Source organism: Coleofasciculus sp. B1-GNL1-01, from assembly GCF_040220235.1.
Lineage (GTDB): Bacteria > Cyanobacteriota > Cyanobacteriia > Cyanobacteriales > Coleofasciculaceae > Coleofasciculus.
The window spans coordinates 1-54,735 of record NZ_JAVJTO010000069.1; the positions used below are offsets into that span (position 1 = coordinate 1).

A 54,735-nucleotide genomic window follows, 5' to 3' on the forward strand; every position below is an offset into this window, starting at 1 on the left:
GCATAAGCAAAACCCTGAGATTAGCGGGATAGAGTACCAAAGAGGTGAACTGTTCGGTTTTGAGGTCAAAGAGTATTTACTCGCCAAATGGAACAGAAAATGTGCTTACTGTGGCATTGAAAATGTACCTTTTGAGATTGAGCATATCCTCGCCAAAAGCAAGGGAGGTTCAAATAGAGTCAGTAATCTTTGCCTGAGTTGCCATTCCTGTAACCAAGATAAAGGGAACAAACCTATTGAGGAGTTTTTGAAGAAAAAGCCTGAAGTTCTTAAACGGGTTCTAGCTCAAGCAAAAGCACCCCTTAAGGATGCCACTGCCGTTAATGCTACTCGCTGGGAACTTTACAGAAGACTTCAATCAACTGGTTTACCTGTAGAGTTAGGTTCTGCGGGTTTGACAAAGTTTAACCGTCAAACCAGAGGAATTGAGAAAACTCACGCTTTCGATGCAGCTTGTGTTGGTGCTTCAACGCCTGAAAAACTTCTTCTCAAAGGAATTAAACCTTTAATTGTTAAAGCCAAGGGTCATGGAAAAAGACAGCGCTGCGGTACTGATTGTTACGGATTTCCTATTCGTCATGCCCCGCGAGAGAAGTTTTTCTTATGTTTACAGACTGGGGACTTGGTGAAAGCTGATGTCAAAATTGGAAAGTATGCAGGAGTTTACACGGGTCGAATCGCTATTCGATTCAAGCCAAGTTTCAAACTAACAACAGGAGGTAAGAGTTTCGACGTGCATCCGAAGTATTTGAAGACTATTCATAAGGCTGACGGCTATGCATACACATCCTGATTCTCACTAAGATACATATCTTAGAAAATTAAAAATGGTTGCCTCACCCGTGGAGACGTTTCTTAATGTTAAGGAACGTCTCTTAATTTATAGGTTCCTGTTGCCAGTCAACCCGGATTTAGTCTTACAGTTTCCCTTGAAAAGTTTGTGATCTATCTCACTCAATTAAACTAATTTTAATCACAAAGTTATAGAGTTTTGGTTACACTAAAATCTGAACGTAGTCACGTTACTAAGGAGACTTGAATTACCTTAATATTTGACGCTTATCACTAATCATATAAAATGTCAATCACTTTAAAACGAGAGCAACTATCTCATAGTAGAAGGGTTGAATTTAGGCGGAGTAACATGAAACTTCAAGTCCAACTTATACCGGGTGCGATCGCGGATTTATTTGCTCAAGTCAGTTGTTCGGGCAAAATTACGCTGGCTGATAGATATGGACTCATGGCAGCCATGTTAGAAGACTCGATCACACAGGAAGAGAGAGAGTCCATTGATAGACTACTACGTGCGTTTCGTAAGGGACGAATGCAAATCGTTAATGAGATTTCAGCACAGCCTTATTGTTCTTGTTCAGAGTCACCTTTAACCATCCCTAACTTCACGCTGAACCATTAGATGCCATCCACTGGCGAGTGCCAAAAAATTGACAAGAGTGGGCAGCAACGTTTGCGGAAGCGGCTAGGGCGTCAGTAAAGGTATGCTTAAGGATAGAGTGACAGAATGCCCCATGAAAAACATCACCAGCTCCCAATGTATCAACCGCATCAATAGAAGGTACTGATAATTGACCCGATGTTCCACTAGAGAAATACTCAATTGGCTTTTCCCCATGGGTAATTGCAATGTGGGGAATTCCAGCAGCGCGAAGATAAGCGATCGCGTCTTGGTGAGTATCACAATCTGGGGGATAAAAATTCGCCGAGCATAAGGCATAATCGACAAAGGGCAAAAGATTTTCTAATCCAGGTTTCCAACTCCCTCCATCCAGGACAACTGGTATCTGACGGGATTTTGCCGATTGCGCGATCGCATGACTCACGTCCATTTGATGACCATCTATCATCACAATCGTAATATCTTGGTCAATATGCGGCGGTACTTGCTCAATCCCTGCTTGAATCTTCGCCGCATTAATCGAAACCACCGCGCGATCGCCCGTCTCTTGAGTAACAATAATTGAAGAGATGGGTGGGGGATTGGTGGCTGTCGGATCTAAATCAGCCAGCGTTACCCCCTGATCTTGCAAATCGGAACGGATCAGGGGTGTAATCGGGTGAGTTCCCACCACCCCTAAGATTGTCGCGCGATCGCCTAAATAACTAAACGTAACCGCCGCGTTTGTCGCTGGACCCCCAGCCGCCACGGTATAGTCAGAAGCGGCAATTTTTTCATTTTGACCGGGTAGCTTAGGGCTAAGGTAAACCAGATCTAATGTTACCATGCCAACAAAAAGCCCATTGTTTGCCATTGACTATCTTTTGAGAACTATCGGGTAACCCGATAATCATAAGGCTTGACTCGATATCGCATCAATCTGATCTTCCTCATCTTCCTAATTTCCCATTCAAGGAATTCGTTGTACAGGTAAACCCGCAGGTCCCACACCCTCAAATATCAAAACCTCACAAGAGGGTAGCCCTGGAGTCGTATAATCACAAGTATAGGTAGCTAAGAGTTCGGCTCGGTCATTGAATACTCTGACATTGTAGTTATAGTCTCTAGCAACCGTTCCGAAATGATTAATAAAGCTGTATCGTTCTAAATAGTTGAGCAGTGTCCACGGTTGACGGCTAACCACCAAATCAACCCGTTGTTTATCTTGGTAAGCGAGCCAGTTCACGAGCAGTTTACCACCAAATTCATCAAACTGCTCTTCTGCCCACCAAAGGCTAGGAATTGTAATGTTTTCCTGGGATATTGTATTGGCTGTAACTATGTTGGGGGGTAGGATAGTATCGGGTTCTAAGAATTCTGTTTCTAGAGGAACTAAGGATGGTATTGGTACAGAATTGCGTTGAGCCGTTGCTGTTGGTGTAATGAACAGCAGTGAAGAAATCCCTATGAAGCAAATTTTAAATAGCCCTAATTGACTGAACATAGCTTTGACACTATTCACAGAACCCTATATTTGTAGTTACGCTGTCTTCGCTAGAAACTTAAGTCGAATGCCACTGACTTAAGGCTGGTGGGCTCTTGCGAAGTCGAAACCCACCCTACGGTATATCAAAGGTTTCAGCGATTCCCTAATGCTTTTGACACTCACCTGCGTTTTAACCGGGTGATTCTTGAGCTGATTCTGCCTCTGGTTATCCGCTTCAACAATTGAATTGGGTAAGCAGCGTTTGTTTCCTCAATTATGTTACGTTATGTAAAACTAGATCAAATCCTGACGAGACTTAACTGGATAATGCAATACTCTTAACCCGAACGCCCATGCTAAGTCAACTGATTGAGCAACGTTTAGGTCTTTCGATTTGGAAGGTACAACGGCTGGCTCATTTATTATTTCTGGGGGTGACGATTCTCACCTATAACATTTTGGCGATGACGATCGCGAATTCGCTGTTTCTGAGTCATGCGGGTTCGGAAAATCTGCCCCTGTTTTATGTGCTGATTGGGTTGGTCTCGATGCCCGCTTATGCGGTGTTTTCCCAAGTGGTTGACCGGTTTAGTCGTCCCCAGCTTTTCCGCTATATGCTGGTCTTTGCGATCGCTATGGCGCTGGGTATGCGATTGTTGATTACTCTGGATGCGTTATGGGTCTATTATCTCATCTTTATCGCGATTTTCTTCCAATGGGATTTGTATAACAATATCTTATTGCCCAACCTATTGATGGATTATTTTACGGCGTTGGAGTACAAGCGCTATGCGCCATTTATGGGGATGGCTCAGGCGGTGGGTATCCTGTTGGGCGGCGGTTTGACCAGTTTGCTGTCCCAGTTTTTCACCACGGAAGATATGCTGCTGAGTTTACCATTTGTCTGTGCGGTGGCGATCGCGCAACTGATTTATCTAGAACGATCTCAACGGCGCATCGAGACAAATCGGAGTCAAACCCCGGTGAACTTAGTTGAAGCGTTAAGGACGTTTCCCGATTTAGTCAAGCGCTACCCAATTATCCTATTTTTGGCAAGTAGTAGCTTTCTGTTAGTGATTATCTATATCACGTCAGAATTTGAATATTTAAGCATTTATGCCCAAACCTTCACCAATGACCGAGAATTAACCAGCTTTCTGGGATTGCTGAGAGTGGCGAATAGTATCCTACAGATGGTGATTCTCTACTGTTTCACTCGCCCTCTGTTGCAACGATTAGGGGTGGGGCGGATGAATTTGGTTTATCCGGTGACAACGTTAGCCAGTTTACTGGGACTCGCGTTTAACTTTAATTTAAAAGCGGCAATCGCAGCGAATGTGAATAGTGATGGATTGTATAAAGGGATTAACTTACCCGTCCATCAATTAAACTATAATGCGGTTCCCCCAGAATTTATGGGGCGAGTGCGATCGCTCAGTGATGGCTTATTTTATGCGATCGGGTTGACGTTAGCGGGTGGGCTGTTGTGGATTGTTCAATCCTTTCTCAGCCTAGAGCAGATTATCTGGATTGCTATCAGTTTAACGGTGCTATTGCTGGTGGTGCGCTTGTTTATGGGCAATAGCTATGTCCAATGCTTAGAAGTCATGTTACGCTCCGATGCGGTGAATCTGGATGAAATTGGTGAGGGATTGATGCAATTACCGCCTCAATCCAGTCCGATGATTCGTGATTTGCTCAACAGTGATGAACAGTACACGCAAATTAAAGGACTAGAATTAGCCGCAGGTTTGGGACAACCGAGCCAATTTTTCTCAGATGTGCAGCCCCTGTTACCGGAAACTGATCCGGGTATCCGGCGCGGGATTGTCAAGCTGTTTAGCCATAAATCGGATTTAGACACCATCCATCAGTTTGAACGGCTGTTAGACGCCCCAAATCCCCAGGTGCGAGCCACGGCGTTAGAGGTGTTAATTGCCAATCAGCAGCCCTTGGAAGAGGAGCAACTCCGCTCTCGCTTGGGGGATATCAGTCAGGAAGTCAGTCTATTAGCCTCAGTCGCAGCGACTCAAATGGGGGTGATTAATAATCCCCAAATTAAAACCACCTGCGAACAGTTATGGCAATCGGATTTAGAGAGTACCACAGGACAGGCAATTGTGCGGGTGGTGTCTTGTAGTGGTAATCCGGAATTAATTCCGCCCCTAACGCGAATTCTTGCCCATGCTACCCCAGAGGTGAAACGGGGGGGCTTAGAAACCTTGGCAACCTTGGCGCATCCGGGGGATTGGGAATTGGCGGAATTGGCTGTCTCGGAATTAGAACATCCCGATCCCTGGGTACGGGCGGCGGCGTTTAATTTGTTGGGGATTACGCGCTGTAAAGGGATGTTGCGCCATGTGGCAATTGGTTTAGGTGATCATCATCCCCAAGTGCGTCGCTGTGCGGCGGTGGCGCTGGCGATGTATGGGGAACCGGGATTGACGTTAGCCCAAGATAGTTTATCCTCGTCTAATCCAGATATTGTCAATGCGGCGATCGCGGCAATTGGTCAAGTGCGGACGAAACAGGCGAGTGATATCCTGTTTGAGTATCTGAGTCCGGATTTTCAGCAGGTGACCCACAGCCGCCAATGGCAACAACAGATTCCCCAAACTAATCCCAGTTGGCAACCTCTGGCAATTGCGATCGCGGATTATCATCAACGGCTGATTCAGCGGGTTCTCTATATTCTCTCCTGTCTGGGTCATTCCCGTACTGTCAATGTGGTGCAACGGCTGCTCTATTCCACGGATTCTAGGGATTTAGCCAATGCAGTTGAAACCTTGGCGTCGTTGAGTCATCGCCGCTTTGTGCTTCCTCTGATGCCTGTTTTGGAACAATTGATTAGTGGGGATCAGCCGGGAACCAGGATTCGCGCCAATGCCCAGTGGATGCGAACCAAGGGATATCAGCTACTCCTCGAAGCCCTAGAATCGCGCGATCGCTGGATTAAGATTGGTGCGTTGATTGCTTTAGCTGGAGTACCTTCTGCTTTAATGAAAGATCCAGACCCTTTAGTTAAAGCCGTAGTCCAGCAAATTTTCCAGCCCCTTGATCAGCAGCCGTCACTCAAGAATTTCTTTATGAGTCGTCTACTCTTACTCAAAAATGTTGCTCTGTTCAAAAATTTATCCCTCGATGAACTGCTTCTGATCGACCAAGCCCTAGAACAAGAGTATGTTCTGGCGGGTGAAACCATTTATACTGAAGGGAGTTGGGGCAACCACTTCTATATTATTGGGGAAGGAAGTGTCCGCTTGGTCAAGGATATGGACGAGGTGCAATGTGATCTGAAATACTTATCAGCAGGGCAGCATTTTGGGGAGGTGACGTTATTTGATAATGCGCCGCACTGGGATGGTGCGATCGCGGTGAAGGATTGTACGTTGCTCAAGTTAGAGAAAAACCGTTTTATTAGTTTGATCACCCAACGTCCTCATATTGTATTAGAAATTTGTCGATTTTTGAGCCAGCGCCTGCGAGAAACCGATAAGTATCGGCTGGCTAGAAAATTACCCTCATCATTCGAGGTTCCTGTAGAAAGCCGATAATGATCAACGGCGATCGGGCTATGCAGGGTGATGAACCCGAACAGGTAATGATGAGCGATCGCCGATTGTCGTCAGACAACTGATTTGTCATGAAAAAACAACCGTTAAATTTTTGGCAGCTCTGGAATATGAGCGTTGGATTCTTCGGCATTCAATTTGGCTGGGGACTCCAAATGGCAAATATGAGCGCCATTTTCGAGTATCTGGGTGCCAATGCCCATCAAATCCCGATTCTCTGGTTAGCCGCCCCCCTGACGGGGTTAATCGTGCAGCCGATTATTGGCAATATGAGCGATAATACCTGGGGACCTCTGGGTAGGCGACGACCGTATTTTTTAGTTGGGGCAATTTTGAGTACCTTGGCGCTGATTGCCATGCCTCATTCATCGGCATTGTGGATGGCAGCCGGATTACTCTGGATTCTAGATACCTCCGTCAACATTAGCATGGAGCCGTTTCGGGCGTTTGTCGGGGATTTAGTACCGAGAAACCAACGGACGATGGGATTTGCCATGCAGAGTCTGTTTATTGGCTTAGGCGCGGTGAGTGCGTCAGCATTACCCTGGATTTTAAATAACGTCTTTCATATTCCCTCTCTCAGTAGCAATGAAGGAGCAATTCCCTTAACGGTAAAACTCTCGTTTTACATTGGTGCTGCCTTTTTCTTTGGTACTGTACTGTGGACGGTTCTTTCCACAGAAGAATATCCACCGAAAAACCTAGAAGCCTTTGAGAAGCAACAAAAGAAAAAAGGCGGTGTAATTAACAGTATTCGTGAAGCCTGGATCGCGCTGCAAGAGATACCCCCGGTGATGAAACAATTAGCGTGGGTGCAATGCTTTACCTGGTTAGGCATGTTCTGTTTCTTCCTATACTTTCCCCCCGCCGTCGCCTGGAATATTTTTGGGGCGACAAACCAGCAATCATTACTTTATAACGACGGGATTGAATGGGCAGGAATTTGCATTGCTTTCTATAATGCGGTGTGTTTTGGTGTCTCTCTGTTATTACCGAGAATGGCACAAATAACCAATCGCCAAATCACCCATAGTTTTTGTCTCCTCTGCGGGGGTGCAGGGTTTATGTCACTCATGGTGATTGACAATCAATATTGGCTATTCCTATCGATGGTAGGCGTTGGTATTGCTTGGGCAAGTATTTTGACTCTGCCCTATTCGATGTTAATTGGCGGTTTACCCCCCAAGCGCACGGGCATTTTCATGGGCATTTTTAACTTCTTTATTGTCCTACCTCAGATTGCCGTATCCCTGGGATTTGGTTGGGTGATGGATAACTTTCTGGATAATAATCGCCTTTTCGCAGTAGTGATTGGCGGTGTATTTATGGTGATTGCGGCATTTTTGACGCAACGGGTAGAAACAATTCCCGCACAAGATTTACCGAAACCAGAGGTGCAGTTGTCAGAAGAAACCGCCGTTTAACCGTAGGGGCTTGGTTTCCAAGCCCTAGAACAGATATACCGTAGGGTGCGTTAGCGTAGCGTAACGCACCATTGCCACTAAATCCCCCTTAAAAAGGGGGACTTTGATCTACTTACTGTACTTTATTCTGAAGTTCCCCTTTGACAAATCGCTACACCGTATGCCTATCCAGACTTAGGGCGATTTGACTTTGAAATTCACTGGGTACCAATCAGGCTCACGCCCAACAAATCTAAAGCCTTCCTTTGTACCGGAGTAGGTTCTGTTACCTTGTCAAAGTCAAAATTTACACCCTACATTCCGCAGATCCTGACGGACAGCATTAGGAAGGAATAAAAATTTTACTCCGACAAAATCAACCAGTCCAACAATTATTGCGTTTCTGTTGCTTTTTTATCCATTTTTAGACAAACATGGAGTATTAATGATGGAAGTTTATCAACTTACGTTTAGAAAATAATTTCATGGATAAAACTTGGATATTTTTTCAGCAGAATGACCACGAAAACAATTTTAATTTCCGCGAATAACTTCGGATTATGACCAAATATTATTATTTGTATACTCTGATTCATCCATCTTCAACAATTAAATAGTATTTCCGGCAATATTTTCCTAAATGTTTCAATATGTTTTGACGTTCTGACGTTAAATTGCTCACGTATTGCTCTCCGGCTACAGTCACTAAATGCACAGCTTGAAACATCTGAAATATCCATTTCATTGTTGGTCTTTCTGTTAATTTTTTGACCTGATTTTTCACGCCCTCATTAGCAGCGGCTAATTCTTGCCTCAATTTTCTTTGGGCGAGGTTATACACTAACAAACACAGTCCCATTATCATGGCTATCGCTTCCACCCTCTGGGGATTTTTAACAAATACACTCGATGTAAAAAACAACGGGTCTTTAAGAAATCTAAATCCTCTTTCATTACTTTGTTGTCCTTTATATTCTTCTAATATCTCCTGATTACTTACCTCAGTTTCGTCTAATATATTCGTCGCTAAAATAAATCTGCCTGCTTTAATTTTTTCGGCTTCGATGACGGATTCTGTCCTTTCAACTTGACCGCTAACTTGATAAAAATTTTTCTCGCTATTTTCCTCAGGCTGCTTGACTCGTTTTTCTCGACATTCAACTTCTTTTATTTGGTGATATTTCCATGAATTGGAAAGTGTTTTTATCGCTTTCTCTGCGTCGTCTTTACAGGGGTTCTTCGGGTTTAAACAGTTGATAAACGGGTTTCCAAAATTTTGAGTTAGTCATTCGTCATTCGTCATTCGTCATTCGTCAAGTCGGGGCGGGTTTAGTTAAATCTGGGTGTAACCCAAAAGATAATAGTGAAACCAGCCCCTACACAATCTCCTCTATCTCCCCCTCACCCCATCATCTTTGATACAATTTTATGTCGCCCCTGTTAAACTCCTCCATACCTATGCCTGTTACGGTTGTCACCCTGAAGCAAATCGAAACTCAACTGGATTTAATTATCACTCGTCCACCTTCGGGATTGTTCCTGAAAGGGAATCTCCAGGTTCCCGGTGATAAGTCTATCTCCCACCGCGCTTTGATGTTGGGGGCGATCGCGCAAGGGGAAACCCGCATTCAGGGACTCCTGCTGGGCGATGATCCGCGCAGTACCGCCCGTTGTTTCCAAGGGATGGGGGCGACTATCTCGGAACTCAACGCCGACGAGGTTATCGTTCAGGGCGTGGGTGTGGGAGAATTGCAAGAACCCCTAGATGTTTTAAATGCGGGCAACTCTGGGACGACTCTACGGCTGATGCTGGGACTTTTAGCCTCTCACCCTGAACGCTTTTTTACGGTAACGGGGGATCATTCCTTGCGATCGCGCCCTATGTCTCGTGTGGTTCATCCCCTACAACAAATGGGGGCGCAAATCTGGGGGCGTCAGCAGGGTTCATTAGCGCCCCTAGCAATTCAAGGACAACAGCTTAAGCCGATTCATTACCATTCCCCGATCGCCTCCGCCCAAGTTAAATCCTGTATCCTATTAGCGGGGTTAATGGCTGAAGGAGAGACAACGGTAACAGAACCCGCCCTGTCTCGTGACCACAGTGAACGAATGCTTCAGGCATTTGGGGCTAAAATCACCGTTGACCCAGACAGCCACAGTGCTACAGTCACCGGTCCAGCCCAACTCCAGGGACAAACGGTAATTGTTCCCGGTGATATTAGTTCCGCCGCCTTTTGGTTAGTGGCTGGGGCGATTGTCCCGGATTCTGACTTAGTAATTGAAAATATCGGTGTTAATCCCACCCGCACAGGAATTTTAGACGCATTGGCGATGATGAATGCGGATATTCAGTTGGAGAATCAACGGGTAGTGGCGGGAGAACCCGTGGCTGATATCCGGGTTCGCTATAGTCGTCTCAACGCCTGTGAAATTTCTGGGGCGTTAATTCCCCGTCTAATTGATGAAATTCCCATTTTGGCAGTTGCGGCGGTTTTCGCCCAAGGTACCACCGTGATTCGCGACGCCGCCGAACTTCGGGTCAAAGAAAGCGATCGCCTCGCGGTAATGGCGTCTCAATTAAACCGGATGGGCGCAAAAATTACAGAACTCCCCGATGGATTAGAAATCACTGGAAACACGCCGCTAACAGGTACAGAGGTTGACAGTCATAGCGATCATCGGATTACCATGAGTCTTGCGATCGCCGCCCTCAACGCCCAAGGAATCACCACCATCCACGGCGCTGAAGCCGCCACCATTTCCTATCCGGACTTTACCATCACATTACAACGCCTCTGCAATAGGGGCAGTGCGGAGCAACGTGTTTAAATCTTGGTACAGATTAAGCCAGTGAACCGAGGTTTTTATTAAATTTAATTAACTTCGCATTTACTAATTTTTTAGCTCTGATAGACTCTGACAAAGTTAAATTTCTGATTGAGCAATCCATTTAACCAGGAAAACGCTATGACATCTAAGTTTCAGCCTCGGATTTCTCGACGCTCCGCTAACTATCTCCGGAACTTAAGATCGGCTTTCCAGAAAGGTAAACCCCTTTCGATGAGAGAACTCAAAGCAGTGGAGGCTGAAATGCTTTCATTAGCGCCCCAAGCATTTTCCTTAAATTTAATCATTGGCACGCCTAATGATGATGTTGCTATCGTTGGCACCAATGACCCTGATCAAATTTTCGCCCTCGACGGCAATGATGGCATCTTTAGTCTTGATGGCGACGATACAGTCTTTGGCGGCGGTGGCGTTGACATCATTATTGGTGGTGGTGGCAATGACGTACTCAATGGAGAGGATGGCGCTGATGTTATTTTCGGTGACTCTCAACTCTTTGGCATCGGCGGGAATGACCTAATCAATGGTGGCGATGGCGCTGATGTTATTTTCGGTGAAGCTGGCAATGACACTATCAATGGTGGCGCTGGCGCTGACAACATCAATGGTAATGATGGAGATGATCTACTCCAAGGTAACAATGGCGCTGATGTTGTCTTTGGTGGCAATGGTGATGACATCCTCACGGGTGGTGCTGGCGCTGACCGACTTTTTGGTGATGATGGGAATGATATCGTTCAGGGTAACGCTGGCGCTGATGTTCTCAATGGCGGCTTCGGTAATGATACACTCCTGGGCGGAGCTGACGATGATTCATTTTTTTCGGGTTCTGGCAATGATCAAGTCTTTGGCGGAAGCGGTAATGATCGTGCTGACGGTGAAGCTGGGGATGATATCCTCAATGGCGACAGTGGCAACGATACTCTCTTTGGTAGCCTAGGGAATGACACTCTCAATGGCGGAAATGACGAAGATATACTCGTTGCTGGGGTTGGCAGTGACTCTATCGATGGCGGCGCTGGAAATGATGTGCTGATTGGCGTTGACCCCTTTGTCCCAGCATTTGGATTTGGTGGTACGTTCATTAACCCGTTGGCTCCCTTTGAGCGGGATACTCTCACTGGCGGTCAAGGACAGGATACATTTGTCCTGGGTGACGATGGCACTGTAGTCGGTATCGATCGGGGAGAGCCGGAACTCTACTACGTTGGTGGTGGTAATGCTGACTTTGCCTTGATTACTGACTTTACTTTCGGTCAAGACACAATCCAACTGGCTTCGGATACCTTGTTTAATGATCTGGAGTTTGGTTTCTCTAGTGGTTCCCTCCCGCCAGGGCTGACGATTTCGTTCCAAGGCGACCTAATTGCGATTATTCAAGCCTCCATTTCACTTTCTGCCCTGAACAACCCTGTACACTTCGTTAACGCCTAGAAAACGAAGCGGTTGGAAACGCTGAGCTTGACGGTTACGGAAGACCCCAGAGAGACAATACCTCTCAACTAAGTTCTCAGACACTTCCCAGACTCTCATCCTCGGTTTCCGTAGGCTTGAACGTCCCATCCTAGCTCCTGACTAGGGTGGGACTTGGTTATGGCAGGACAGATTCTCTTCAATTCATTGACACTATACTGGTTTTGTGGCTGAGAGTCAGATGGCAGATGAAATTCCCTATTCTCACGTTGACCAAATCGGTGGTCTAGCAGGTAAGCTGAAGGCAGTCCCAGAATGGGCTGAGCTGGAGTTAGTCAACGTCTCCAACATTCATCAGTCAGGTGGGAGAACAAGATCACCAATTTTTTGGCGGAGGCGCTATATTGTTAACTCTTGCATCTTACGCCACTATCCGTTTCAACAACCCCGACTTAGCTATCGCTTGAAGTCGGGGATTGCCGGACAAACGGCAATTAAACGTTGAATACCGCACCATCGTCTAAACCTGGCACAGACTTCCGAATGCTTCCCTAGTTCGGATTATCTCTAAGGCTTTTTGTTGAGTCGCTATTTAGTTAGGACATCTTGGCTTAGATGCGGGAAGGGACTAAAAACTCTCACTCGTGAGGATTATCTCCATGTTACGAGTACCAGTTCTATCAAAATCAGGCAAGCCCTTAATGCCAACCAAGCCTAGCCGTGCTAGACGTTGGGTGAAAGAAGGTAAAGCCAAAATCGCGCCTAACGACTTAGAGTGCTTTGCCATTCAGTTGACCTTTGAAACAGGAGAAAACACGCAACCTATAGCTGTGGGGATAGATCCAGGCAAGCATTACTCAGGTATCGGGGTTCAATCAAGCCTTGCTACTTTCTGGATGGCTCACCTAGTCTTACCGTTCAAAACAGTTAAAGAGCGGATGGAATTACGGCGAGTCATGCGTCGAGCAAGACGGGGAAGGCGGATTAATCGAAAACTACCTTACAACAAGCGTTGTCACCGTCAAAAGCGATTTGATAATCGCAAGCAAGGCAAACTACCTGCTTCAATTCGAGCTAACAAACAACTAGAATTACGGGTAGTCAAAGAATTATTTAAACTGTTCCCTGTTAGCGCCATTCACTATGAGTTAGTTATAGCTGATGTGGATAGAACCAGTGGTCGCAAGTCGGCTCAGTCTGGCGTTGGTTTTTCTCCAGTCATGGTAGGACAACGACAAATGCTTAAATGGCTATCTGAATTAGCTCCTGTTACAACACACCAAGGATGGCAAAGAAATGGCAACGGAACCAGTCAACTCAGGCAGTGGTTGAGACTAGGCAAAGACAAGAAAAACAAGGATCAACAGACACCAGCAACACACGCTGTTGATGGTGTAACTTTAGCGGCGTTTGAGTTTGTTCAATGGCGAGAATGGCACTCTAAGGGCACCAAACACGGTAACTGGCAAGGATTTGTTGAGATTACACCAGCGCCGTTTACAGTAATCCGTAGACCGCCCGTTAGTCGCAGACAATTACACCTGTGTGTTCCATCCAAAGGCAGCAAGCGACGCAAGTATGGCGGTACAGTTACTCGTCATAACTTTAGAAAAGGAGACAAGGTTATAGCCGAAAAAGCCGGAAAGACTTACACAGGTTGGTGTTCTGGAGACACCAAGACACAGGTTTCTGTTTCCGATGCCAATTGGAAACGATTAGGGCAGTTTACTGCCAAAAAAGTCCAGTTGTTGCAGCGAAGCACGGGGTTAATCGTCGTGCCTTCAACTGGATTGTCAAATCTCCCCTTCGGCTTCGCTCAGGGTGCGATTTGACCTCTATCCCTCTCCCTCTCCGACCTGCTTCGCTGAGGTCAGAGTCTCATGAGATTCACGATGAACTATACTTTGGCACAATTGGTCAAATAACTCCCCTAGAATAGTTTTTTTACCAAAAACGTTGGACTTATGCGCCCAAATAACCAGACATTGCGTCTACAACTGAACCACTACCGCTCCTATATTGCCATTTCCTGTGAGGATATGGAAGTTGGATTTTGTACGCCAGAATTTGCGGCGAAGATGGTGGAAATCTTTAATGAGTACGAACGACTCCACGAAGAAAATGAAATGTTAAACAAAGCCTTAAAATTAGCCTGTATCGACTTGCTTAAACAAGCTGGGATTAGCATGAATCATTTGGACAGGCGTATCCAAGACTATCTGGACAAAGCTAAACGTCCGGAACATGGAACTCGCGCGATCGCGTTCTTACTCAGAGAACGGCAGCAAGCTCTCGATATCAGTAATCGAGAATTTGTTCGGTTTTGTGCCTCTTACAAATTAGCACCGCAACAACTTAAAGATATTTTCCAAGGTAAAGATATTCCGGATAGCCAGCTTAAGTCATTATCCCGAATCTTAGGAAAATCCGTGGAAGAGTTAATTGAAGTACGGGATGGCTTTAGTGATAGCGAACTGAATCGATTGGCACGCATCTTGGGAACGTCCAATGAAGATTTGGCTCAGGTATTTAGCAGTTAAAAATTGTTCATGGGTTCCTCAAAATTATATCCTTGAGCGAAGCCAAGGATCGGTCAGGGCGGGTTTGGCACTAACATTACCAATAGCGACCAGAAAATCCCTAAACCCGCCCCTACAAATCAGGTTCCCCGAAGGTGATGAAGGGTCAAAACAGAGGTGTCATGGTATGTCTGTTTAAACTGACTTAACGCATGATACCGGGAAGTACAACACCCACTTGATTGTTAAAAATTTCCATGTCCCGTTGATCATTTTCATCAAAACTGGCTTTAAAATACTCAGGAACTTGGGGCCACTGGGATGGATCATATTCCGTCGTATCATCAGTGTGACGTTTATTCACGAGTTGGGTAACAGCTAAGAGTTCACCATCACAACTTAAAACAGGCATACATAACAGACTGCATGTCCGATAATGGGTTTTGGCGTCTGTTCTGCGGGCGATATCAGAATCGGGATGTTCGTAGAGGTCAAAGGGAATGTTTAAAGGTTGACCGGTTTGGGCAACTTTTCCAGCAAATCCCTCTCCTAAAGGTACTCGTGTTTCCATTAAAGAACCATCGGCTTGGGGAATTTTTGTCCATAATTCCTGAGTTGAGTAATCAATTAACCAAAGGGTGGTGCGATCCGCATGGGTCAGTTGTTTGGCGGCTTGCATCACCGTTTGGATGACTTCTTCCGCATTTCCGCCGCTACTGCTACTGACTAAACTAATCGCTTGATAGAGGGGATCGATCGCCTTGCGTTGTTCCTGAAGATTGCGGATTTCCCGGTGAAACGCTTGAAAGCCTTGCAGAATGGGTAATGTGGATGCCATGCGTTCATGCAGTTTCTGGGCATCGGCTTGAGTAAAGCCATTGATTTCGATGGTTTCGGATAACGTTCCCCCCGATTCATAGGTAAAGAGGAATTTGTTAAATGACCGAATAATGGCAATCACTTTCCCTTTGGAGTCTACAACCGGGAATAACAACATGTTTTCCACAGCGTTGATCGCGTCAGGTTCTAACCCCATATGGACTAACAGATCATTCAGTTTACTAGGGTTTTTGCTGGCTTTGACTGAACGCGATTCGACCATTTTACTGGCGATTCCTAGAGTGGCGGACACCCGAATTTCTTGAGCATTTAGGGTTCTGGAATTCCAGACTAATGACCAAAAGATGCTTTGTTCGGCATCCAGGAGGAAAATTGTGGTCTGTTCTGCGCCCAAGAGTTTGTTAATCGAGTTGGTGACAAAGCTCAACGTATAATACAGGGCATTGTAGAGCGCTTCATCACTCTGATCGGCAACGGAATTACTGAGAATTGCCAGGGTGTTATAAACGGATTCTTTTGGCTCAATTTGAGCAAGCTGTTTTAACGTTTCATGAGTCTTAACGAATTGCAGGATAACACCCACTCGTTCGTTAAAGACTTGCATGGATTGGCGGTCATTTTTATCAAAACTCGCTTTAAAGTAGCTGGGAACATGGGGCCACTCGTCTCGGTTATACTCTGGATGATCCCCAGGTTTGCGCTTGTTGATTAGTTGGGTAACACCCAATAACTCCCCATCTGGACTAACGACGGGCATACAGAGGAGGCTACAGGTGCGGTAGCGGGTTTGTTCATCGGTTTTCTTGGCATTTTCCGCACTGGGATGATCGTAGAGATCGAAGGGGATAATCATCGGTTGGCGGGTTAGCGCCACTTGACCCGCAAAGCCAACCCCAACATCACAGCGAACCTCTCCTTTCCCTGGAAGTTCCGTCCACAAGTCGCCGCGATCGCGATCCACTAACCACAAGGTACTGCGATCGGCGTTCAGCAGCTTCTTGGCGGTATTCATCACCCGTTGCAAAATCGCCTTAGTATCTAAATTAATCTGATCGAGTGATCGCGTAGCTTCGGCTAAGGCGGCTGTCGCCCGCAGCTTCTTCATTACCTTGTAACAGGATTGGCAACTTTCCAGAATCCGCCGCACCGGAACCACGCATTTTGCCAACCGCTCTAAGTCTAGAGTGGTGAATCCTTTGGGTCGTTTGTCGGATTGCTCATCAGTGGGTAACTTATTCAATAACTGAATGACCGCAATCACCTCTTTGTTTTCACTTAAGATCGGAAATGCCAAGATGTTTTCGGTGCGGTAATTATATTTTTTGTCAAATTCCTTAACCAGCGCGGCGCGGGGATCTTCATAAACGTTGTCAGGAATATGGATTACCTTTTTATCCTGAGCCACATGACCCGCAATCCCTTCCCCGACGCGCACTTGAATATCTAGGAATTCACCTTCTTCATTCTCCGCCACCAATGACCAGAGTTCTGTCTTCTCGTCATTGAGTAAGAAAATGGTGGCGCGATCCGCACCCAGTAATTCGCCGACTTTAGAGGTAACATCGCGCAGCACCTCATAAAGGGCTTGCGCCGAACCTTCATCCTCGGATTCTGTATCGGCTTTGGATAAGATTTCCACCTGGGAAACCAGGAGTTTGCGTTCTAATTCGGCTAAGGCTTTGAGAAATTCCGAGTCGCCTGGTTCTAAATCAGCTTGGATGGTTTTTAAAGCCTTATTGACCCACTCTTGGTTAAATACCGATTCATAGATGCGATTGTGAATCCTAACTTTTCCTTGATGCTTGAGGATTAACCCCATCATCCGCAGTTCCTTCTGTTCGGAACTGTCATTGGCGATCGCTTCTCCCTGTTGCAAGATTCGCTGATACACCTGCAACAGCTTCAGACTGCGGTGTTTGCGTCTGAGTAAGCGATCGCGGATCGTCTGCAAATGCATCAGTTCCGGTTGTTCTTCCCAATTCTCAATCCAGTGCGATCGCACCAGGTTTTCCACCCATTCGGCTTCCGTTCCTTTCGAGGGTGCATCCGGTGCTTGGGCAATTAAGCGACAGAGTTGCTGGGTGAGGAATGGTTGTCCCCCTGTCCATTTCAACACCTCAACCAGCAATCGTTTATAGTTTTGTGATTTAGCTTTTAATCCTCTGGCAATTTGTAATCCGCTACTCGCGCTTTCTGGATAATGGGACTGTTCAGATAAATTTGAAATCATAGTGCAACCTGGTGTAAACGCCTTGGCAGCTTGCCTTCTCTTGCTAGTCGGGTGGTGATTAGGGTTCAGGAGCTGTGATCAATCTCTATGGACTATCTCAGATGCTACCTTACCGATGGCTCAAATTAGACTCTACCGATCTCAAGATCCTTGTATAAATAATATTGACAATAATACTAAATTATGGTTGCTTCTGAATAGACTTTACTCTATTGGTGGGAATTTAAGGAGCCGGGGGAGTTAGTTCAAAACTTGGTCAGGGCGGGTTTTGTACAAACGTTATCATCAACAGCGAACAGAAAATCCCTAAACCCGCCCCTACACAGTCAAAATTCACCCCGCCACCCAATCAATCACAGGACCTTTGGGTACAATGCGAGTGGGATTAATGTGGGGATGACTCTTGTAATAATGGTGCTTGATCTGGTCAAGGTTGCAGGTATCGCTAACGCCCGGTTGCTGATAGAGATCTTTGAGATACGTTCCCAGATGGGGATAATCACTAATTCTACGTAAGTTGCACTTAAAATGCACGTAGTAAACGGGGTCAAAGCGAAACAGGGTAGTGAACATACACCAATCAGCTTCCGTGATGCGATCGCCACACAGATAAGCTTGCTGGGATAGAACCCCTTCCCAGTAGTCTAGTGCTTCAAAAAGTTCGGTTACCGCCTCCTCATAAGCCGTCTGAGTCGTGGCGAACCCAGCGCGGTAGACACCATTGTTGATTGGTTGGTAAATTCTGTCAATCGCGCGATCGATCTCATCTTGCAGATGATCGGGATAGAAGCTAACGTGAGATTTCGCGATCGCCTCAAACTCCCTATCGAACATGCGGATAATTTCACGGGATTCATTATTGGCGATCGTATTCTTTTGTTTATCCCAAAGCACAGGGACTGTTACTCGTCCCGTACAGTTCGGGTCAGCTTTTAGATAAACCTCTCGCAGATAACGAGCGCCATGAACCGTATCCGGGATACAACCGGGAGCATCGGAAAATTCCCATCCATCTTCATCCATAAACGGGTCAACAATGGACAAGCTAATCGCCTCCTCTAACCCCTTCAACTTCCGCATAATCAGCGTGCGGTGCGCCCAAGGACAAGCCAGAGAGACATAGAGATGGTAGCGTCCCGACTCAGCTTTAAACCCTGTAGAGCCGTCCGCACTCACCCAGTTACGAAATTTGGTCGGATTTCGCTTAAATCGTCCCTGAGGATCTTGCTGGTAAGGTTCCTTCGTCCATTGTCCATTCACCAGCATTCCGGTTGCCATATTTTCTTCCTAGTCCCAATGCATTTGTTTGTTCATTATCCCAATTTTCGGTTTTTCAATTCTCTATTTCATCATTTTCTTTATATTCTTAAAAAAAATTAATCTTTATTAGTCCCTGGTAACCCGCGTCGGTAGGATAAGTAGTCGGACACAAGAAAACAGCACGCCTACTATAGCAACCCCCATAGCGGTTAGGACACATCATTTATGTAGAGACGCGCCATGGCGCGTCTCTACAATGGTGCCTTACATTACAAAGGACGTAGCTTGCTTCTCGCGGGCGCGAGCGAGTATGACGAATGACGTAGCTTGCTTCTCGCGATAGCGAGTTCCCCACCGTTAACTTTAATTGTACCCACCTACTTAGTGCTTTTGTCCTCCTTCGTCCTTGGTGATTCTCAGAGAACCCGAAATGACCAAAGACAAAGGACAAATTCAGTGTTATTCTTCTGTACTCAGGATTTGCGGCACTTTAAAAAAGTCCCCATCTTGGTCAGGAGATTCTGCCAATAAAGCATCCCGCTCCGGATACCGTTGAAGTTGGTCAGGTCGGGTCACATTACTAACATCAATAGCTCGGGTCGTTGGCGGAACATTTTCTGTGTCCAATTCACTAAGCTGTTGAAAGTATTCCAAAATGCTATTAAGCTGCGGCAAAAATTGCTCTTCTTCTTCAGGAGTCAACTCCAAACGCGCCAGATTAGCGACTTTGCGAACTTGTTCTAGGTCAATCATGGTTGTTGATTGTTATTTTGTGATTATTCCCTAGTCAATGACAAATGACAAATGACAAATGACAAATGACAAATGACAAATGACAAATGACAAATGACAAATGACAAATGACAAATGACAAATGACAAATGACGATCACTAAAAATAGATATCAATAGCTGAACGTCCGCTAGTTTTTAACCAGTTTTGGGCTTCCAAGTAGTTATTTGGAGCCAGACGAATCGCTCGTTTCCAATAGTCGGCGGCTTGATCAAACAACTTTTCTGCGGCTTCATCATTTCCCGCTTCCTTCTCCTTCTCCGCTTGAAAATGGTAAATGACAGCAATATTATTCAGCGCTTGGGGGAGACGGGGATTAGAGTCGAGGGCTTTCTGGTAATACTCCAATGCTGTCTCATGTTCACCATTGCTGGTGTAAATTAACCCCATATTGTACAGAATCAGGCTGCGGTCATAGGAATCTTCTTCTAACTCCAACGCTTGCTTGTAATTATCCAACGCTTCGGCATATTCGCCATCTCCCTGAGCCGACATCCCATCTCGGTAATAGACGAACGCTTCTTTCGCTCTCTTATTGGTTGGCAAAACCTTAAGAATGAGATCTGCCATTACCGTGAAGGTTTTGTCAACAAAGTTATCGTTACGCTGTGTTCGTGGCATAGTAGGTTCCCAATTATCCCGGCTGTCAATTATCGTAACTCAACTCACCCTCATCTTCCCCATCTATCAATGAATCGTCCCATCCGGCAAAATTGTCCCTTGGAGACTAGCACCGTCTAAGCTCAAATCCTCTAAATTTGCCCCAGTCAGATTAGCTTTATCCAAATGAGCGCCTTCCAATCTAGCACCTTTGAGATTAGCGGCTTGGAGATTTGCGCCTGTCAGATTCGTCCATCTTAAATCTGTTCCGTCTAAATCAGCCGCACCCAGATTTGCCCCAAACAGATAAGCACCACCCAAATGAGCCTGACTCAGGTTCACTCTTTCCAAGTCAGCTTGGTAGAGGTAAGCACCAATCAATTCGGCTTCATGAAGATTAGCATCGGTAAGGTTAGCCCGGTTAAGATGGGCATGAATCAGGCTGGCGTCACTGAGGTTACTGCGTCTCAAATTAGCTTCATTGAGCATTGCGCCTTTCAGGTTTGCCTCTCTAAAGTCAGTGCCAATTAAATTAGCATGACTCAGATTAACGTTCATCAGCTTAGCGCCTCTGAGATCAGCCCCGATTAAGTTAGCATGGCTTAAATCAGCATAGCTGAGTTCCGCTTGCATCAGATGAGCGCTGACTAAGGAGGCTTCGATGAGATTCGCGTCAATCATACAAGCCAGACTCAGATAAGCAAGGCTCAGGTTTGCTTTTGTCAGATTTGCCGTGATTAAATTAGCGGATTCTAACTGCGCCCCTTTCAGGTTAACGTGCTTCAGGTTAGCGCCTCTGAGGTTAGCGCCTTCTAGGTTAGCCTCACTCAAATCAGGCTCTATGGTGTGATGTCGATTTCTCCATTTAATCCAGCCCACTGCACCTTGTTGAAGTAATTTCAGATGCTCTAAATTTGCCATTCGCGTCTCCCGCTTTACCGTTCACTCTTGTCTATTGCTAATTTCTATATGAAAATTTCCTGTCTGATGCGGAACCTTTTGTGCTTTCCCTGACATGCTCCCTCTACATTTTCGTGTATGTCCTCGACTGAGGAACCGCTCTCTCTTAAATTTTTAAACATTCACCTCACCTATTGTTCAATGGAAAGGGGCAGATGGCAAGATGGCGGATACTGTTTCAGTTCGACAACGCGGGTGATTAGACAGCTATGGCGATTGAAATCGCTGCTACACAAACAAAGTCCGCCTACGCGGACTAAACTATAATAGGGGTAAAAAACTCTGATTTAGGATTATTATTGATCAAGGGAGGTTTACAGTTACAAGATAAATAGATTTTAAAGAGTTTAATTAATATGACTCAATCTCTAGCTATTTCTCAAGCCATTACTAATATGGCTCAACTTCAGGAGCGGTTTACACTGAACCCAGCCGACAGTGATCTCTTTTTTCCGGAGTGGCATGATAATTTACCAGAGTTAACCGAAACAGAACGAGCATTTCTAGATAAGATTAAACGCCGCTTTGTGCGCCATCGAATGCAGGGGGAGTTGGCGGAAGCAACAGTCAATATGCTGATTGTTGCTCACCTGTTGGAGTTGGCAGGGTTGGATGATGAACCGTTTTTAATCACTAATGAGTATTCCGTAGACGTTGTGCTAGAGGAACGAGATGAAAAGCTACGGGGTCGGATTGATACATTAGTGTTTCAACGGCAGTTTTGGAGTGCGGTAATAGAATCAAAGAAGTCGATTTCCTTTGAAGCCGGAATTCCTCAAGCGTTGGCTTATATGATGACAACTCCTCAAAGTGATAAACCGCTTTATGGGATGATCACCGATGGAGGGTTGTATATGTTTATTAAGCTGGTGAACCGAGACCCAGCTATCTATGATTTTTCTGATGTCTTCTCCCTGTTGTTATTGCGACAGAATAAGCTTTATGATGTGCTACAGGTATTAAAGCGATTGGCAAGTGTTCTGCAAGAGAGTTAAACAAATTTCTTGGGGGAAATCCGGTTGAATTTTTTCTGCCTTTGCTCCCTCTGCTCCCCCAGCTCCCTCTGCTTCCCCAGCTCCCTCTGCTCCCCCAGCTCCCTCTGCTCCCCCAGCTCCCTCTGCTCCCCCAGCTCCCTCTGCTCCCCCAGCTCCCCTACTTTACTCCTTCCCACCAGCGCCGGGATGTTCTCGCCCAGGAACGCTCTCCAGTGCTGTCAGCGCCGCCTGCGAACCTGCCAAAATATCTCGTTCTTCACCGCCCAAGTAGAGGCGTCCAAAACTGCCTACTGCCGAAATTTGCAAGATATTAATTAAGGCGGCTTTCTCGGCTTCATTAGCGGCTAAAGCAGCATAAGCGGCTGGTGCGACTTCTAAAACATACAAAGTTTGTCCTGCCAAAATCATCTGTCCCCGTCTGGTGCGATTAATCAGTTGAGTTTGGTGGGGGTCAATATTGCGAATAATTTGGCTAGAGACAACTCGCGGTTTAAGACGTTCTCGTTCACCGACGCCTAGGGCGGCTAAAATCGCTTTTCCCGCCGCCCTGGTTTCGCCTTGTTTATTCGCATGGACTTCCAGAACCCCATAGAGTCGTTCCACCATCTGCACGGCGGGACGTACAGAGGTCGATTTGAGCGCCACATCGGTAATCCGGTTAATTTCGATACCGGGTGAGATTTCAATCCATAGCGACGTATCCCCAGGTAATGGCAAGAACCCTAGCGCCACAGTCCCCATATATGCCGCATGCTGCGGCTGTAAGCTATCTATATAGACGTAGGATCGCAATTCTATAGCCAAGGTTATTTCTCCGTAGATTGGGGGTCATAAGGCTGGAATAAGCAACATTTGAGTTTACCTGAAAACGTTAGCGATCGCGATTTTTCCTGGAAAGTCGCTAAACCTAGTCTAAGAAGGCAGAAATAACTGAACAGCACTATCTCCCCCAGCTTCCCCAGCTTCATCGTATCTACGAAGCTGCTCAAGTATTTCCAAGGGCGCTGCACTAGGGAGAGGTTCGCTCCAGGGGTGTGGGAAGGGGTCTGATATCAAATCCGGTTAAACTAATCTCACTAAAAGCGGACTGGATTATAAAGGGGGTAGTAAACCTAGATCAGGACAAATGACAAATCGCCAAAATGCTAAAATCTTCTCCCAGCTTGCTAAATTACTCAATTCGGGTATAAATCTACAGCAAAGCTTAACCCTGGTGGGAAATGATTTAAACCCAGCCGTTAAACGCTATTTACAGAAAGTCAGTCTCGCTGTTGGTTCGGGTCAAGATTTCGCCACCGCCTTAACCTGTGAACGCCGTTATTTTAACCGTTGGACGATTAGCTTAATTCGTTTAGCTGAATATAGCGGTTCTCTACCCCAAACCTGTCAAATCCTCGCCGAAGACGCTGAAACGCAAGCGAGACAGGAACGATTATATGGGTCGGTAAAACGTTCAGCTATAGCGACAATTTGGGGATTTTTGGTGTTAACGGCGGCTATTTTTAACCCGAATGCAACAGGAATTATTAAACCAGAGTTTTGGTTAAGAGGGTTAGCGATCGCGCTGCTATTATGGGTGATGATCGTCCTATTGTCTCGCTTTTCTAGTCCCTTGTGGCTGCAACTGGTGAGACGGCTACCTATTTTCGGGCAAATTGTGCAGGCGCGATCGCTCATTTATCTGGCTAAGTTACGATTACCGTTAAGTTGTGGGGTTTCTATCCTCACCGCCTTGGATTTACTGCGAGACCATATCCCAGATAGGGTAATGAAAGGCAAACTCTCTTGGGCTAGACGGCGCGTTCGCATGGGTCAACCATTGAGTCAGAGTCTCCAGGGTAAATTACCCGCAACAGCGCTACAGATGATTAGCACGGGGGAAGAAAGCGGAAACTTGGATCAGACGCTGGAAACCTTAGCCCAACACTATGACAGCGAATTGGAACAACGACTGCGATCGCTACAGGTTAGTTTACGACTTTTAAGCCTGATGGTGATGGGCTGTTTGGTGGCGGTGGTGGGTGTGCGAGGGATATCTGTGCTGCTGGATTCTTTCCCGGAGTGAATGTTTTTAACGCAGAGGTTCGCAGAGGCTAGCGCAGAGGTACGCAGAGGGTTTCGGGGGATTGGCGGAAAGCGCGATCGCATCAGCTATTGTAGATTTCAGTTCTTGCACCATTGGCTTTGGTGGGAAAGATACTTATCCGACAAAAAACTAAATGAAGGGATTATGTATATTAATGAAATTGGAATGATTAATATCCGCTCAATTGAAAATTTATATTGGAAGATAGGTTTAGAGCAGTGTGCGGGATGGCACGTAGTTATTGGTGATAATGGTTCAGGTAAGTCAACTTTATTACGCGCTATTGCATTAGCTTTGTTTGGCCCGACTAATGCTATTGCACTTCGGCAAAATTGGAATGAGTGGTTAAACAAAAATGAAGACTATGGAGACAATGAAAATCCTGGGGAAATTTATGTCCATTTATTGTATGATAGCCGTTTTGACAAAATACCTGGAGGGGATAAATCGATTGGATTTCATGGTTTTCCTGTTTTGATTGAATTTATCAAGAGCAAAAATGATGTCAAAATAGACGATCTAGAAGTAGATGGGTATAATCCTAGACGAGGTTTATGGGGAAAAAGAGCTTGCTGGTTTTCGGCTGGCTTTGGTCCCTTTCGACGCTTCAGGGGTGGAAATAAAGATTATGACGAGCTTTTCTCCTCTAATCCAAAAGTAGCCGCACACTTATCGTTGTTTGGTGAAGATGTAGCTCTAACTGAATGTTTACAGTGGCTGCAAGAGTTACAATTCAAGAAACTGGAAGGTGATCCAGAAGGAAACCTGATTGATTCTGTGAAAGAGTTTGTGAATCAAAGTGAATTTTTGCCGCATCAAGCGCGTCTGGAACACGTTTCCTCTAAGGGGGTTGAATTTGTTGATGGCAATGGTTGTCGATTGCCAGTTGAGGAATTGAGTGATGGGTATCGCTCGATTTTAAGCCTAACCTTTGAACTGATTCGCCAACTTACTAGAGTTTACGGTTATGAATCTATTTTTGATTCCAATGACAAAACAAAAATTATTCCTCCTGGTGTTGTCCTCATCGATGAAATTGATGCTCACCTTCATCCTACTTGGCAACGGCGAGTCGGGATTTGGTTTCGAGAACATTTTCCCAATCTTCAATTTATTGTCACAACCCATAGTCCTCTAATCTGCCAAGCCGCAACCGTGGGAACAGTCTGGCGTTTACCTAAACCAGGTAGTAACGAATCAGGGGGTATGGTAACGGGAAAAGATTTAGATCGCTTACTGTATGGTAATGTCTTAGATGCGTATGGTACAGAAGCATTTGGTGCAGATGTGACGCGATCAGACGAATCAAAAAAGCGGTTAAAACGGTTGGCTGAGTTGAATCGGAAGGAACTGCGTGAACAACTCAGTGAAGATGAGCGAAATGAACAAGAAAAACTGCGGGCAATGATGCCAACTTCACCCCATAAAGTCTGCTAATAAGATGCTCATTGGATAGAAAAAACCTATAAAAATATAATTTATAGGAGCATGTTTTACGATAACATGAGCGTGGTACATCTAAATTGGATGAATGACGATCACATCCAAAAACCGTAGGGTCGCAAAGCTTTGCGCCCGATTCAATGGTCAAATCTATTCCACAATTGTAGCTGTGTCAGTCCAATACAGTGCGATAGATACTCCGAATGAATAAATCAGCCCTAATCTGAAGTGTCACAACAATGATACGGCTTCCACATCAAAATTTACCTAAAACGGCTCAAAACCAATTAAATGTATGGCAAAACGAAATTAACGGTATAGAAAATTACGCCAAAAGAGTTGATCAGGGAAAAAAAGCATTTGCCAGACGTAACAAATCAAAAAACCCCACCTTTCGCCAAGTGCGTCAAACTTTAACTCAAATGTGTTGTGGCGCTCGTCGCTGTGGTTATTGTGAAGATTCTGTCGCTGATGAAGTGGAGCATATTAAACCCAAGGATCTATATCCTGAAGCTGTTTTTGTCTGGGAAAATTATTTATATGCTTGCGGTCAATGTAATGGCGGCAAAAATAATAAGTATGCTGTTTTTTCGGATAAAACGGGTCAACTGAGGGAAGTTGCGCGAAGACGGGGCGCTCCGGTGGTGGAGCCAGAACAGGGAGAGCCAGTCCTTATCGATCCGCGAAAGGAAGATCCGATGGATTTTCTGGAAATTGACTTAATTGATACCTTCTATTTTTTGCCCAGATATTCTCTAGATTCAAAAGATTATCAACGAGCAGACTATACGATTGAGGTATTACGCTTAAATGACCGAGACTATCTAGTCGAAGCCAGAAAAGAAGCATTTTACAACTATCGGGCAAGATTGGGTGAATATATTAAGAAAAAGGAAACAGACACCCTTTCAGATCAACTCAAGCCTATGATTACAGCATTACAAAGAATGCAACATCCCACAATTTGGAAAGAAATGCAGCGTCAGCAACAGTTTCTCTCAGAGTTGAAAGAGTTATTTGATTTAGCGCCAGAAGCACTCACTTGGTAGAAATGAAAAAGGTTAATGCTGCTTGCAAAATAACTACAGGTATAATAAACTTATTACACAGTATGGCATGATACAAAGGCTATTGGACAAAGGGCAAAAAACAAAGGGCAAATGACAAATGACAAATGCCCCTGTATTTGTTGTCAGCAATTGATTATCCGATCGCGTCTTGGGGTTGCTGCTGTACCAGTTCCTGCAATTTGTCCCGATGTTCCTTCGCCTCTGTATTGTTCGGGTTAATACGTAGGGCTTCATCAAAGGATGCGATCGCGTCATGATACCGTTCCAGCAGGGCGAGGGCGATTCCCCGGTTATACCAGCCCACCTCACTATCAGAATCAAGTTCTAACATCCGATCATAAGAGTTCAAGGCGTCTGCGTAGCGATCTAAACGGAGTAAAGCATTCCCTCGCTTAAACCAGCCACCCACATCATCAGGTATCAGTTGCACTACTCGGTCATAAGTGGCAAAAATTTCCCAATCATCCCCGTCTAAGTTTTCGAGAATAATGCCCTTGTTATACCAAGCATTAGCATTCTCTGGATTAATTAATAACACCCGTTCAAAAGCTTTGAGAGCAGTATTATTTTGCTCCATTTCAAGCAACGCCAGACCGCGCATGAACCAACCTGGCTCACTATTTGGATTAATGCGGACGACTTCGGCAAATGACGTTTCTGCTTCTGGATAACGTTCTAATTCAACCAGGATATAACCGCGATTGAACCACGCCCGTTCGTAGTCTGGATCGATGCGAACAGCTTGATTATAAGCCTCTAATGCCTCTTGATCACGTTCCAGCCGTCCCAGGGTAATTCCCCGATGGAACCAAGCCCAATCACTGTTAGGATTTACTTTCAAGGCTTGATCATAAGCAGCGAGCGCATCTTCAGGTTTGCCTGTATCATCTAAAGCCATACCTAAGCCAACCCAAGCCCCAACTAAACTGGGATCAAATTCCGTGGCTTGAGTGAACGCTGTAACGGCTTCTGGATACTTCTCCAAGCCATATAGAGCAAACCCGCGACCCATCCAAGCATCAGCGCTCTCCCCATTGATTCCAATGGCTTTGTCATAAGCTTTAACGGCTTCAGCATAGTTTCCGGCTTTGATTAAAGACATTCCTTTATTGAGCCAGTTGACCAACTCTCTAGATGGGGTTTGAGCAATCTGAGGATTTTCCAGTTCCAGCATATAAGGATTTGGTGTACCCTCTGGACTGTACCGTAGAGTCGCTAGGGCAGAGGTTGAGGTGGAGACACTTGCTAAGAGGGTTAAAACGGCTGTCAGTCCAATGTGCTTGAGTTGCATGGTAGATATCCTTGATATATCGCTTTCAATGGCATCTATCTCTGAGGGGTAGATACCTTATGCACAATCTGAGCAAAGATGCGGGGGTGCGGGGGTGCAGAGGTGCAGAGGTGCAGGGGAGATAAGGAATAATTTCTCCAATCCCAACGAACCATGAACCATCAACCATGAACCCCAAAAAAATATATAATCCGCCTCAGCCATAAGATAGGCTGTATCTGGACAGACGTAGCATCGTGATGACCAGCGCTTACATCCTGATTGTGGCAATATTACTGTTGGGAGGAGTCCTCGCAACTTTAGGCGATCGCATTGGTACGAAAGTTGGCAAGGCGCGGCTGAGTTTATTTAACTTACGTCCTCGTAAAACGGCGACGGTGGTCACGATTATGACCGGATGTTTGATTTCTGCCTCAACTTTGGGTATTCTCTTCGGTCTGAGTGAATCCCTGCGGGAAGGGGTGTTTCAACTGGATAACATTCTGCGACAACTTAGACATGCGCGTCGGGATGTGGAAGTTGTTAATGCCCAGAAACAACAAGTAGAGGGCGAACTGGCTAAAACTAGAGCCGAGCAAGCCAAAGTGCAACAGCGTCTGGATGAACTGAACAGCAATTTCCAGAAGGCTCAAGCTCAACTGCGAGATATCTCAAAACAGGCAAGTAATCTACGTTCAGAAATTCAGTTACTCTTGGCTGAACGTGGGCAGTTAATTGAGCAACGGAATCAACTGAGGACAGACATTAGCCAGCTTAAAGAGTTAGTGGCTCAACGGGATCAGGAACTGGAGGAAACCAGCCAGCAACTGGCGCTAAAAAACCAGCAACTTGAGCAGAGAAATCAACAACTGAGGGAAAAAGAGCAGGAACTCGCCCAAAAAGATAACGTGATTGAAACCATGGCTGAACGGGAAGCCCGTCTCCAGGAAGCGATCGCCCAACGGGAAGCCCGTCTTCAAGAACTGCAAGCCGAACTCAAAGAGGCGATCGCCCAACGGGAAGTTCGCTTGGCTCAACTGGAAGAGGAACTTGCCCAACGGGAACTCCTCATCGCCCAACGCACCCAACAACTCCAAGAGCAAGAACAACAACTGGCGTTTTTAGAACGGCAAGTCGATATTCTGGAGCAGTATTATCAAAACTATCAAGCCCTGCGTCAGGGCAATGTGGCAATTTTGCGCGGTCAAGTGCTGGCATTTGGCGTGGTGCGTATTGTTGAACCGTCAGCCGCATCTGAGGCGGTTGATCAACTTTTACGGGAAGCCAATCGAACCGCCACGGAAATTATTTTGCCCGGATCTGAGGAACCGCAGGAACCCCTGATTCAAATTACTCAAGCCCAAGCCGAACAGTTAATCGAGCAAATTCAAGATGGTCGAGATTATGTGGTGCGAATTCTCTCCGCCGGAAACTATGTGGTTGGCGAAAAACCGATTCAAGCCTTTGCTGATGCAGCGCTTAATCAAATGGTGTTTGACGCAGGGGAAGTGTTAGCCGCTGTTTCTATCGATGCTTCAACCTTGACGAATAAGGCACTGCAACAGCGCATTGATCAGTTACTCGCCGCCTCTCAGTTTCGCGCCCGTCGCGCTGGAGTCCTCGGTCCGATTCAAGTTGCAGATGGTGATCCGTCTACCCTGATTCGCTTTATAGAACAGTTAGCCGAATCTGAGCAACCTCTGGCGGTGAGAGCGATCGCCCAAGACCAAACCTCTACAGCAGGACCGTTGAAAATGCAGTTAGTCGCCATTCAGAATGGACAAATCGTTTTTAGCACTTAAGCACCCTTACTGTTCCCTGTTACGAGTTCCCTAATCTCAACCGTTAACTTTAATGAAAGTCCACCTACTTAGGGCTTGCTGCACAAAGCCAAAACCGCAAAACCCATCAATACTTTGAGCTTTATTGACAGAGGGTTTGATTCAAGGAAATCGGGTAGCATCCTTCATAAGTATGGCATCACCTTGCTCAGGACAAATGTACCCTTGCTTCCCCAGCTTCCCCCGCTTCCCCCGCTCTCCCTCACCACAACACTTATTCAGCAGACCTTACTTATTGATGCATCTTACCATCTGGCAAAACAGCGCCTGTGAGTACGGCGGCTTTAAAGTTAGCCCCCATAACAATTGCCCCTCGCAGATCAGCAACCATCAAAATTGCCTTGGATACATCAGCGCGAATCAAACAAGCTTGACTAAGATCAGCACCCCTCATATCCGCCCCTTGTAGGATTGCCCCAATTAAATCCGCATTCTTTAAGCTTGCCCAATGTAAAATAGCTTGGTGCAGCATCGCGCCATGTAAATCCGCTTGATAAAGACAGGCTTGGGCAAGATTGGCAAACATCAAGCTAGCTTCCCGCAGGTGCGCTTCTGTCAAATTAGCCCGTTTTAAGTTACATTCAATCAACGTGGCTCTGACTAACTCAGCCGCCGTTAAATTGGCATCGTTGAGTTCAGCTTTGCTTAAATTAGCGACACTTAAGTTGGCTTGACTCAGATTGGCTTCGCTCAGGTTTGATCCTTTTAAACTAGCACCACTAAGATTAGCACCGCTCAAGTCGCTGCGCCTCAGATTCGCCCCATTGAGAATTGCTTCAGTCAGATAGGCTCCCCGGAGTTCAACTCCCTCAAAATCTCGCTCTCCGGCAGCATAACCCTTTAGCAATTCAGCAGCATCCATAAAAATTCCCAGGTCTTAGCCTCTCGCTAACGTCCTAATTCATCAGTGATTTGAGGCAGTTGCACCTGGTTGGGATGGGATTATCCTTGATTTACCTAGTATGAATAGAATAATCAGGATAACTTACATGAGTCACGATATGCACCCAAGCTAGATATCATACTCTATTCGGACTCCTGTATGATACCGTTTTTGTCAAAAGATAAAAATCAGTTGAAGCCGCCACTCTTTACCTTGGCGAATGAGTTTGACTTGCCGAATAAATTCTCGAAAGTAAAATCGGCGCTCAGATTCCGATAAATCTGACCAGAATTGGGGAATGGATACGGTTTGCGCGATCGCGCCTAAATTCACCGGGGGTAGAGAGTCAAGCTGTGCCTGGAGTTGAGACTGTTCAGTGCGAAGCTTATAGGCGCGAAGCTGGGCGGTTTCAGTATCCAGAACACCTGTGGCGGTTAAGTGGTTAAGCTGGTCTAATACCCCTTTTTGCTCAGCAATTTTGCTCTTGAGAGATTGCTTGACCTCATCCAAGTTGGGTAGGTTCATTCCGGCTACGGCACGGGGTAACTCTTGACAAATGGTTTGAATTGTGGAATCTAAAACCTGCTGGTAGGGAATCGCACGACATTTAGGGCGCTTGGGACAGTTAACTGGACGCAGATAAACATATTCCCAGGTTTGACGGGGGCGAGTGACACTGGTAACACTCATCTGAGATTGACACTCACCACAGACGACTAAACCCGCTAAGGAACGGGGGGCGCTGGCGGTTCGAGACGGGAGGCGACGGTTGCGACGCAGCAGACGGTCAATTTGGGCGGCTTCTTCGCGGTTGAGAATCGGGCTATGGGTGTCACAGATAACTTCTCCGTTGCGATAGGCGAGATCACCCCGATAGACGGGGCTGGTTAGCCAACGTTTCCCCGTTGCTACAGAGATTTTTTTACTATACTTTTTTTCCAGATACCGTACCGCACCGCGTAAGGAGCCGTACAGCAGAAACTGGTCAAAAAAATCCTTGACTAAGGGCGCGGTACTGCGATCCAGGATATAGCGGTCTTTGCCCCGTCGGTAGCCGTAGGGGGCTTTTCCCGGTGGGGGTAAGGCGTTGAGGCGATTACGGGCATGTCCTTGACGCAGGCGGCGAGAACTGGCTTCTTGCTGAACTTCACTGAGGAGTTCGAGTAAGTTGGTTTGGGAGTTGGGGTCATGGGAGGAGTAGGATTGTTCAGTCGCCATGACAATAACGCCTAGGGCTTGAATTTGAGTGAGGCGATCGCTCACTTGGGTAATGGAGTCGCCCAGTTCTTCTAAACGGCGGATCAGCAGATAATCAGTCGGTTCAGTTTGACAATCAGCAATGAGCTGTCGCCACTGTTGACGCCCCCCCAAATCTTGATAGACGTGATCCACTTCCCACCCCCAGATAACTGGATCTGGAGGAGATTCTAAGAGGGGATCAGTGTAGAGGTAGGCGACGATTCGCATTTTTGACCCTTCACGTCTTTCGAGGGAACCTGGTGTTGCATTTTGACTGTGTAGGGGCGGGTTTAGGGATTTTCGTTTCACTATCGATGATCATGTTTGTTCAAAACCCGCCCTGACCGATCCTTAAGGAAACCGGGTTTTGAATAACGACGAATGACAAAGGATAAATAACTAAACTTGACTTAGTTCAATAATGTTACCATCGGGGTCTTGAGTGAACAAAGCCGCACGACCCGATGCACTCATTTGGATCGGGCAGTTATGTTCCAATAGCTTGGTTTTGGTGTCATCTAAGTTAGCCACTGAGAAGGCGACGTGAGGATTGCGCCCCCATTTTTCCGGGTTTTGCAGGTGAGTTGAGAGTGTAGTGTCAACGATGAGGTGGAGTTGAACATCGCCAATCTGATACCAGACACCTGGATATTTTAGCGATCGCTCGACTTTCGATAACCCTAAGATGTTGCCATAAAAGTGTTTGGCGTTCTCCAGATTCGAGACGAGAATAGCTGTATGGAGACATTGGGTAATTTGCATGGCGAGTTAGCTGTTGAATGGGATTCTAGCTTTCATCGAAAATTAGGGGTGGTAAGGGGGCGAATGGAAATCCCTTTCATTTATGTATGGGGAGGATCTTGCCCCCAAAAGCTAAAGGTCAGAATCGAGCTGAGTGCATCTCTAGTTTGTAGTCCATTTTAATGGACTTGAGCTTTTAGCCGGAAATTTATTTCCTGGCGTCCAAGTTGGTGGTAAGCTGTCATGCATTTAAATTGGGTATTAGTAGCGAGCAAGATGCTCGCACTACACCGCTTTCGCCATTATTGACATTAAAGTTTAAATGCCGAACAGCTTATTCCATTTAAGGAGCGTGCCATTCATCCTAAGCTTGCGATCGCGGTGGTGCTAAGTCATCAGGCAAATCATCAATCGTCCACTGCAATACTCGACAAAGTGCTTTTACTTGCGGCAAAGTCAGCTTGGCTTCCCTGTACCGTCCCGTTTCCCAGTTACTTACAGTTTGCACAGATACATTGACAGCTACAGCCACATCCCTTTGAGTCAAACCCAACTCATCTCTGCGGCTTTTGAGGGGTGATTCCTGCTCGATCTGTTGTTTTTTGATCATCTTTAATCACGATGCACCCTTTAACTCATCTGTTCATGGCTATAGTGTCTCATCTGGAACACCTGTGACATCAAGACCCATTGCCCCACAAACAGTCTGAAGCGAAACGCCTAACTCACGCGCTAGAGCAACCGCCCTGTCAATTCGTGGCAGCTTAATCCCATTTTCCCAGTCGTAAATTTGGCGTTCAGAAACTCCGATGCGCCTTCCTAGCTCAGAACGGGTCAGTTTAGCCGATTCTCTGATGCGTCTTAGTTCCGATTTTCCTTCGTTAAGATCACTCATTATCCGCCGATTGAGATTTAGGTATGCCAAACTCGTCTGGCATATCCTCCAAACTCCATTTCAGCAGCCGACACAGTGCTTTAACTTCACGGGGAGTCATCTTTGGCTCATATATGCCTGTTTCCCAGTTGCTGATGGTTTGGACTGTTTTTCCCAGAGCTAGTGCTATATCTCTCTGAGTTAAACCTAATTTCTCTCTTCGCTGTTTCAGGGAGGACTCCCGCTCTTGCTGTCTTTCTTCTTTCATGCTTTTCAAGAAAAGTTATATAAGCAAGCTTGACAAAACAATTTAAAGCATGCTTATATAAGATGGATGCGATCAAGGGCAGGTGATCGGGAAAGTCAATGTCTGACTTAGCCACTTTTAGACCTTATACTGCCCATTCCTCAGTGTCTTACATAATCGTTATTCCACTAATACTTTACCAGTGACCAGTGGTCGCTCACTCTGTTATGCCTTCTGTTTCAGCTTTCAATCACTCCCAGGCTCTAGACTCTAGGTGCTGTGCTTTATGGCGGCTATTAGCTCATCAAGCGTGCAGTTCAACACCTCCATCAACAGCTTCGTTTGCTCAAACGTCAGCTTAGGCTCAACCGAACCTTTTTCCCAAATGGAGATTGTCTTTTGTGTCACTCCGATGGCACTGGCAAGTTCCTGCTGAGTTAAGCCAGCTCTTTGCCGCAACTTCGTTAGCGTTAGTTGATCATTTTCTCTAGGCATTATACTTGACGGTATATTGTGACTCGCGATATACTCAGCGGTATAAGAAAGACACACAAAGGCGGGACATCAGAAAACCCATTGTTAGCCAGGACTTGTTGGTCTAGGCTTCAATGCCTGTTTTGATGCTTCTGCTTTCCTCCGTGTCTTATATTAAGCTGTCGCCAAACCAAGAACTAGCCAGCAACCGATGATTGCTAGCTTTGTCATGCCTTATCGGTGAATTGATGATCAAATAGCTTGTCATTTTTGCCTAGACAGCCTACAAGTCAGCTCCCTTCTGACTTAAGCCATTAGCCCGAAATTTATTTCAGGGCAAAGTTTCTCAATGTCAATCAAAGTCTCATCTTAACCAAATATCCATGAAAAAATCCCCAGCGACGGAAGCTCATCGCGTCGCCACAGACATTGCTGCCATAAAATCCGCCCTCCAACAACAGGGCTACACCACCCGCAAGCGACCCAAACAAGCCGCTTGGACAATTATTCTGCTCAATCAGCGCGGAACTGGCAGAAAACCCCAAGAGTGCTATCTGCTGACCTATCAGCCTGCCCCTGTCAGCACCTGGATACTCCACCCCCAAACCAACGAACCTCACCGCCAAACTCTCTTGACTCTGATTCACACGGCTTTAGCCAAACAACCTACAACGAGGAAAATCTCATGAGTTATAAGGATCAACTCAAACCCTGGTGCATCATTCATCGCCTTCCCAAACTGCAAAACACGATTATCCTGCGCTGTCGCCGTCGCAGTGATGCCGAAGCCTACCTGCGTATCTTTTAAGCCAATAATCCTACAGGTAGTTATCAAATTGTATTTGACGTCACCCCAGAAGCCACAGCAAATCAGCGCCTAATCCTGAAATCTTACCCCAACAGTTAATCATCAGATCCCCCAAACTCCCCATAACCCATGTTTGGAAGAAGGGCGGGTTTTGCCTTTGAAGTTATCGGTAGATACCAAAATTAAACGGCTCGCGCCCGCCCCTACAACTGACATGCCATGGCATATTTCTACCTATTGCGATCGCTAACTCTAGTTACTAGACCGATGTTTTAGGGGGATCGAAAACTTACAAACTCAACCAACTGGTATCATGACACCTTTATTTCGCCGCCTCCAACCTGCCCAGAAATTCCGCATCAGTCTCGCCACGATCGCTCAATTCCTAAAAATTCCTAAACACCTAATCGTGCGTGTGGAATCCTGGGCATATATCGTCTTTGTTCATCGCCGTGACAAAGGTGGACAATTCATCAGTTATCGCCAATTACGCCAGTGGTTCAACGCGATCGCCTGCCAAATTCAACACTGCACCACCTGCCAACAACTGCGGCAATTGTGGCTTTTAATTGAGAGCGATCGCAAACGGCATCATAAACAATACAATCACCAGCATATCTCCTGGTTATGCAATCTCTGGACACAGCACTGGCAAAGGCTTGGGTATGAACAACCGATGATCTCCTAACCTGGAGACGCTTGCATCGCGATATCCTTGGATTTGCATCCATCTGGGAACCTGCGATCGCGGATTCTGTTCATCTCCTCAAGATTTTCCTACATAAAAGTTAATTTTCATGAAAGTGATTACATCTATTTTTTTTACATAATTAAAACTTGAACCTTACACGATAAAGCAGACTTCAACTAAAAAAACTATGGAGTCTAGATGATCAGGCGATCACAGCTTCTTGGATTACAAACAACGGCTTATTTTACATAAATTAATAATAGTTAATCTATAACTTTAGATAGATAAAACTGGATCGCTATGTTTCTAAGGTTGTAGGACAAGTGAATGGAGGTGGTCATAGATAGTTGGCAGAAACTAATGCATGACCACACTCCTATTGCTTTTTGCAGTAAGAACGCAAGGAGAATTTAATGGTAACTGCCACAGCACCAGAACAAAAGGTGAAAATCGGTCCGACTCAGTTGTTAATTAACAACGAATGGGTGGAAAGCGCCACGGGTCGCCGATTTGAGACGATCAATCCCGCCACAGGAGAAGTGATCTGTGATGTGGCTGAAGCAGACGCCCCCGATGTAGATAGGGCGGTGCAAGCAGCGCGGGCAGCATTTGAGAGTGGAGAATGGCGCACTATGTCCGCCAGTAGTCGGGGACGATTACTCTATAAACTGGCAGATTTAATTGAACAAAACAAAGAAGAACTGGCACGGTTAGAAAGCCTTGATAACGGTAAACCCCTAGGTGAGTCGATGAATGGTGACTTACCGTTAACCATTGCTTGCTACCGCTATTATGCAGGTTGGGCAGATAAAATTGAGGGCAAAACCATCCCGATTAATGGTCCTTACTTCTGCTATACGAGACACGAACCCGTGGGAGTCGTGGGTCAAATTATTCCCTGGAACTTCCCCTTGTTAATGCAAGCCTGGAAACTAGCACCCGCATTGGCGGCTGGCAATACGGTAATTCTGAAAGTAGCAGAACAGACACCCTTAACCGCATTGCGAGTCGGCGAACTGATTCTGGAAGCGGGTTTCCCACCGGGCGTAGTGAATATTCTACCTGGCTATGGACCCACCGCTGGGGGTGCGATCGCGTCTCATCCTGATATCAATAAATTAGCCTTTACGGGTTCAACTGAAGTGGGACGTTTGGTGATGGAACAAGCCGCCAAAACCAACCTCAAGCGCGTCACCTTAGAATTAGGCGGTAAGAGTCCCAATATTGTCTTTGCTGACGCTGATATGGATGCGGCGATTGAAGGTGCCCACCACGGTCTATTTTTCAACCAAGGTCAATGTTGTAATGCGGGTTCACGAGTATTCGTAGAAGAAAAATGCTACGACGAGTTTGTGGCTAAATGTGTAGAACGGGCGAAACAGCGCACTGTCGGTGATCCCTTTGACGCCAATACCAAACAAGGACCCCAAGTGGATCAGGCTCAATTTGATAAAATCATGAGCTACATTGAAGCCGGACAGCGAGAAGGGGCAAAGATGCTGTGTGGCGGAAATCGAATTGGCGATCGCGGTTTCTTTGTCGAACCGACTGTCTTTGCTGATGTGGATAATTCCATGAAGATTGCCCAAGAGGAAATCTTTGGTCCGGTGATGAGCATTATTAAATTTAAAGACATCGATGAAGCGATTCGTCTAGGAAACACCACCATGTACGGACTAGCCGCAGGAGTGTGGACAAAAGACATAGCCAAAGCCCACGCGATCGCTCATAATGTGCGTGCAGGTACAGTTTGGGTGAATTGCTACCACGTCTTTGACGCAGCTGCACCCTTTGGTGGATTTAAACAGTCTGGCATAGGTCGCGAATTAGGTGAATATTGTTTAGAGAATTACACTGAAGTGAAAACCGTAACCGTGCAACTGTAGGCGACAATATCATCCAAGCGGGATGGGGGAGTTGTGAGTTCATTAAAAAGTCACAACTTCCCTGGGAGTAGGAATTACTCAGGCAACTCTGGAACTGTCAGCCCATTTTTACGAATCACAGCTTCTAAGATGGCGATTCGTTCTCTCATCATACTGGGCGTATCAGTACGACAATCAGCAAATCCGGCACAATCGAGATCAAGAAACATTGCGATCGCCATCTCCAAAACACCTTCCACTGGGTACTCAATTTCAGCCGAGTACGCTAAGAGAGCGTCCCTGATAGGAACAGGAAGTGCCTCGATAAACGCTTGTGCGGCTCGTGGAGATAGGTGTTCTGTTAACTGCATAACTTAATCCTGACTCTGCCTGATACGACTGTTATAGCGTGGTTTAGCAACCTGAAGCATCAAGGCTTCAAGATCTAACGCTCGTAACCGTTGGTTATAGGTTAAAGTGACAACTGCAATCCTCACATCATCAGGATCTAGGCGGTCTAGGTAAGCATAATACAGCGCCTTGTGGCCACCCATGAAGCGGTTGCGAACATTCAGCGCCTTACCGATGTACAAAATTCCCTCTTCTTTGTGCTTGACTGCATACAAACCAGGGCGGGAGGGTAAAACATCAAATTCTTTTCTCAGTGGGAAACATTCCTCAAAAGGCATAGAGATCAAAATCTCAAGAATTCTCAGGGCTTCAGTTCTGATTGCATCATGGGTCATTGATTGAGTTTCGGCACTTTGCTTAAATCTAGCTATGATGCTCTTTTTCGTGCGGTTTGGCAAGAGGCTGAGTCGGTGTAGCTTATTCAGATTAAGACAAAAGCCGAGGGGCGTTGAGATGCGATCGCGTCCCCTAATCTTAAGCGATCGCACTCATAAACTCCCTGATTGCCTGAACATGATTGGGCATCATAATGCACCGAGTCAATAACGCCATATCGAGTCCGGAAAGAAGTTCAGAGCGAGAAATCTGTTCATATTCTTGCTCTCGTAGCGCATACAAAGACAGTTTATCCTTTTCCCAGAACCAGACTTCAGGAATTCTTAAACGTTTGTAGGCTTTGAGCTTGTCAATACCACCACTGGTAATAACAATCTCAATCGCTAAATCTGGCTGGTTTCGGTTAGTCCCTAATTCGTAAGACTTATCTGCTTCCCGTCTCACTTTACCGATTTCACTTTCTAGCGTTAAAGATTCTGTGGGCGTAAAATCAATTCCCACAGCCATCATATACGCTTCTACCAAGGCACCAATACGTCCTTTTGTCGTTTCATGTTTTCTTCCAGGCATTTTTTGAATCTCCAGCACCCCATCCAAAAATGATAGCCGAACACCTGGAACATCGAGCATTGGTTCTAAAGTTTTAAACTGCTCCCAGGTCAACCCTGGAAACAACAACGGTTCATATAGTTTCTCTTCTACAGTTATTGTCATAGGTAAACTCTTTTACTGATTCCAATTATCTTTTTCAATGTCTTGAAATGTGGTCATAATGAATGAGAATGGTCGGGGCGCACCGACGTGCGCCCTTTACCAATGTGCGCCCGGAAAACTGGTTGGGTGAGGTTACGCCAATTCTATCGCGTAAAATCATCAGGTATAATCGCACCTCGGAGATCTGTACTCTTAAGCTTAGTTCCTGTCAGCGTTGCCGCCGTTAAGTCAGCGTTTTTTAGATAAGCGCCCTTAAGATCCGCATCAATCAAATTCGCCTCTCTCAAATTGGCATTCTCTAAATTAGCACTTTGCAAATTTGCCCCTTGGAGGTTAGCTTCACTCAAATTAGCCTCTCTTAAGTCAACGGTTCTTAGATTCATTTCCCTCAAATCAGCGCCACTCAAATCACATCCAGCACATTCACCCGTTTGCTGCAATTGCTGGATTTCAGCTTGAGGATTTCCTAACTGCACAGGATTGGTGATTCGAGACGCGATCGCGAAACCTGTACCCATCACCGCCAATATCCCAACTTTCAACACCAACATCGGCGTAATCCCAGACTGGAGTCGCTGAAACTGATCCGAGGTTGGCGAATTTCCCACCCCATCAATCGCTAACAATTCCGCCAGCGCCGTCGCTGCATTGGGGAAGCGATCGCGCAATTTAGGTGCGACCATTTTATCCAGCCAGGTGATAAACTGAGGATTCAAACCCGATACCAGGGATTTATAGTTAATTCGACAATCTTCATCCATTAAATTGCCAATATCAGCCGATTTAGTCTGAGTCAGTAAACAAATCAACGTTACCCCTAAACCATATAAATCAGACGCTTCCGTGAGTTGACGATTAAACATCTGTTCCGGTGGCATAAATCCTAATGTCCCCTTCACCACACTACTCGCCGCCAAATCATCCCCAAACGCACGCGCTAAACCAAAATCCACTAAATACACTTTAATCTGGGGGGAACGTTCAACTAAAATATTTTCCGGCTTAATATCTCGATGGATAATCGGCGGAACTTGCTGTTGTAAGTAAACCAACACCTCCAAGAGTGCGATCGCAATTTGTTTAACCTCCTCTGGGGTAAACGATTGGGGAATGGCTAAAGAGGGGGCTTGTTTGTATTCCTGAATTAAGCAAAAGCCATCCGGCGTTTCAAATGCATCCAAGTATTTAGGAATACTAGGAGAATCCAGTTGTTGCAGCAGTGTAATTTCCCGTTCATGGGCGTCAAAATCTGACCAATTTGCACCCGTTTTGGCAAATTGAAATTGTTTAATCACCACAGGTTTTTCGGTGGACTGATGAGTAGCTAAATACGTTACCCGTCCACTACTGCGGTTGTGTCCCAGTTCCCGCTGAATCTGATAGCCTTGCTGGGAAAATTCTGGGTAGTTATTATTTGAGTTTTGAATACTAGAATTCATGGCACTATCAAGAATGTTGTTTTTATGTTTTGATATAAGTTAGAGCAATTTAAATATTGACGGGCAACCTATCACCGTTAATGCTGATGTAGGGGCGACCCGCTTGTCTAACTAAACAACTGTATCCACTCAATTTAATTGAGTCGCCCTTTACTTGATCTGGCTTTTCCGCGAGTCAAACAAATGACAAATGACAAATGACGCTCCCCACCATTAACTTTAATTTTGCCCACCGACTTATAAAGATTTCGCCCGCTTCACTAACCGAATAAACTCGGCTCGGTATCCATCTAAATCGGCTCCCTGAGATTGACTAGCTAACTGTAAAACATGATCAAGATTACCATTCCCTTTGTACTGAGACTCTCTCAATACCATACCAAATTCAGCAACGGATGCCGAAAATTTAAAGTTATTCGAGGCTTGGGCTAAGGTTAATCCTTTATCCACAACAGGTGTGGTAATCAGTTGAGAAGTATCCTGATCCGGCTGCTTATACCGTAACTTCACCTGCATTAACTCATTCGGCGAAAACGTCATCGATTCATCAGTTTTCTGTTGAGAGTCTACGAGATCAACCTCGGATAACGAGACATCACTCTTCACACCCACGGGAATAATTTCATAGAGGGCGGTAACAGAATGACCCGCACCTAACTCGCCCGCGTCTTTTTTATCATCCTCAAACGCTTCATTTTGCAGTCGCCGATTTTCATAACCAATCAGCCGATACCCTTGCACTTTGTCCGGGTTAAATCCCACTTGAATTTTCACATCTTTGGCGATGGTGAGTAGGGTTCCACCGATTTCATTAACCAAGACTTTATTCGCTTCTAGGATATTGTCTATATAAGCATAATTGCCATTGCCTTTATTGGCGATTTTTTCCATCTTGGCATCTTGCAGATTGCCTGTACCAAATCCCAACACCGTGAGGAAAACGCCTTGCTCTCGTTTCTCTTCAATCAGGCTAACCAATTGCTCATCGCTAGAGATACCGACATTGAAATCTCCATCAGTGGCGAGAATGACGCGGTTATTCCCCGATTCGATAAAATTCTCTTGAGCTAATTTATATGCCGACTGAATTCCCTCACCTCCAGCCGTTGAACCCCCGGCTTCGAGTTTATCAATCGCGGCTAATATCGTATCTTTCTGATTCCCTGGTGTTGGTGGTAGCACTGTCCCCGCCGCCCCTGCATAGACAACAATACTAACCTTATCTTCGTCTCGCAATTGGTCAACGAGTAATCGGAATGCTTCTTTGAGTAAGGGGAGTTTATTAGCGTCCGCCATGGAACCGGAAACATCTAATAAAAAGACCAGATTACTGGGAGGTAAATCTTCGGTCGAAACGCTTTTCCCTTGCAAGCCAATGTGAACTAATTTATGTTTCGGATTCCAAGGCGCTTCAGCAACTTCTGTGGTGATCGAGAAGGGCTGATCGGCTTCCGGTTGCGGATAATCGTAAGTAAAATAATTAATTAATTCTTCAAGCCGCACCGCATCAGGTGGTGGAAGCCGATTCTCATTGATAAAGCGCCGCACGTTACTATAAGAGGCGGCATCAACATCAATGGAGAAGGTAGAGAGGGGATTGCTGCTAGCGTTTAAAAAAGGATTTTCCTGGATGGTGCTGTAGGTTTCGCGGTTAGATTCTTCGGGAACTTGACGTAGACGCTGTAGCTGATCTGAATTTGGTGATGGCTGGGCTTTTTGTGCTGATTGAGGAGCTTGGGGGGAAGCTGTCTCTGGCGAGAGTAGAATTTCAGCCTGTTCGCTAGGAGACTCAGACGTATAGTTTCCTCCATCTCCCCCTTCGCAAGCAACAGTAAGCGCTCCCAATACCGCTAGTCCTAACGTTGCGATCGCTCTATGTCTGGTTTTCATGATTCCCCCTTCAGACTGATCCCCAGTCTGTTCTATAACAAAGTTTAACAACTAACCATTTGCGGTTGTAACATCTCCGTTTTACTATTAAGGCTAGGAATTATACCCCGTGGTTGCTAAAACTGTAACATAAGTGATTAGCCCAGAAGCTTCCGGGGTTCCAAACGGGTTACACGCTTCAATGATATAGCGTATACACTTATCTCTCACAGCTTCGGGACTTATGCAATTTGGGGTTAGCGTTGGAAACAGAGCCAGATAGGGCTTTTGTTACACTGATGCTATCCTACAAATGTAGCGCAGTAGTTATTTAGTATTTTTATCGAGTTTTTGATTATGAAAGCAAAACGTACTATTCATTGGAGCAAGTTAGCTGAAATCCAAGAATTAAAAGAGTTTTTTGCAGACGATTTTCAGGCATTCAAAAATCTCATCGAAAAGCATATTGAAGAATTTGAAAATTTTTCTGATGAAGCGCTAGATAAATTTGCAAAACTGCGAGTTTTAGAAGTGACTAATGGTTGTACTCAATGGGCATTTCGTCGCGGCGATAAAGAAGCTTTATCGGTAGAACAGACCCGTGAATGTATGAATCTACTGATGGGTTTTATCAAACGAACAGAATTATATTTCCCCAGTGAAGGGCAACTTGAATTTGACGACGAACAGAAAGCATTTATTCAAGCAGCACGATCGCTCTACAAAAGCGCATTTAAAGAAAATAATAAGGAATCAGAACGAAAATATTATGCAACATCCACAGCCCAGTTTATTGTCTATGGTCATGAACGGATGCAGCAAGCCATGGCATTAGTCAAGCAAGATTATGAAACTCTTTTTTCACCTTATTACATTGAACGAGGACAAAAATATATTGCCCCCTATTTAGAAGGATTTGAATAGTCTGTTTGGCGAGATCAGGAAATGAAAACTCAAGTGTGCCAATCGACAAACAAAGCATAGAGATAGGCGATCGCTTCCCCAATCATGGTTCGTACTCCTTCGCTAGATTGCCACCATTGTTGCGGATCATACTCTTGAGGTTCAGCCGCAATCACACCAACTCGGATTTTTGGTTCTAATACAGCTTTAAATATAATCCAGCTTCGACGGGCATGAGGTCCCAGCGAATAGAGATTAATTGATTTTACGTCTAATTCGGATGTTGATAACCATTCCCGTAAGGCGATGGCGCTAGCTTGAGTCCGATGTTTAATCACATTGGGGGCGGGAACAGCCACTAATTGTTCTGGATTAAACCCCAAGGTGATAAATGTGGCGGCGGTGAGTTCGGCAAAATTATTGTATTCGGCTAAATAATAACCCTTGGAGACAGGTAAACCCGTGGTAATTAGGTAATTATAAGACCCGCGTTGGAAACGTGCGATCGCGTCTTTAATCGCATAATCGGGTATCCAGCCTTCCACCACCATGACATCAGCAGCAACCGGAGAGTTAACTGCTAGGAATGGATAGATTGTGCTGAGGGTGAATAGCATGAGAGAAAAAATACAAATCAGTGTCACTATCCATCCCTGAATAGTCAGAGTCCACTGGGTTTTGCGATGGATTAAACGAATTTTGATTTTAGCCGTTAACCTTCTGAACTGCTGTAATTTTTTTTTACCATGTTAGATTTAACCTCTATAATCAATACTCTGAATAGCTAAGTTGATTTGAATGCCACTGACTTAAGGTTGGTGGGTTGAGCGAAGTCGAAACCCACCCTATGGTATATCCAAGGTTTCGGTGATTCCCTAATGCTTATGTCAGTACCATTCGAGTTAATTTATTCAGGTTTTTCTGGAGAATAGACTGTCCAAACTCCGTATCTGATACTTTCCTTAGTTGCTAAATTCCCAAATATTTTATCCCAGTACTGTTCTTGTACATTCATAATTTGTGTTCTTGCAATAGAGTTACTTATTACCAACAATATCCCTTACAGCCGTAACCATTCCCCAATTCACCCTCCCTTAAGTTGGGCTATTATATCGGCGGGATTCCAGTAAGCACGAGTGCTTTGAATTTTACCCGCTTCATTCACCTCAAAAACGGTTATTCCTTCAAACGTTATAGTTTTGTCAGTCTTACTGAGTCCCTGCATTGTCCATTTAACGGCAGCTTCATTCCCCGCTACAAAAATATGCTCTATTGTCGATTCCAGTTGTTTAAACATTCCCTGTAGCTGGGCAAAAAATTCCTGAAATCCTTCATGAACTTTTGTGGGAGGTTGTCCTACCGGATCATAACTGACGGCATCTTCGGCAAACTGATCTAGCCAACCGTCGGGATTCATCGCTGCCACTTTGGTAAAATAGGTTCTGACCAGTGTTTCAATCGGTTTTGTTGACATTGTTTTATTCTCCATGGCTGAATACGTCTAGAGTGAAATTGGTATGATTGAACTGTTGAGACTCAGGGATAATTGATCAAGTCAATTTTAATACACAATTATAGTTTTTATTGGTGGGTTACGGCGGATATCTCAATTAAGAGGTTATTTACCCAAATTAAACTTCCGCCTAACCCACCCTACTGGACTGACCCAGCTAAAATAGGACTTTGTTTGTAGTGAGAACTTTAGTTCTATAACGCCTAGCTGGAGAGGGCTAAAGCCCTCACTACGTACCCAATCTATTGCACCATTTTAGCTGAGTCAATCCACTACAGATAATTAATATTGTCTTGGAGATATTCACTCCCTAATTTTAATTGAGTTAACTCAACTATTCAGTTTCCACGAAAACGGTAACGGCGGCAACAGCAATTAGCATTTCGTCATTTTTATCATTGAGTTCAGCAATAGCTCGACCTTGAACCACCATTCCCCCGGATTGTACGGTGAGTGATTTTTTCCCAAAGGGTAACACAGCGAGAACCTCTTCCTGTCGGACTTGTTCCGGGTAAGCTACGGCGATTTGCACCTCTACAATCATTTGATTGGGATCGCTCAAACCTGCAACCTCCCAGACACCGGGTAAGGCGTTGTGCGCGATCGCGTTCCGCACAGCCCTAGATGCAGCTACAGTGGGTTCCTGTCCATGTTGGTCTACCCCCATACCCATTTCAATAATTAAGCGTTTGCGAGTCATAGTGCTTTCTTGATTACCTCAACGTTGAACCGCAATCGGATCTAACTTTAACAGTTGGCGCGTTTCATCGGCGGCTTCCTGCATCAACCGGGTTATCTCGTTATTATCAACTCGTTGAGCAAGGGCGGTTCTGGTAATTAATTTACTCAGATATTTCTGTAAGATAAAAGAGGCTTGATCATACTGAGGAAGGGGAGGGCGCAATATTGAATTTTTGACTGCCTCTTTCAAGGACGGTAAATAGGGATATTTAGCTGTAATTTCGGGGTCATCAAATAACGCTTCTCGACTGGGTAAATATCCTTTTTCTAAAATTAACTTTTTCTGAGCCGCTTGACTGGTAAAATATTGAATCGCTTTCCAGGCTTTATCTTGATGCTTTGAATTCTTCGCTATACCTAAGCCCCAACTCCCATTACAGGCACTTGGACGTAAACTATTATTAGTTGGATTGCTTGAAAGATTCAAGACTTGTACGCCGATATTAGCGGGATCAGTAAATTGGTTCCATACATAGGGCCACTGCCGTAGGAATATCGTATTCTGATCTTGGTTAAACGTTTCCAATGATTCCTGTTCGCTGTATAAGATAACTTCTGGCGACGAAATATTATCTCGAATTGTATTGAGTAAAAACTGGACAGCTTGTTCAGCCGCAGGTTGATCCAATCCCACCTCTAAACTTTCCGGCTTAATCCAGAATCCGTCATAGCTTTCTAATACCTCGACGAAGGTAGCCACCAATCCTTCATACCGCCATCCCTGCCATAAATAAACGCCTTGAGAGTTCCCTTGGTTTTGCCAATTTTGGGCAAGGGTTTTCAATTGCTGTAAGGTGGCAGGTGGCTGAGTATTACCCAGTAAGTTTTTGCGGTAGTATAAGAGACCAATATCTGAACGCAAAGGCATCCGATAGAGGTTACCATTATATTCTCCTGCATCAATCGCACTTGGTAAAAATCCTTCGTTTATGAGGGTATCTTTAGCCGTCCATTCATATAGATTCACCAGACATCCCTTGGCAGCAAACTCCGGCATCCAGATAATATCTGTATAGACCAAATCATAAAGTGAATTTCCTGCTTGACACTCTCTAACAAAATCTTCCTTCAGCCGATAGGTTACGTCACCTGCTAGGTTAGTTCTCGTTCTCAAATTAATCCGAATTTTGGGATGGCTCTGGTGAAAGTCGGTGATTAACGACTGCCAAGCCGAGGCTTCATCAGCCGGAACAAATAAGGTTAAATGGGTGGGGGGCCAGGTTAAATAGATGAGTAATAATAGTAAAACTTGGATAACGGCAACGAATATCCAGATGGAACGGGAATTAAGTCGTCGGCTAAATTGCCCCAGTCTTTTCACAAGCTGCTTAGTTTTCATAACCTGTCCTTGAACAAGGTGACGGGTCAAACTTTTTCATAAGACAAGGGATCTTGTAGTCCGAGTTCAGCAAAAGCAGCAAGCCGCAAGCGACAAGAATCACAGACACCACAAGCCACCTCATCCCCAGCATAGCAAGACCAGGTGTCTTGCCAAGGCACTCCCAGTTTATTGCCTAACTCGATAATTTCTGTTTTTTTTAGCTGAATTAGCGGGGTGATAATTTGAATCGGTTCTCCCTCGCGCCCCTGTTTTGTGCCTAGGCGAAAGACTTCTTGCATGGCTTGGATATAATCAGGACGGCAATCAGGGTAACCGGAATAATCTAACGCATTAACTCCCAGATAGAGGGCAGTAGCCCCGATCGCTTCTGCGTAGGATAGCCCAAAACTGAGAAAAATGGTATTTCGTGCGGGGACGTAAGTAATGGGGATACTCTGGGACATCTGCTGGAGCGATCGCGTCTGGGGTAAATCAAGGGTATCATCGGTTAAGGCTGAACCCCCCCACTGGCTTAAGTCAAAGCGTACCACCTGATGGTCTTTGACACCTGCACCTTTAGCAATTGCGATCGCGGATTCGAGTTCCCGTTGATGTCGCTGTTGATAATTAAAGGATATAGCGTAACACTCGTAGCCCTCTGCCTTAGCTTGATAGAGAACTGTAGACGAATCCAATCCACCGGACAATAAAACTACAGCTTTTGACATCTTTACCCCCGTCATTTGTCATTTGTCATTTGTCATTCGTCATTCGTCATTTGTGATAATTGAACGGTTAGGTGGGGGCGGGTTTAGTTATATCAGGGTGCCAAGCAAACGTTAGCGGTAAAACCCGCCCCTACAATTCCCTTGTCTCCTCCCATCCCCTCCATCTTCCTCATCTCCCCCAGCTCCCAGACGTAGCATGCTACGTCTCTACATGGCTCCCCCAGCTCCCTCCGCTCTCCCAGCTCCCTCCGCTCCCCTGCCCAAACATGGACAACCCAGAAACTGACACATTTACCTACACCTAAAGTAACCCTAAACCCACAATGAAAACATAATGACCATCCAAAAGACTTCTTTTATCTGGTATCTGGCAAATTGAGGCAATCTTTGGAATTCTTCACATTTAAAGGTGCTGTGGTACTATCTGGATGGTTTAAGGCGGCTCAACATAAGTAAATTGACTTAGTTCCCGTGGTGGAGGAGCATATAAGAGTGCAAGATAGCATGTATCAAAGACATCTGGATACTCATGTCCAACGTAGCCTGCCGCAGCCAATCCGAATTGGCGTGATTGGCGTTGGTAACATGGGACAGCATCATGCCCGCGTTTTGAGTCTTTTGAAAGACGTGGAAATGGTAGGCGTAGCAGACATTAATGTAGAACGGGGTTTGGACACGGCGAGTAAATACCGTGTCCGCTTCTTTGAGGATTATCGCGATTTACTCCCTTATGTGGATGCGGTTTGTATTGCCGTACCCACCCGTCTGCATTATGAAGTGGGGCTGACCTGTTTGCGATCAGGGGTTCATGCCTTAATCGAAAAACCCATTGCCGCCAGTATCGCTGAGGCAGAATCCCTAGTCAACGCTGCTGCTGAGTATCAATGTATTCTGCAAGTGGGTCACATTGAACGGTTTAATCCCGCCTTTCAAGAACTCAGCAAAGTCCTGAAGACGGAGAAATTGCTGGCGCTAGAGGCGCATCGCATGAGTCCCTATTCCCACAGAGCCAATGATGTTTCCGTGGTTCTGGATTTAATGATCCACGATATTGACCTGTTGATGGAATTAGCGGATGCGCCCGTGATCCAATTGACGGCGAGTGGTAGCCATGCCTCGGAGTCGGGGTATTTAGATTATGTCACCGCTAATTTAGTCTTTGCCAATGGCATTGTGGCAACGCTTACTTCTAGTAAAGTGACCCATCGTAAAATTCGTAGCATTGCCGCCCATTGTAAAAATTCACTCACAGAAGCCGATTTTCTCAATAATGAAATTCTGATTCATCGGCAAACGACGGCTAATTGTGAAACCGACTATGGTCAGGTTCTTTATCGCCAAGATGGGTTAATTGAAAAGGTTTACACCAGTAATATCGAACCGCTATACGCCGAGTTAGAACATTTTGTCAACTGTGTGCGTGGCGGAAATCAACCCTCTGTCGGCGGTGAACAGGCGCTGAAAGCCCTCCGTTTAGCCAGTTTGGTTGAGCAGATGGCTCTGGATGGTCAAGTTTGGCATCATTTAGACCGAGAGCCTCATGAATTCAAGTCTCCCATGATTGCTGTGTCTTAATTGAAATGGTAGTGAATTGAGGCTGGTGGGTTTCGACTTCGCTCAACCGACTTCGCTCAACCCACCCTACGATATATAGCACTACGCATTAAGGTTAGGACAATACAATTGGGTGAAAAGGCAACAGGCAACAGGCAATAGGCAACAGGCGAATGTCCTAACGTATCCCCGTAGGGCTATAACAGGGTTTCGGCGATTTCAAATGGCTTATTTTAGTGTCATTTGTCCGTTGTTTTGACCAATGACAAATGACGCTCAAGCGATCGCGCAATTACTTCACTCACCTGCTGATTACCCTGGGGACTTAAGTGGATGTGATCCCGATACCAGGTTTCTGGGGTTGGCGCGTTGTTGAACAGGGGTAAGCCGTCGATATAGGGAATTTGCTGGTCTTCGGTAAACCCTTTCAGGCGATTTCGGGCTTTGATTTCATAATCACGGGGTCCGGGTTCGCCAATTTCCCGTAATAGGGGGGTCATGACTAGCAGAAACTCCGCCCCTGCTTCCTGGGAAAGCCTGTAAGCGTGACCAATGGCATCTAAGTTAAACCCAACGCGATCGCCTTTTTCCGCCCGGACAGCCGCCATTTCCGGTGGAGATTCGTAGGGCAGAAAACGGTTGATTGCCTCAATCAGGGCTAACGGGGGTCGATGACTGGGGTAATTGCGATCGCGTCCCACGGGGATGGGGGTGGGGGCGGTGGCGAAGAGGTCATCAGTATTAATCACCAAGACGACAGCTTGGGCGTTGAACGTGCCAAACTTTCGTAGATATGCCAATTCATTCCGAGGTCCCCAGGAATTGGCGGAGGCGTTGAGAACTTCGATTTGCTCAAATGCGGGTTGAGACGTTAACGGTGTCAATTGAGTAGTCAGCAGGGCGGACAGGGTTTCGTCTTGGTCAGTCCACCAGCCCCCATTCACGATAGAATCACCGAGTAGTAAAACTCGCAGCGTAGAGGGCGATCGTTCTGGTGTAATTGTATCGCTCCGCATGGAATAGGCATTAATGGCAATTCGATTACCCATGCGAGTCGTCTTTTGGTTGGGGGCTAATAAATAGCCAATCTCCTCATCGGCGATATAAATTGGCGGTTTTCCCAAGCCAAAGAGTAAACGCAAGCCAATTTCTATTGCTACCACCAATCCCAGCAAGACTCCGAGAATGATTAATAATGCTTTCACCCAATCCTCTCCTTTGATGGACAATGACCACTATTCACCCTAATTTAGCCTGAGTAGGGTGTAGGGACACGATATTATCCATCCGTGTCAACTTAAAGAAAACCAATGCTGGCAAGGTTTTAAACCGTGTCTATCTACTCATCAACATTTCCCCCTCATCCCCTAACCCCTTCTCCCTTGAAATAAAAGCGATAGCATCCTCTGTCCTCCCCCCTCTTGTAGGGGGGAACGAGGGGGGTGGGAGAAGGGGGATCGGATGCTCTTGCCCCCCTCTCCCGTGCAAAAAAAGCGAAGCATCCTCTGTCATCCCCGTGCCATAAAAGCGAAGCATCCTTTAGTCTCCCCCTTTTTAAGGGGGACGGAAGGGGGATCGAAAAAGGGGGGAACGAGGGGGGCTGACAGGTGTAGGTTTTTTATTTTATGGTTGGGACAAGACAAGGAGGACAAGGAAGGAAAGAAGACAAGGGGGAAAAACCGTACAGAATTAGGTTCGGTCAAACTAACTTCTAAAAGCCGAAACGCCCTATTTTTCGTTCAACGGTACTGTTGCCTGTTGCCTGTTGCCTGTTCCCTCGCCTCACCCCAACACTTATTCAGCAACCCCTAAATGAAATTGTGTGATCAAAACCGTCAAGGCAAGATATATTCAAGTTGGGAAATTCCTTCAATCAGTATAGGAGTGTGTAACAGGATATGTCAGACCTAAATCGTGGCATCATGAAGTTTAAGGGAGCAGATAGTCCTCTAGCAATCGTGATTTCGACGGTGTTAGTTCTGGGGGGTATTGCGTTCCTACTGTGGTGGGCATTACAGACGGCTTACAATGTGGGTTAAGTGTCTAATCGTTTGGCAGCAGGAGTAGGACAGGGATCACCTCAAGTCCTACTCTTGATTGTCATTGGTCATTTGTCATTGGTCAGTGGTCATTGGTAATTGGACATAGGTCATTCGACCTTCGTCCTTTGTACGGGTTTGCGGCTTGTTTACACAACTTAGTACAGTGTTGTTTTCTTTTGTCCGACGACTTAACGTAGGCGCGGAAGTCCTCATCCTCAACGTAGTAGGGTGAGGATGGACAGCGGGAAATCGGAAGTATGGAGATTTCCAAATTGCAATTGTTGGGTTTACTTTTTGACGCTATAATAACAGTAACCCTCCTAGGTCTACATGGTAATGCATGGGCTAAAGATGGCTGGGCTAGGTGTGATAGAGATGTAGTCCTTGCGCGTTAATGAACTCGACCACCGTTCGCTTTTATAGTGTCCTCCAAAAGAATAGCGCAAGATGCCTAACGGCATTATTCGGTTAGTACAGACGCGCCATGGCGCGTCTCTACAACCATAAACCGCGAAAACCAAGCGGACTGACAAAAATTACTGTCTGCGGAAGGCGGACGGCTGCCTGTGGACGCCCTTGTAAGACCAATAGAGGATAACCTTTGGAGGCATTGGCGGATGAAGCGGGAAATCCCAAAGACGAATAAAACCGTCCTTGTTTTTAAGGAGTTGGAAGCCCCAACTTTAGCGAAGCAAGTTGGGGTACTTCACAACTTTCTACCTTCTACCTTGTCCCATTCCTCCTTCCCGATTTCTCTTAAGGGTTTGGTAAGATAACGTTCGCCAAAGGTTCGCCATTTCCAAGATGATTGCCTTACCAATCCCGATTTATCTACTTGCGGCGTCAGACATCGGTCCTCTGTTGGGCAATGTTTGGCTGGATATTGCTGTACTGATTGTGATGTTCGTGCTGTCGGGTATGTTTTCGGGTTCAGAGACGGCAATCACGGCATTAGATAATCTGAAGCTGAGGGCGCTGATTAAAGACCAAGGTGATCCGAGTGGTATCTTTCGCCTGGTTTTGGAGAAGCGATCGCGCTTTATTACGACGCTGCTGGTGGGCAATAATTTAATTAATAACTTTTCGGCGATTCTCACCAGTAATCTGTTTGCTTTGTGGCTGGGAAATGCGGGGTTAGGCATTGCGACTGCGGTTGTTACATTTGTCGTCTTAATTTTTGGCGAAATTACGCCTAAGTCTTTAGCAATTAATAATGTTTTGCCTGTGTTTCAGGCTGTGGTTCGCCCGATCTATTGGCTCTCGCGATTTTTATCCTTTTTTGGCATTATTTATTTATTGGAAACCATTGCCCAGGCAGCGATTCGCTTTTTCCAGGGGGGGATTGTCCAAGAGGGGGAATCGGTACGGGATCTGAAGTTAATGATTGAGGTGTTAGGGGGGAAAGGCATTCTGGATCTGGATAAGCATCAACTGTTGAGTAAAGCGTTGATGTTAGATAATTTAAGCGCTCGCGATGTGGTGAAACCCCGGATTGAAATGCGGACAATTTCCCACGAGGAAACGTTGCAAAATTTAGTGAATCTTTGTTTAGAAACTGGATATTCTCGGATTCCCGTTCAGGAAGAATCCAAAGATGAAATTGTCGGCATTGTTCACCTGAAGAAAGCGCTTCAGTATTTAAGAGTCAACCAACCAGAAGCAGGGGATATTTCAGTGACGGCGGCGATGGACCCACCGATTTATGTGCCAGAAACCAATCGAGTGGCGAATTTACTTAAGGATATGTTACGACAGCGTTTTCATATTGCCATTATTGTGGATGAATACGGTGGTACGGTGGGATTGGTGACGTTAGAAGACATTTTAGAGGAATTGGTGGGTGAAATCTATGATGAGAGCGATCGCCTGGTTCCGAATCGTTCTAGAAGCTGAATTGTCATTTGTCATTTGTAAAGGGTTGAGGACTATTTACGGATGGACGCGATCGCACAATAAAAAGGATACAATGTATCGAGAGTCTATTATCGTCCTATGTCTGCCAAGGATCGATTTCACCAAGCTGTCAAGACTGGATTGATTAAAGACGGATGGACGATTACCCATGATCCACTATCCTTAGACTTTGATAATGCTCGTATCCAGATTGATTTAGGGGGTGAACGTCTGCTAGCAGCAGAGCGAAGTTCTGAAAAAATTGCGGTTGAGGTGAAAAGCTTTCTGGCTCCGTCCACAATTTATGAATTTCATCTAGCCGTCGGACAATGTTTTAGTTACCAAATTGCGCTGCGATCGCAACAGCCAGAACGTCAGCTTTATCTAGCTGTACCATTGTTCATCTATGACGAGTTTTTTCGTCGCCCCTTTGCCCAACAAACTATTCAAGAAGCACAAATCAGGTTGTTGGTATATGAACCCATTCAAGAGGTGATTGTGCAATGGATAAGTTAAGTCAATATCGTGATTGGATTCAACGAGTTTTAGAGAAATATAGTCAAGTTAAACCTGCCAATGGAGAAATTGAGGTCTATAAATTCTTTGATCATCAAGATGACCACTATCAGGTTTTTCATGCAGGATGGAATCAATATCGTCGAGTGTTTGGTCCACTAATCCATATTGACATTATTGATGGCAAGATCTGGATTCAGTATGATGGAACAGAGGTGGGTGTGGCGAATGAATTAGTGGACTTCGGTGTACCTAAGCACGATATTGTACTCGCTTATCATGCTCCCATAATGCGCCCGTATGATGGGTTTGCGGTTGGGTAAATCTTTGGAAAAAAGTAGGTTGGTGGAAATAAAGTCAATAAGCAAGATCCCCGACTTCTCCAAGAAGTCGGGGAAATGGTAATCAATTCTATTTTCGCGATCGCATCCAACAAATGTAGGGGCGGGTTTAGGGATTAAATGAGTAGATAAACCTCTTAAACTGAACACCGAAACCCGCCCGGATAAGCTGCGATCACTAACTAAACATGGCTAAACCGCCTACGGCTAACATGCCAGCAAAAGCCGCAACTGCGACGGAAGTAAGCGCCGTACCAAACAACCACCAAGCCGCCGTTGCAGCAGCTTTTCGGGTTTCTTGCACTTGTTTCTTGGCATTGTGCTTGAGTTGTTTAACCCGTTTTTGAGCTTCCTCTTGCAGGCGTTCGGCGCGGCTGAGTACGCGATCGCGTCGGGATTCAGTTCTTCTTTGTTCGTATGGCGTAGAATATAGCAGCCCTAAATAGGTCGCAACAGATATAATAGTAATAATACATCCCTAGGAAAAGGACACAAAATGAACATTATAGATGAACTAGCTGATTTTATCAATCAGACAAAAGAGTCCAAAGAAATTAAGAGGGCTTTGG

At 45.6% G+C, this 54,735-nt stretch carries 52 protein-coding genes and 1 pseudogene; 24 read left to right on the top strand and 29 right to left on the bottom strand.

Annotated features, from left to right (window positions below):
* Both iscB and RID53_RS16605 read left to right on the top strand, forming a co-directional pair.
* The coding region (iscB, locus tag RID53_RS16600) for an RNA-guided endonuclease IscB (RefSeq protein ID WP_446389144.1) at positions 1-793 on the top strand (793 nt) is incomplete at its 5' end.
* A gap of 351 nt (positions 794-1,144) precedes the next feature.
* Complete coding sequence (locus RID53_RS16605) at positions 1,145-1,417, top strand: hypothetical protein (RefSeq protein WP_446389145.1); 273 nt, start codon at positions 1,145-1,147, stop codon at positions 1,415-1,417.
* Here the strand turns inward: RID53_RS16605 and RID53_RS16610 are convergent.
* Together RID53_RS16610 and RID53_RS16615 are read right to left on the bottom strand one after the other, a co-directional pair.
* Entirely contained in the window at positions 1,401-2,270 is an 870-nt protein-coding gene (locus tag RID53_RS16610; RefSeq protein WP_446389146.1) for a sugar kinase, read from the bottom strand. The genes RID53_RS16605 and RID53_RS16610 overlap by 17 nt on opposite strands.
* Positions 2,271-2,366: 96 nt before the next feature.
* Entirely contained in the window at positions 2,367-2,900 is a 534-nt protein-coding gene (locus RID53_RS16615; protein ID WP_446389147.1) for a hypothetical protein, read from the bottom strand.
* 335 nt (positions 2,901-3,235) lie between these two features.
* On the opposite strand from RID53_RS16615, the gene RID53_RS16620 reads away from it, so the two are divergent.
* Positions 3,236-6,436, top strand: coding sequence for a cyclic nucleotide-binding domain-containing protein (locus RID53_RS16620; RefSeq protein ID WP_446389148.1), 3,201 nt, complete (start codon positions 3,236-3,238; stop codon positions 6,434-6,436).
* An 89-nt stretch (positions 6,437-6,525) separates the two neighbouring features.
* Positions 6,526-7,878 (top strand): MFS transporter, encoded by a 1,353-nt coding sequence (locus RID53_RS16625; RefSeq protein WP_446389149.1) that lies wholly within the window; start codon positions 6,526-6,528, stop codon positions 7,876-7,878.
* A 571-nt stretch (positions 7,879-8,449) separates the two neighbouring features.
* Here the strand turns inward: RID53_RS16625 and RID53_RS16630 are convergent.
* Positions 8,450-9,088 (bottom strand): annotated as a pseudogene (locus tag RID53_RS16630) (IS1634 family transposase); the annotation flags it as partial.
* A gap of 227 nt (positions 9,089-9,315) precedes the next feature.
* Between RID53_RS16630 and aroA the strand changes: the two are divergent.
* The 5 genes from aroA to RID53_RS16655 all read left to right on the top strand — a co-directional run bounded on the left by aroA (position 9,316) and on the right by RID53_RS16655 (position 14,657).
* Positions 9,316-10,686 carry a 3-phosphoshikimate 1-carboxyvinyltransferase gene (gene aroA / locus RID53_RS16635; protein WP_446389150.1) on the top strand — a complete coding sequence of 457 codons (1,371 nt, stop codon included), beginning with the start codon at positions 9,316-9,318 and terminating at the stop codon, positions 10,684-10,686.
* Between the two features lie 138 nt (positions 10,687-10,824).
* On the top strand, positions 10,825-12,138 hold the full coding sequence (locus RID53_RS16640; RefSeq protein ID WP_446389151.1) for a calcium-binding protein: 1,314 nt from the start codon (positions 10,825-10,827) through the stop codon (positions 12,136-12,138).
* A gap of 205 nt (positions 12,139-12,343) precedes the next feature.
* Complete coding sequence (locus tag RID53_RS16645) at positions 12,344-12,622, top strand: hypothetical protein (protein ID WP_446389152.1); 279 nt, start codon at positions 12,344-12,346, stop codon at positions 12,620-12,622.
* A gap of 154 nt (positions 12,623-12,776) precedes the next feature.
* Positions 12,777-13,949, top strand: a complete 1,173-nt coding sequence (locus RID53_RS16650) for an RRXRR domain-containing protein (RefSeq protein ID WP_446389153.1) — start codon at positions 12,777-12,779, stop codon at positions 13,947-13,949.
* 132 nt (positions 13,950-14,081) lie between these two features.
* Positions 14,082-14,657 carry a hypothetical protein gene (locus RID53_RS16655; protein WP_006098180.1) on the top strand — a complete coding sequence of 192 codons (576 nt, stop codon included), beginning with the start codon at positions 14,082-14,084 and terminating at the stop codon, positions 14,655-14,657.
* Positions 14,658-14,841: 184 nt separating this feature from the next.
* Here the strand turns inward: RID53_RS16655 and RID53_RS16660 are convergent, their stop codons facing one another.
* The 5 genes from RID53_RS16660 to RID53_RS16680 all read right to left on the bottom strand — a co-directional run bounded on the left by RID53_RS16660 (position 14,842) and on the right by RID53_RS16680 (position 21,279).
* On the bottom strand, positions 14,842-17,706 hold the full coding sequence (locus RID53_RS16660) for a GAF domain-containing protein (RefSeq protein WP_446389154.1): 2,865 nt from the start codon (positions 17,704-17,706) through the stop codon (positions 14,842-14,844).
* A gap of 333 nt (positions 17,707-18,039) precedes the next feature.
* Positions 18,040-18,984: a glutathione S-transferase family protein gene (locus RID53_RS16665; RefSeq protein WP_446389155.1), complete on the bottom strand. Its 945-nt coding sequence runs from the start codon at positions 18,982-18,984 to the stop codon at positions 18,040-18,042.
* A gap of 441 nt (positions 18,985-19,425) precedes the next feature.
* Positions 19,426-19,719 carry an Asp-tRNA(Asn)/Glu-tRNA(Gln) amidotransferase subunit GatC gene (gatC, locus tag RID53_RS16670; protein WP_446389156.1) on the bottom strand — a complete coding sequence of 98 codons (294 nt, stop codon included), beginning with the start codon at positions 19,717-19,719 and terminating at the stop codon, positions 19,426-19,428.
* Positions 19,720-19,857: 138 nt separating this feature from the next.
* On the bottom strand, positions 19,858-20,379 hold the full coding sequence (locus RID53_RS16675; protein WP_446389157.1) for a photosystem I assembly protein Ycf3: 522 nt from the start codon (positions 20,377-20,379) through the stop codon (positions 19,858-19,860).
* Positions 20,380-20,445: 66 nt separating this feature from the next.
* On the bottom strand, positions 20,446-21,279 hold the full coding sequence (locus RID53_RS16680) for a pentapeptide repeat-containing protein (RefSeq protein WP_446389158.1): 834 nt from the start codon (positions 21,277-21,279) through the stop codon (positions 20,446-20,448).
* 395 nt (positions 21,280-21,674) lie between these two features.
* On the opposite strand from RID53_RS16680, the gene RID53_RS16685 reads away from it, so the two are divergent.
* Positions 21,675-22,313 carry a type I restriction endonuclease subunit R gene (locus tag RID53_RS16685; RefSeq protein WP_446389159.1) on the top strand — a complete coding sequence of 213 codons (639 nt, stop codon included), beginning with the start codon at positions 21,675-21,677 and terminating at the stop codon, positions 22,311-22,313.
* Between the two features lie 162 nt (positions 22,314-22,475).
* Here RID53_RS16685 and RID53_RS16690 read toward each other — a convergent pair whose 3' ends face one another.
* Positions 22,476-23,117, bottom strand: a complete 642-nt coding sequence (locus RID53_RS16690) for a hypothetical protein (protein ID WP_044204270.1) — start codon at positions 23,115-23,117, stop codon at positions 22,476-22,478.
* Between the two features lie 322 nt (positions 23,118-23,439).
* Here RID53_RS16690 and RID53_RS16695 point away from each other — a divergent pair, with 322 nt between their 5' ends.
* The 3 genes from RID53_RS16695 to RID53_RS16705 all read left to right on the top strand — a co-directional run bounded on the left by RID53_RS16695 (position 23,440) and on the right by RID53_RS16705 (position 26,891).
* Positions 23,440-24,378, top strand: a complete 939-nt coding sequence (locus tag RID53_RS16695) for a type II secretion system F family protein (RefSeq protein WP_446389160.1) — start codon at positions 23,440-23,442, stop codon at positions 24,376-24,378.
* A gap of 165 nt (positions 24,379-24,543) precedes the next feature.
* A complete protein-coding gene (locus RID53_RS16700; protein ID WP_446389161.1) occupies positions 24,544-25,836 on the top strand; it encodes an AAA family ATPase in 1,293 nt (430 codons plus the stop codon).
* Positions 25,837-26,081: 245 nt separating this feature from the next.
* Entirely contained in the window at positions 26,082-26,891 is an 810-nt protein-coding gene (locus RID53_RS16705; RefSeq protein WP_446389162.1) for a hypothetical protein, read from the top strand.
* A gap of 154 nt (positions 26,892-27,045) precedes the next feature.
* Here RID53_RS16705 and RID53_RS16710 read toward each other — a convergent pair whose 3' ends face one another.
* A complete protein-coding gene (locus RID53_RS16710; RefSeq protein ID WP_446389163.1) occupies positions 27,046-28,203 on the bottom strand; it encodes a tetratricopeptide repeat protein in 1,158 nt (385 codons plus the stop codon).
* Between the two features lie 239 nt (positions 28,204-28,442).
* Here RID53_RS16710 and RID53_RS16715 point away from each other — a divergent pair, with 239 nt between their 5' ends.
* Positions 28,443-29,984 carry a DUF3084 domain-containing protein gene (locus RID53_RS16715; RefSeq protein ID WP_446389164.1) on the top strand — a complete coding sequence of 514 codons (1,542 nt, stop codon included), beginning with the start codon at positions 28,443-28,445 and terminating at the stop codon, positions 29,982-29,984.
* Positions 29,985-30,255: 271 nt separating this feature from the next.
* Here RID53_RS16715 and RID53_RS16720 read toward each other — a convergent pair whose 3' ends face one another.
* The 7 genes from RID53_RS16720 to RID53_RS16750 form a co-directional block, all read right to left on the bottom strand.
* The gene (locus RID53_RS16720; protein WP_446389165.1) at positions 30,256-30,885 is read right to left on the bottom strand and encodes a pentapeptide repeat-containing protein; all 630 of its coding nucleotides are present in this window, start codon (positions 30,883-30,885) and stop codon (positions 30,256-30,258) included.
* 195 nt (positions 30,886-31,080) lie between these two features.
* Positions 31,081-32,373: a recombinase family protein gene (locus RID53_RS16725; protein WP_446389191.1), complete on the bottom strand. Its 1,293-nt coding sequence runs from the start codon at positions 32,371-32,373 to the stop codon at positions 31,081-31,083.
* 171 nt (positions 32,374-32,544) lie between these two features.
* Positions 32,545-32,907 (bottom strand): VOC family protein, encoded by a 363-nt coding sequence (locus RID53_RS16730; RefSeq protein WP_446389166.1) that lies wholly within the window; start codon positions 32,905-32,907, stop codon positions 32,545-32,547.
* 343 nt (positions 32,908-33,250) lie between these two features.
* On the bottom strand, positions 33,251-33,496 hold the full coding sequence (locus RID53_RS16735; RefSeq protein ID WP_446389167.1) for a helix-turn-helix transcriptional regulator: 246 nt from the start codon (positions 33,494-33,496) through the stop codon (positions 33,251-33,253).
* A 39-nt stretch (positions 33,497-33,535) separates the two neighbouring features.
* On the bottom strand, positions 33,536-33,781 hold the full coding sequence (locus RID53_RS16740) for a helix-turn-helix domain-containing protein (protein ID WP_446389168.1): 246 nt from the start codon (positions 33,779-33,781) through the stop codon (positions 33,536-33,538).
* Positions 33,774-34,028, bottom strand: a complete 255-nt coding sequence (locus tag RID53_RS16745) for a helix-turn-helix transcriptional regulator (RefSeq protein ID WP_446389169.1) — start codon at positions 34,026-34,028, stop codon at positions 33,774-33,776. The genes RID53_RS16740 and RID53_RS16745 overlap by 8 nt, the downstream gene beginning before the upstream one ends.
* 249 nt (positions 34,029-34,277) lie before the next feature.
* On the bottom strand, positions 34,278-34,502 hold the full coding sequence (locus RID53_RS16750) for a helix-turn-helix transcriptional regulator (RefSeq protein ID WP_446389170.1): 225 nt from the start codon (positions 34,500-34,502) through the stop codon (positions 34,278-34,280).
* 362 nt (positions 34,503-34,864) lie between these two features.
* Between RID53_RS16750 and RID53_RS16755 the strand changes: the two genes are divergently transcribed.
* The 4 genes from RID53_RS16755 (at position 34,865) to RID53_RS16770 (ending at position 37,866) form a co-directional block, all read left to right on the top strand.
* On the top strand, positions 34,865-35,170 hold the full coding sequence (locus RID53_RS16755; RefSeq protein ID WP_446389171.1) for a hypothetical protein: 306 nt from the start codon (positions 34,865-34,867) through the stop codon (positions 35,168-35,170).
* Positions 35,167-35,289, top strand: a complete 123-nt coding sequence (locus tag RID53_RS16760) for a hypothetical protein (RefSeq protein WP_446389172.1) — start codon at positions 35,167-35,169, stop codon at positions 35,287-35,289. Before RID53_RS16755 ends, RID53_RS16760 begins: the two co-directional genes overlap by 4 nt.
* A gap of 313 nt (positions 35,290-35,602) precedes the next feature.
* Positions 35,603-35,977 carry a hypothetical protein gene (locus RID53_RS16765; RefSeq protein WP_446389173.1) on the top strand — a complete coding sequence of 125 codons (375 nt, stop codon included), beginning with the start codon at positions 35,603-35,605 and terminating at the stop codon, positions 35,975-35,977.
* Between the two features lie 416 nt (positions 35,978-36,393).
* Positions 36,394-37,866, top strand: coding sequence for an aldehyde dehydrogenase family protein (locus RID53_RS16770; protein WP_446389174.1), 1,473 nt, complete (start codon positions 36,394-36,396; stop codon positions 37,864-37,866).
* 74 nt (positions 37,867-37,940) lie between these two features.
* On the opposite strand, the gene RID53_RS16775 is transcribed toward RID53_RS16770, so the two are convergent.
* The 5 genes from RID53_RS16775 to RID53_RS16795 all read right to left on the bottom strand — a co-directional run bounded on the left by RID53_RS16775 (position 37,941) and on the right by RID53_RS16795 (position 42,635).
* Complete coding sequence (locus RID53_RS16775) at positions 37,941-38,216, bottom strand: hypothetical protein (protein ID WP_446389175.1); 276 nt, start codon at positions 38,214-38,216, stop codon at positions 37,941-37,943.
* Positions 38,217-38,219: 3 nt separating this feature from the next.
* Complete coding sequence (locus tag RID53_RS16780; RefSeq protein WP_446389176.1) at positions 38,220-38,744, bottom strand: GIY-YIG nuclease family protein; 525 nt, start codon at positions 38,742-38,744, stop codon at positions 38,220-38,222.
* Positions 38,731-39,306, bottom strand: a complete 576-nt coding sequence (locus RID53_RS16785; protein ID WP_446389177.1) for a Uma2 family endonuclease — start codon at positions 39,304-39,306, stop codon at positions 38,731-38,733. Before RID53_RS16785 ends, RID53_RS16780 begins: the two co-directional genes overlap by 14 nt.
* 143 nt (positions 39,307-39,449) lie before the next feature.
* On the bottom strand, positions 39,450-40,745 hold the full coding sequence (locus tag RID53_RS16790; RefSeq protein WP_446389178.1) for a protein kinase domain-containing protein: 1,296 nt from the start codon (positions 40,743-40,745) through the stop codon (positions 39,450-39,452).
* A 237-nt stretch (positions 40,746-40,982) separates the two neighbouring features.
* Positions 40,983-42,635, bottom strand: coding sequence for a vWA domain-containing protein (locus RID53_RS16795; protein WP_446389179.1), 1,653 nt, complete (start codon positions 42,633-42,635; stop codon positions 40,983-40,985).
* Positions 42,636-42,971: 336 nt separating this feature from the next.
* Here RID53_RS16795 and RID53_RS16800 point away from each other — a divergent pair, with 336 nt between their 5' ends.
* Positions 42,972-43,538, top strand: a complete 567-nt coding sequence (locus RID53_RS16800; RefSeq protein ID WP_446389180.1) for a hypothetical protein — start codon at positions 42,972-42,974, stop codon at positions 43,536-43,538.
* Positions 43,539-43,567: 29 nt separating this feature from the next.
* On the opposite strand, the gene RID53_RS16805 is transcribed toward RID53_RS16800, so the two are convergent.
* The 5 genes from RID53_RS16805 to queC all read right to left on the bottom strand — a co-directional run bounded on the left by RID53_RS16805 (position 43,568) and on the right by queC (position 47,835).
* Positions 43,568-44,134, bottom strand: a complete 567-nt coding sequence (locus tag RID53_RS16805) for a cytosine deaminase (protein WP_446389192.1) — start codon at positions 44,132-44,134, stop codon at positions 43,568-43,570.
* Between the two features lie 467 nt (positions 44,135-44,601).
* Positions 44,602-44,991: a nuclear transport factor 2 family protein gene (locus RID53_RS16810; RefSeq protein ID WP_446389181.1), complete on the bottom strand. Its 390-nt coding sequence runs from the start codon at positions 44,989-44,991 to the stop codon at positions 44,602-44,604.
* Between the two features lie 373 nt (positions 44,992-45,364).
* Positions 45,365-45,730, bottom strand: coding sequence for a Lin0512 family protein (locus tag RID53_RS16815; RefSeq protein ID WP_446389182.1), 366 nt, complete (start codon positions 45,728-45,730; stop codon positions 45,365-45,367).
* An 18-nt stretch (positions 45,731-45,748) separates the two neighbouring features.
* On the bottom strand, positions 45,749-47,110 hold the full coding sequence (locus RID53_RS16820; RefSeq protein ID WP_446389183.1) for an extracellular solute-binding protein: 1,362 nt from the start codon (positions 47,108-47,110) through the stop codon (positions 45,749-45,751).
* Between the two features lie 26 nt (positions 47,111-47,136).
* Entirely contained in the window at positions 47,137-47,835 is a 699-nt protein-coding gene (queC, locus tag RID53_RS16825; RefSeq protein ID WP_446389184.1) for a 7-cyano-7-deazaguanine synthase QueC, read from the bottom strand.
* A gap of 489 nt (positions 47,836-48,324) precedes the next feature.
* On the opposite strand from queC, the gene RID53_RS16830 reads away from it, so the two are divergent.
* Positions 48,325-49,395, top strand: a complete 1,071-nt coding sequence (locus tag RID53_RS16830; RefSeq protein ID WP_446389185.1) for a Gfo/Idh/MocA family oxidoreductase — start codon at positions 48,325-48,327, stop codon at positions 49,393-49,395.
* A 218-nt stretch (positions 49,396-49,613) separates the two neighbouring features.
* Here the strand turns inward: RID53_RS16830 and RID53_RS16835 are convergent, their stop codons facing one another.
* Entirely contained in the window at positions 49,614-50,579 is a 966-nt protein-coding gene (locus RID53_RS16835) for a GDSL-type esterase/lipase family protein (RefSeq protein WP_446389186.1), read from the bottom strand.
* Positions 50,580-51,296: 717 nt separating this feature from the next.
* On the opposite strand from RID53_RS16835, the gene RID53_RS16840 reads away from it, so the two are divergent.
* The 4 genes from RID53_RS16840 to RID53_RS16855 all read left to right on the top strand — a co-directional run bounded on the left by RID53_RS16840 (position 51,297) and on the right by RID53_RS16855 (position 54,148).
* Positions 51,297-51,413, top strand: coding sequence for a hypothetical protein (locus RID53_RS16840; RefSeq protein WP_006103347.1), 117 nt, complete (start codon positions 51,297-51,299; stop codon positions 51,411-51,413).
* Positions 51,414-52,220: 807 nt separating this feature from the next.
* Positions 52,221-53,309: a hemolysin family protein gene (locus tag RID53_RS16845; protein WP_446389187.1), complete on the top strand. Its 1,089-nt coding sequence runs from the start codon at positions 52,221-52,223 to the stop codon at positions 53,307-53,309.
* A 99-nt stretch (positions 53,310-53,408) separates the two neighbouring features.
* Positions 53,409-53,825 (top strand): element excision factor XisH family protein, encoded by a 417-nt coding sequence (locus RID53_RS16850; RefSeq protein WP_446389188.1) that lies wholly within the window; start codon positions 53,409-53,411, stop codon positions 53,823-53,825.
* Positions 53,813-54,148, top strand: a complete 336-nt coding sequence (locus RID53_RS16855) for an element excision factor XisI family protein (RefSeq protein WP_446389189.1) — start codon at positions 53,813-53,815, stop codon at positions 54,146-54,148. Before RID53_RS16850 ends, RID53_RS16855 begins: the two co-directional genes overlap by 13 nt.
* Before the next feature lie 196 nt (positions 54,149-54,344).
* Here the strand turns inward: RID53_RS16855 and RID53_RS16860 are convergent, their stop codons facing one another.
* The gene (locus tag RID53_RS16860) at positions 54,345-54,470 is read right to left on the bottom strand and encodes a hypothetical protein (RefSeq protein WP_446389190.1); all 126 of its coding nucleotides are present in this window, start codon (positions 54,468-54,470) and stop codon (positions 54,345-54,347) included.
* Positions 54,471-54,735: the final 265 nt, after the last annotated feature.

What these genes read in the sequence shown, in the direction of transcription:
- RID53_RS16650 (WP_446389153.1), top strand. Translation starts at nt 12,777, where the DNA reads ATGTTACGAGTACCAGTTCTATCAAAATCAGGCAAGCCCTTAATGCCA.
- RID53_RS16760 (WP_446389172.1), top strand. Translation starts at nt 35,167, where the DNA reads ATGAGTTATAAGGATCAACTCAAACCCTGGTGCATCATTCATCGCCTT.
- RID53_RS16795 (WP_446389179.1), bottom strand. Translation starts at nt 42,635, where the DNA reads ATGAAAACCAGACATAGAGCGATCGCAACGTTAGGACTAGCGGTATTG.
- RID53_RS16735 (WP_446389167.1), bottom strand. Translation starts at nt 33,496, where the DNA reads ATGATCAAAAAACAACAGATCGAGCAGGAATCACCCCTCAAAAGCCGC.
- RID53_RS16625 (WP_446389149.1), top strand. Translation starts at nt 6,526, where the DNA reads ATGAAAAAACAACCGTTAAATTTTTGGCAGCTCTGGAATATGAGCGTT.
- RID53_RS16750 (WP_446389170.1), bottom strand. Translation starts at nt 34,502, where the DNA reads ATGCCTAGAGAAAATGATCAACTAACGCTAACGAAGTTGCGGCAAAGA.
- RID53_RS16785 (WP_446389177.1), bottom strand. Translation starts at nt 39,306, where the DNA reads ATGACAATAACTGTAGAAGAGAAACTATATGAACCGTTGTTGTTTCCA.
- RID53_RS16855 (WP_446389189.1), top strand. Translation starts at nt 53,813, where the DNA reads ATGGATAAGTTAAGTCAATATCGTGATTGGATTCAACGAGTTTTAGAG.
- RID53_RS16680 (WP_446389158.1), bottom strand. Translation starts at nt 21,279, where the DNA reads ATGGCAAATTTAGAGCATCTGAAATTACTTCAACAAGGTGCAGTGGGC.
- gatC (WP_446389156.1), bottom strand. Translation starts at nt 19,719, where the DNA reads ATGATTGACCTAGAACAAGTTCGCAAAGTCGCTAATCTGGCGCGTTTG.
- RID53_RS16610 (WP_446389146.1), bottom strand. Translation starts at nt 2,270, where the DNA reads ATGGCAAACAATGGGCTTTTTGTTGGCATGGTAACATTAGATCTGGTT.
- RID53_RS16765 (WP_446389173.1), top strand. Translation starts at nt 35,603, where the DNA reads ATGACACCTTTATTTCGCCGCCTCCAACCTGCCCAGAAATTCCGCATC.
- RID53_RS16725 (WP_446389191.1), bottom strand. Translation starts at nt 32,373, where the DNA reads ATGCGAATCGTCGCCTACCTCTACACTGATCCCCTCTTAGAATCTCCT.
- RID53_RS16640 (WP_446389151.1), top strand. Translation starts at nt 10,825, where the DNA reads ATGACATCTAAGTTTCAGCCTCGGATTTCTCGACGCTCCGCTAACTAT.
- RID53_RS16805 (WP_446389192.1), bottom strand. Translation starts at nt 44,134, where the DNA reads ATGCTATTCACCCTCAGCACAATCTATCCATTCCTAGCAGTTAACTCT.
- RID53_RS16755 (WP_446389171.1), top strand. Translation starts at nt 34,865, where the DNA reads ATGAAAAAATCCCCAGCGACGGAAGCTCATCGCGTCGCCACAGACATT.
- RID53_RS16665 (WP_446389155.1), bottom strand. Translation starts at nt 18,984, where the DNA reads ATGGCAACCGGAATGCTGGTGAATGGACAATGGACGAAGGAACCTTAC.
- RID53_RS16840 (WP_006103347.1), top strand. Translation starts at nt 51,297, where the DNA reads ATGAAGTTTAAGGGAGCAGATAGTCCTCTAGCAATCGTGATTTCGACG.
- RID53_RS16730 (WP_446389166.1), bottom strand. Translation starts at nt 32,907, where the DNA reads ATGCAAATTACCCAATGTCTCCATACAGCTATTCTCGTCTCGAATCTG.
- RID53_RS16775 (WP_446389175.1), bottom strand. Translation starts at nt 38,216, where the DNA reads ATGCAGTTAACAGAACACCTATCTCCACGAGCCGCACAAGCGTTTATC.
- RID53_RS16615 (WP_446389147.1), bottom strand. Translation starts at nt 2,900, where the DNA reads ATGTTCAGTCAATTAGGGCTATTTAAAATTTGCTTCATAGGGATTTCT.
- RID53_RS16620 (WP_446389148.1), top strand. Translation starts at nt 3,236, where the DNA reads ATGCTAAGTCAACTGATTGAGCAACGTTTAGGTCTTTCGATTTGGAAG.
- RID53_RS16695 (WP_446389160.1), top strand. Translation starts at nt 23,440, where the DNA reads ATGACAAATCGCCAAAATGCTAAAATCTTCTCCCAGCTTGCTAAATTA.
- aroA (WP_446389150.1), top strand. Translation starts at nt 9,316, where the DNA reads ATGCCTGTTACGGTTGTCACCCTGAAGCAAATCGAAACTCAACTGGAT.
- RID53_RS16850 (WP_446389188.1), top strand. Translation starts at nt 53,409, where the DNA reads ATGTCTGCCAAGGATCGATTTCACCAAGCTGTCAAGACTGGATTGATT.
- RID53_RS16720 (WP_446389165.1), bottom strand. Translation starts at nt 30,885, where the DNA reads ATGGATGCTGCTGAATTGCTAAAGGGTTATGCTGCCGGAGAGCGAGAT.
- RID53_RS16705 (WP_446389162.1), top strand. Translation starts at nt 26,082, where the DNA reads ATGATACGGCTTCCACATCAAAATTTACCTAAAACGGCTCAAAACCAA.
- queC (WP_446389184.1), bottom strand. Translation starts at nt 47,835, where the DNA reads ATGACGGGGGTAAAGATGTCAAAAGCTGTAGTTTTATTGTCCGGTGGA.
- RID53_RS16685 (WP_446389159.1), top strand. Translation starts at nt 21,675, where the DNA reads ATGACTCAATCTCTAGCTATTTCTCAAGCCATTACTAATATGGCTCAA.
- RID53_RS16655 (WP_006098180.1), top strand. Translation starts at nt 14,082, where the DNA reads ATGCGCCCAAATAACCAGACATTGCGTCTACAACTGAACCACTACCGC.
- RID53_RS16815 (WP_446389182.1), bottom strand. Translation starts at nt 45,730, where the DNA reads ATGACTCGCAAACGCTTAATTATTGAAATGGGTATGGGGGTAGACCAA.
- RID53_RS16715 (WP_446389164.1), top strand. Translation starts at nt 28,443, where the DNA reads ATGACCAGCGCTTACATCCTGATTGTGGCAATATTACTGTTGGGAGGA.
- RID53_RS16770 (WP_446389174.1), top strand. Translation starts at nt 36,394, where the DNA reads ATGGTAACTGCCACAGCACCAGAACAAAAGGTGAAAATCGGTCCGACT.
- RID53_RS16675 (WP_446389157.1), bottom strand. Translation starts at nt 20,379, where the DNA reads ATGCCACGAACACAGCGTAACGATAACTTTGTTGACAAAACCTTCACG.
- RID53_RS16830 (WP_446389185.1), top strand. Translation starts at nt 48,325, where the DNA reads ATGTATCAAAGACATCTGGATACTCATGTCCAACGTAGCCTGCCGCAG.
- RID53_RS16745 (WP_446389169.1), bottom strand. Translation starts at nt 34,028, where the DNA reads ATGAAAGAAGAAAGACAGCAAGAGCGGGAGTCCTCCCTGAAACAGCGA.
- RID53_RS16800 (WP_446389180.1), top strand. Translation starts at nt 42,972, where the DNA reads ATGAAAGCAAAACGTACTATTCATTGGAGCAAGTTAGCTGAAATCCAA.
- RID53_RS16660 (WP_446389154.1), bottom strand. Translation starts at nt 17,706, where the DNA reads ATGATTTCAAATTTATCTGAACAGTCCCATTATCCAGAAAGCGCGAGT.
- RID53_RS16605 (WP_446389145.1), top strand. Translation starts at nt 1,145, where the DNA reads ATGAAACTTCAAGTCCAACTTATACCGGGTGCGATCGCGGATTTATTT.
- RID53_RS16710 (WP_446389163.1), bottom strand. Translation starts at nt 28,203, where the DNA reads ATGCAACTCAAGCACATTGGACTGACAGCCGTTTTAACCCTCTTAGCA.
- RID53_RS16820 (WP_446389183.1), bottom strand. Translation starts at nt 47,110, where the DNA reads ATGAAAACTAAGCAGCTTGTGAAAAGACTGGGGCAATTTAGCCGACGA.
- RID53_RS16700 (WP_446389161.1), top strand. Translation starts at nt 24,544, where the DNA reads ATGTATATTAATGAAATTGGAATGATTAATATCCGCTCAATTGAAAAT.
- RID53_RS16810 (WP_446389181.1), bottom strand. Translation starts at nt 44,991, where the DNA reads ATGTCAACAAAACCGATTGAAACACTGGTCAGAACCTATTTTACCAAA.
- RID53_RS16845 (WP_446389187.1), top strand. Translation starts at nt 52,221, where the DNA reads ATGATTGCCTTACCAATCCCGATTTATCTACTTGCGGCGTCAGACATC.
- RID53_RS16790 (WP_446389178.1), bottom strand. Translation starts at nt 40,745, where the DNA reads ATGAATTCTAGTATTCAAAACTCAAATAATAACTACCCAGAATTTTCC.
- RID53_RS16740 (WP_446389168.1), bottom strand. Translation starts at nt 33,781, where the DNA reads ATGAGTGATCTTAACGAAGGAAAATCGGAACTAAGACGCATCAGAGAA.